Below are 57030 nucleotides of genomic sequence, written 5' to 3'. Positions count from 1 at the left end.
TGCTGGTATTTCTGCAGTTCGCCGCGCGCCTGCGCGATCTTGCGGGCGCAGAGTTCGCGCAGGTCTTCGGCCAGCCGGTGTTCGACGGTCTTCATGGCGTCGATGCGGCGGGTGCAGCAGTCGAACCAGTCCTGGCTCAGCCGGGGATCGGGCGCGGCCGCCGAGGCTGCCTGGGCCGAGGTCACGCTCATGCGGCGCAGGCGTTCGATCTCGGCCATGACGGCGTCGGACTGGCCCTGATGCCAAAGCGCGAGCACGCCGCTGCTCGAGAAATCGATAAACACCTGGAAGCAGCGCTCCTGCAGTTCGATGAGATGCAGCCATTGCTGGCGCTGCGCCTCGTCGCTGCGCCCCAGCGCCAGCGACGAGGCGCCGAAAGCACGTTCCTGCCCGGCGAATTCCTTGCCCTGCATGAAATTGAACATCGCGATGAGGAGGCGCGAGATTTCCGGGTCGGTCGCGCCGTCGGCCGCTTCGAACACCACCGCCAGCAAGCCGGCGACGAGCTTCGCGAAGGCGGCGGTGGCCTGCGCGGGCGTCAGTTCGAGCGCGCCGACGCGGCGGCGCAGCGCGGGCAGGCCGTCGAGACCGGGAAGCACCCAGGCAATGCGGCTGAAGAGCCGGGCGCTGTTGCCCGCGGTGGCGCCCGGGCGGCCTTCGGTTTCGAGCTGGTCGAAGCCGGCGCGCACCTCCTCTTCGAGCGCCAGGCATTCGGCGATCTGCGGATCGCGCTGGTCGGCGAAGCGGACCCCGCGGGAGGCGAGAAACACGTTGGACATGCCGCGCTCCCGCTGCAGCGCATGAACGAGCCGCGCGATCAGCCCGACCAGGTCGCTGGTGCGCGCGAGCTGGTCCAGCTCGTCGATTTCGCACTTTCTGGCGGCGATCAGAAAACTCAGTCCGGATTTCATGGTGGGGAAGGGGAGGCAAAAGGCCTGCTGCAACATCCGTGCCGCACGGACATTCGGCGCCGCCTACACTCCTCTCGATGCTTCTTCTGGGAATCGAATCCTCCTGCGACGAAACCGGCGTGGCGCTGGTCGAATCGCACGGCGACGCGCTGCCGCTGTTGCGCTCGCATGCGCTGCACAGCCAGATCGCCATGCACCAGGCCTACGGCGGCGTGGTACCCGAACTCGCCAGCCGCGACCACATCCGCCGCGTGCTGCCGCTGACCGAAACCGTCATGGCAGAAGCCGGGCGCTCGCTGGCCGACATCGATGTGGTCGCCTACACGCGCGGCCCGGGCCTTGCCGGGGCCTTGCTGGTGGGCGCGGGCGTGGCTTGCGCCCTGGGAGCGGCGCTCGGCAAGCCGGTGCTCGGGGTGCATCACCTCGAGGGGCACCTGCTGTCGCCCTTCCTGAGTGCGGATCCGCCGGAGTTTCCGTTTGTGGCGCTGCTGGTGTCGGGCGGGCACACGCAACTGATGCGGGTCGACGGCGTGGGGCGCTATGAGCTGCTGGGCGAAACCATCGACGATGCCGCGGGCGAGGCTTTCGACAAGAGCGCCAAGCTCATGGGCCTGCCGTATCCGGGCGGTCCGTGGCTGGCCAAGCTGGCCGAAGAGGGCAATGCCGAGGCGTTCAAGCTGCCGCGGCCGCTCCTGCACAGCGGCGACCTGGACTTTTCATTCGCCGGGCTGAAGACCGCGGTGCTGACGCAAGCCAAGAAGCTCGGCGCCGGGCTGGAGGCGAGCAAGGCCGACCTGGCCGCTTCCACGCAAGCGGCCATTGTCGAGGTGCTGCTGAAGAAGTCGCTGGCCGCGCTGGGGCAGACCGGCCTGAAGCGGTTGGTCGTCGCGGGCGGCGTGGGCGCAAATCGAAGTCTGCGTGAGCAGCTGAATGCTGCATGCGCCAGGCGCGGTGTACGCGTGCACTACCCCGAGCTGCACCTGTGCACCGACAACGGCGCAATGATTGCGATGGCAGCCGCCATGCGGCTGCAGTCGGGTCTGGCGCAGGCCAGCGCGCGCTATGCCTTCGACGTCAAGCCGCGATGGCCCATGGCTTCGCTGATGGCATCCGAGGCGCCGGGGCAGGTGTCCGCGTAGCAGCAGGGCGCTGGGCGCGGCCGAGCGACGGCACCGGCAGCACGTCGAGCATGTTGCGCCACAGCTGCCGCCACTGCGGCCAGTCGTGGCCACCTTCGGTGGTGAACACGCGGCCTTCGGGCAGTGCATCCGCCAGCAGCTTGTGATTGCTCGCAAAACGGTCGCTCAGGCCGAACCCCAGGTAGAGCTGCGGCAGGTTCTTGGATCTTTGGGGTTCCAGGTATTGCTGGAACCAGGGCCACAGCTTGCGGTCGACTTCCTCGTCGGGCTGCGGGCCGGTGGGCGCCTGCCAGGTGCGCAGGCCGCCGGCCTTGTGGATTTCGGCGCCCAGAACGCGCCGCCCCAGGTAGGGTGCCAACGCGACGATGCCGTCGACCGAGCCCGGCCTGGACAACTCGTGGATCAGCGCGCCGAAGCCGCCGATGGAAATGCCCACCAGCCAGATCGACTTGTAGCCCTTGGCGCGCTGCGGCTCGATGACGTCCGCATGCAGGCGGTCGCTGAGCGTCTGGTCGTAGTAATAGGAAACGTCGGCGTCCACCAGCAGCGAGTCGGCGGCCAGATGGCGCTCTCGCACGGCGCTGATGAAGCCTTCGCGTTCGAATTCGTCGGGTTTGAGATAGGCGCCGGGCAGGAATACCAGGAGCGTGTCGGACCGTTCATTGTCATTGGCTGACTTGAGGTGCGTGATCATGGCGTGCCTTATGGGGCACCCGAATCCGCACCGTCAGCGATTCGGTGCGTTTGCGAGACGCCCACGAAGAAGAAAAGAAGATAAATGTGAATACGTCACATGATGTGACGTTATTCACTGCCCTATTGTGATTAGGGAGCGTCTTCAAAGTCAAAAACAATAGTTAACGACACTTTCCTCTCGTGGGCATTGCAAGATCAGTGGATCTGCAGCTCCGATATGCGGCTCACCGGCACTTGCTTGCCCAGCTTCAGCGTGAGCACGCCGTTCTCGAGCTTGGCTTCGCTCGCGCTCACGTCGATGTCTTGCGGCAGCTCGTACGCGGCCTTGAACTGGCGCTTGGCTTCGGCCTTGCTGTCGATGCGGACCACGGTGCCCTCGATGCCGATGGTGAGGTCTTCGCGCGAAAGGCCGGGCACATCGATGGAAAGCGTCCAGCTCTTGTCGTCCTGTTCAACGAGCGGCGACTTGCGTACGCCGGCAAAGGCTTCGTTGACGAAACGCTGGAAGGCGCGGTCATACGAACGCGGAGCAAAGCGGGCGGTATGAAGGGCGGGTGCGAAAAACATGAAAGAACTCCTGAATGAACACAATGGGGACAAGAATGTGTGTCCCTTACACTGCGCGGCCATTCAATGCTGAGTGCCGCTTGCCACCACATCTAGGCGCGGCCGCAACCGTTTCAAGACAATGAATCCCCCCTTTATTTGGCGTCGCAAGGCCTTGAAATTTGCGGCGCTGGCGCTATGCGCGGCCCCCTTCGCCGCAGCGGCGCAAACGCCACCGGCGCCCATTCGCCTGGCGTTGATCGAAAGCATGAGCGGTCCCTTCGCCAACACCGGAGAAGCGGTGTTTCGCAATCTGCTGTGGGCGGTGGAGCGCGTGAATGCGCGCGGCGGCATCAAGCTGCCGGGTGTGCCCGGTGGCGCGCGGCCGCTGCAGCTCGACCGCTACGACAGCAAGGGGCAGAACGAAGAAGCGCTGTCGGCGCTGCGCGCGGCCATGGACGACGGCGCGCGCATCGTGCTGCAGGGCAATTCGTCAGCCACCGCCGCGGCGCTGGTCGATGCCATCGAAAAGAACAACGAGCGCGATCCCTCGCGGCGCGTGATCTTTCTCAACTACGCGGCGGTCGATCCGGTGCTCACCAACGAGCGCTGCAGCTTCTGGCACTTTCGCTTCGATGCCCATGCCGACATGCGCGTGGCCGCGCTGATGGACGTGGTGAAGGACGATGCAACGCTCAAGCGCGCGTACCTCATCGGCCAGGACTACAGCTTTGGCCAGGCGGTGCTGCGCGAGACGAAACGCCAGCTCGGCGTGCAGCGGCCCGATGTGGAAATCGTCGGGGACGAACTGCACCCGATGGGCAGGGTGAAGGACTTCGCGCCGTATGCCGGCAAGATCATTGCAAGCGGCGCGCAGGCGGTGTTCACCGGCAACTGGGGCAACGACCTCACGCTGCTCGTGAAGGCGGCGCGCGAGGGTGGCTTCAACGGCACCTTCTATACCTTCTACGGCAACGCGCTCGGTGCGCCGGCCGCCATCGGCGATGCAGGCATCGGCCGCGTGATCGCGGTGGCCGACTGGCTGCCCAACGTGCAGACCGCGCAGTCCGAGGCGTTCTATCGCGCGTTCCGCGCGCGCTTTCCGAAGCCGGCCGACGACTACGTGCACATGCGCATGCAGTTGCTCGTGGAGTCGCTGGCGCAATCGATCGAGCGCGCGGGCAGTGTCGATGCGGTGGCCGTGGCGCGTGCGCTCGAGCAGGCCGACGTGAGCCTGTACGGGCAGCGCGGCCGCATGCGCGCGGCGGACCATCAGTTCCAGCAGCAGCTCGTGGTCGGCGTGATGGACAAACAGGGCAAGCCGGGCGTGCAGTTCGATGTCGAAGGTTCGGGCTACGGCTTTCGCGTGATCAAGACCATTGCACCCGAACGTGCCGAACTGCCGACCACCTGCAAAATGAAAAGAATCTAGAAAGCCAAGACATGCGTGAAGCCATCCACAACCTCGAAGCCTCCAAGATCCGCGAGGTTGCCAATGCCGGGCTCGGCCGCGACGACGTGCTCGCCTTCTGGTTCGGCGAAAGCGACGAGGTCACGCCCGAGGTGATCCGCCAGGCGGCCATCGATTCCCTGCAGCGCGGCGAAACCTTCTACGCGCACAACCTCGGCCTGCCGGAGCTGCGCGAGGCGATCGCCGGCTACACCAGCAAGCTGCATCCCAAGGTCGATGCTTCGCGCATCGCTGTGACCTCCGGCGGAGTCAGCGCGCTGATGCTCGCGGTGCAGGCGCTGGTCGATGCGGGCGACGAGGTCGTCGCGGTCACCCCCGTGTGGCCCAACCTCACGGCGCAGCCGGCAATCCTGGGAGCCAAGGTGCGCACGGTGTCGCTGGTGCCCGCGAATGGGCAGTGGACGCTCGATCTGGCCGCGCTGCGCAAGGCGGTCACGCCGAAGACCAAGCTGCTGATTGTCAACGCGCCCAACAACCCGACCGGCTGGACCATGACGCGCGAAGAGCAGCAGGCCGTGCTCGATCACTGCCGCGAAACCGGCACCTGGATCCTGGCCGACGAGGTGTACGAGCGGCTGTATTTCGAACCCTCGCCCAATGGCTGCGCGCCGAGCTTCCTGGATATTTCGAGGCCCGACGACCGGCTGGTGGTGACCCACAGCTTCTCGAAGAGCTTCCTGATGACCGGTTGGCGCCTCGGCTGGCTGGTGCTGCCGCCGGCGCTGGTCGAGGGCATCGGCAAGCTGATCGAGTTCAACACCTCGTGCGCCAGCGTCTTCACCCAGCGCGCCGCCGTCGCCGCCATCGAACACACCGCCGAGATCACTCCTCGCGTGGTCGCCCACCTGAAACAGTGCCGGGACACCCTGGTGCCGCTGCTGGAAGCCTTGCCCGGTGTGCAGGTGGCCCCGGCCAAGGGCGGCATGTACGCCTTTTTCCGGCTCGACGGCTTCGGCGACTCGCTCGAACTTGCCAAGCGCCTGGTCGTCGAGGCCGGCCTGGGCCTGGCCCCCGGCAACGCCTTTGCCCCGGAAGCCCAGGGATGGCTGCGCTGGTGCTTCGCTTCCAGGGACCCCCAGCGCCTTGTGCAGGGCGTGGAGCGCCTGAAAACCTGGCTATCCAGACAGTAAACGCGCAAGCCCGGGGCAAGCTATAATCCCGAGGCTTTGCATGCCGCAAGGCGCACGGTAGGGGCAGTTCCAGTGCCTACCGCAAGTCAAACATCCCGGAACAAGGAAATTCAACATGATCGCAGCCTCCATCAAGGCCGAAGTCGTCAAAGACAACGCCCGCGCCGCCAACGATACCGGTAGCCCCGAAGTGCAAGTCGCACTGCTGACCGCCCGTATCAACGAGCTCACCCCCCACTTCAAGACGCACGCCAAGGACCACCACGGCCGTCGCGGCCTGCTGCGCATGGTGAGCCGCCGCCGCAAGCTCCTGGACTACCTCAAGTCCAAGGACGCCGATCGTTACACCGCGCTGATCGCCAAGCTGGGTCTGCGCAAGTAAATCGAATCGCATGAAAAAACGCCTGGGTTAGTCCGCTAGCTCAGGCGTTTTTTACTTCGCGATCCACTTTCGGAGTGCCAAAACAGAGCGAAGCTGTGTCATTCCAATGAAGTTCCCGCCGAGCTTCGCTGGAATGGCATCGTGTTCTGAGAAGCCTCCGTCCCTGCGAAACCTGTGATGAATACAGGTCAATCGCTATCAAAACAGGAGCAAACATGAGCCTCTTCAACAAAGTCACCAAGTCCTTCCAATGGGGCGACAAGACTGTCGTCATGGAAACGGGTGAAATCGCCCGCCAGGCCAGCGGCGCTGTGGTGGTCGACATCGACGGAACCGTGGTCCTGGCGACCGTGGTGGCCTCCAAGTCGGCCAAGCCCGGCCAGGATTTCTTCCCGCTGACCGTCGACTACATCGAGAAGACCTATGCCGCGGGCAAGATCCCCGGCAGCTTCTTCAAGCGCGAAGCCAAGCCCAGCGAACACGAAACCCTGACCAGCCGCCTGATCGACCGTCCGATCCGCCCGCTGTTCCCGGAAGGCTTCCTGAACGAAGTGCACGTGGTCATCCACACGCTGTCGCTCAACCCCGAAGTCGATGCCGACATCGCCGCCATGATCGGCGTGAGCGCCGCGCTGTCGATTTCCGGCATTCCGTTCAGCGGCCCGATCGGCGCTGCACGCGTGGGCTACATCAACGGCCAATACGTGCTGAATCCGGGCCAGACCGCCCGCAAGGATTCGCAGATGGACCTCGTCGTGGCAGGCACCGAAGCCGCCGTGCTGATGGTCGAATCCGAAGCACAGCAGCTCAGCGAAGAAATCATGCTGGGCGGCGTGGTGTTCGGCCACGAACAAGCCAACATCGCGATCAACGCGATTCATGAACTCGTGCGCGACGCCGGCAAGCCGGTGTGGGACTGGCAGCCGCCGGCCGAAGACGAAGCCTTCGTTGCCAAGGTCAAGAGCCTGGCCGAAGAAAAGCTGCGCGCCGTCTATCAGATCCGCAGCAAGCAAGCCCGCACGCAAGCCCTGCGCGAAGCCAATGCCAGCGTGATGAACACGCTGAAAGAAAGCGGCGAACCCTTCGACGCCGGCAAGGTCAACGACCTGCTGTTCTCGATTGAATCGAAGATCGTCCGCAGCCAGATTCTGTCGGGCGAACCCCGCATCGACGGCCGCGACACGCGCACCGTGCGCCCCATCGAGATCCGCAACTCCGTGCTGCCGCGTACCCACGGCTCGGCGCTGTTCACGCGTGGCGAGACGCAGGGTCTGGTCATCACCACGCTCGGCACCGAACGCGACGCACAGCGCATCGACGCACTGGCCGGCGAGTACGAAGACCGCTTCCTGTTCCACTACAACATGCCTCCCTTCGCCACCGGTGAAGTGGGCCGCATGGGCTCGACCAAGCGCCGCGAAATCGGCCACGGCCGCCTGGCCAAGCGGGCGCTCGTCGCCGTGCTGCCGACCAAGGAAGAGTTCCCGTACACCATTCGCGTGGTGTCGGAAATCACCGAGTCGAACGGCTCCTCGTCGATGGCTTCGGTCTGTGGCGGCTGCCTCTCGATGATGGACGCCGGCGTGCCGATGAAGGCGCACGTGGCCGGCATCGCCATGGGCCTGATCAAGGAAGACAACCGCTTTGCGGTGCTGACCGACATCCTGGGCGACGAAGATCACCTGGGCGACATGGACTTCAAGGTGGCCGGCACGACCAACGGCATCACGGCGCTGCAGATGGACATCAAGATCCAGGGCATCACCAAGGAAATCATGCAGGTCGCACTGGCCCAGGCCAAGGAAGCGCGCATGCACATCCTCGGCAAGATGCAGGAAGCCATGGGCGAAGCCAAGACCGAGGTGTCGCAGTTCGCACCGCGCCTGACCACGCTGAAGATCAACCCCGAGAAGATCCGCGACGTGATCGGCAAGGGCGGCGCGGTCATTCGCGGCCTGCAGGAAGAAACCGGCACGACGATCAACATCGACGAAGACGGCACCATCACCATCGCCTCGACCGACCCCGAAAAGGCAGAGCTGGCCAAGAAGCGCATCGAGCAGATCACCGCCGAAGTCGAAATCGGCAAGGTCTACGAAGGCCCGGTCACCAAGATCCTGGACTTCGGCGCGCTCATCAACCTGCTGCCCGGCAAGGACGGCCTGCTGCACATCAGCCAGATCGCGCACGAACGCGTCGAGAAGGTGACCGACTATCTGAGCGAAGGCCAGATCGTCAAGGTCAAGGTTCTCGAGACGGACGAAAAGGGCCGCGTCAAGCTGTCCATGAAGGCCCTGAGCGAGCGTCCGGCCGGCATGGAATTCCAGGAACGCGCACCGCGTGAAGACCGCGGCGGCGACCGTGGTGATCGTGGCGGCGATCGTCGCGAACGTTCGGACCGCGGTGACCGTGGTGGTGACCGCGGCGGCGAACGTGCGCCTCGTTTCAACAACGAGCAGCAACAGCCGCGCAACGAGCAGCCGCAGGCCCCCGCCGGCGAGCAGCCGTACGCACCGCGCGAATCGCAAGAGTAAGAAGGGCGCAACGGCAGCTTTGCCGCCGTTGCCAACTTTTTAAACAGCTAACCACGCCCGGAACACGGGCGTTGCAGGCCAAAGACCATGAAAGCCATTGAAATCACTTCGTACGGCGCCCCTGAGGTGCTGCGCGCCGTGGAGCGTCCCGATCCGGTGGCCGGCGTGGGCGAACTGTTGATTCGCGTCGCAGCCAGCGGCGTGAATCGTCCGGACGTGTTGCAGCGCAAGGGGCACTACCCGGTGCCGCCGGGCGCCTCCGACCTGCCGGGCCTCGAAGTGGCCGGCGAGATCGTGTCGGGCGATGCCGCGGCCCTGGCCGAGGCGGGCTTCAAGATCGGCGACCGGGTCTGCGCGCTGATCGCCGGCGGCGGCTATGCCGAGCTGTGCGTGGCGCCTCTGGCGCAATGCCTTCCGGTGCCCAAGGGCTGGAGCGACATCGAGGCGGCTTCGCTGCCCGAGACCTTCTTCACCGTGTGGAGCAACGTGTTCGACCGGGGCCGCCTGCAAAAGGGCGAAACCCTGCTGATCCAGGGCGGCTCGAGCGGCATCGGCGTGACGGCGATCCAGATCGCCAAGGCGCTGGGCGCGACGGTGATCGTCACGGCCGGCAGCGACGACAAGTGCGAAGCCTGCAAGAAGCTGGGCGCGGACCACGCCATCAACTACCGCACGAGCGATTTCGCCGAAGAGGCGAAGAAGCTCACCGGCGGCAAGGGCGTGGACGTGATCCTGGACATGGTTGCGGGCGACTACGTGGCGCGCGAGATCGAATGCATGGCCGAAGACGGCCGGCTGGTGATCATCGCGGTGCAGGGCGGGGTCAAGAGCGATTTCAATGCGGGCCTGGTGCTGCGCAAGCGGCTGGTGATCACCGGCTCGACGCTGCGTCCCCGGCCCGTGGCGTTCAAGGGCGCCATTGCCAAGGCGCTGCGCGAGAAGGTCTGGCCGCTGCTCGAAAGCGGCGCGGTCAAGCCCGTGATCCACAGCACCTTTGCAGCGGGCGGCGAACCCAGTGGCGCGGCGCAGGCGCATGCACTCATGGAATCCAACCAGCACATCGGCAAGATCGTGCTGACATGGTGACGGGCAACAACACGATGACAACCAAGAAGAAGCTGATCGCCGGCAACTGGAAGATGAACGGCAGCCTGGCTGCCAACGAGGCGCTGGTGAAGGCCCTGCTGCAGGGCCTGGCCGCTGCGCCGGCCCGTTGCGATGTCGCGCTTTGCGCGCCGGCTCCGTATTTCGCGCAGCTGCAATCGCTGCTGGCGGGTTCGAAGGCCATTGCACTTGGTGCGCAGGACATTTCGGCGCACCCGCAAGGTGCGTTCACCGGCGAGCAATCGGCGGCCATGCTGAAGGAATTCGGCGTGCGCTATGCCATCGTCGGCCATTCGGAGCGCCGCCAGTACCACGGCGAAACCGACGAAGCGGTGGCGGCCAAGACGGCGGCTGCGCTCGCGAACGGCATCACGCCGATCGTCTGCGTGGGCGAAACCCTGGCCGAACGTGAAGCCGGGCATACCGAAGAAGTCGTCAAGCGCCAGCTTGCCGCGGTGATCCACGTCAATGGCCACTGCATCAGTGAAATCGTCGTGGCCTATGAGCCCGTCTGGGCCATCGGCACCGGCAAGACGGCCACGCCCGAGCAGGCGCAGGCCGTGCACGCCGTGCTGCGTGCGCAACTGCACCATGCCGCCAGCGAACACGCGGCCGGCATCTGCATTCTTTATGGCGGCAGCATGAACGCGGCCAACGCCGCCCAGCTGCTGGCGCAGCCCGACATCGACGGCGGCCTCATCGGCGGCGCTTCGCTCAAGGCAGCAGACTTTTTGCAGATCATTTCCGCTGCCGCTCGCTGAACGCGAGGGGCGGCTGACATCAATTAGGAGTAAGAACGAATGAATGTGGTCCTCAATCTTTTGGTCGGCGTGCAGATGCTGTCGGCCCTTGCAATGATCGGGCTGATCCTGATCCAGCACGGCAAGGGCGCCGACATGGGCGCGGCCTTCGGTAGCGGCAGCGCCGGCAGCCTGTTTGGCGCAAGCGGCAGCGCGAATTTTCTTTCGCGCACCACGGCAGTGCTGGCAGCGGTGTTCTTTGTTTGCACGTTGCTGCTGGCCTATTTCAGCCACGCACGGCCCGCCGGCGGCGGCAGCCTGCTGGAGCGCGCAGCCGTCGGCGCACCCGCCACGCCTGCTTCCGCTCCCGCAGGGCAAATTCCCGGCCAGATTCCCTCGGGTACCTCGGGCGCTGCGCCGGCCAATGCGCCTGCCTCGGCTCCCGCCGCGCCTGTTTCGGGTCCGGGCCAGATCCCGAACAAATAATCAAGTTGTTTTCATGGAGTCGCCAGTGAGAAACTGCTCCATTTCAGGGTAAACTCTAAAGCTGTTCGGAAAGCCAAACACCTTCACAGGTACCTCATGCCATCCGAACAAAAAACTGCGGTCGTGGTGAAATTGGTAGACACGCTATCTTGAGGGGGTAGTGGCGAAAGCTGTGCGAGTTCGAGTCTCGCCGACCGCACCAAATCTCACCGGCAGAAAACGTCATCCAGAGCGTTTCTGTCGGTGGCAAGCGGTGAAAATCTCCCGATGAACCTCGATTCCTATCTCCCCGTCCTTTTGTTTATTTTGGTCGGTGTCGGTGTAGGTGTCGCACCGCAAGTCATCGGCTACATCCTGGGTCCCAATCGGCCCGACGCAGCGAAGAACGCTCCCTACGAGTGTGGCTTCGAGGCCTTCGAGGATGCGCGCATGAAATTCGACGTGCGCTATTACCTCGTCGCCATTCTCTTCATTCTGTTCGATCTCGAGATTGCCTTTCTCTTTCCGTGGGCCATTGCGCTCAAGGAAATCGGCGCCGTCGGCTTCTGGGCCATGATGATCTTTCTCGCCATCCTCGTCGTGGGCTTTGCCTACGAGTGGAAAAAAGGCGCGCTCGACTGGGAATGACAAGGAATCATCAAAATGGCCATTGAAGGCGTCATGAAGGAAGGCTTCGTCACCACCACCTACGACTCGGTGGTGAACTGGGCGAAGACCGGATCACTCTGGCCGATGACTTTCGGTCTGGCTTGCTGTGCCGTCGAAATGATGCACGCAGGCGCAGCCCGCTACGACATCGACCGTTTCGGCATGCTGTTTCGGCCCAGCCCCCGCCAGTCCGATCTGATGATCGTGGCCGGCACGCTGTGCAACAAGATGGCGCCCGCTCTGCGCAAGGTCTACGACCAGATGCCCGAGCCGCGCTGGGTTCTTTCCATGGGCTCCTGCGCCAACGGCGGCGGCTACTACCATTACAGCTATTCGGTGGTGCGCGGCTGCGATCGCATCGTGCCCGTGGACGTCTATGTGCCGGGTTGCCCGCCCACCGCCGAGGCCTTGCTCTACGGCGTGATCCAGCTGCAGCAGAAGATTCGCCGCACCAACACCATTGCCCGCGCCTGAGAGACTGCCGACGATGACCGACTTTGCAATATCGCCGGAGGTGCTGCGCGCCACCATCGCCGAGACCCTCGGTGCCAAGGCCAAGAGCGTGACGATCGCGCTGGGCGAGGTGATCGTGGTGGTCGGCGCTGCCGACTACATCGAAGCCGCCACGCTGCTGCGCGATGCGCCCGGTTGCCGCTTCGAGCAGCTGATCGACCTCTGCGGCATGGACTATTCAGACTACCGCGAAGGCGAGTGGCAGGGCGAGCGCTATTGCGTCGTCACGCACCTGCTTTCGGTGAGCCTCAACCAGCGCGTGCGCCTCAAGGTGTTTGCGCCGAGCGAAGACCTGCCCGTGGTCGATTCGCTCCAGCCTGTGTGGAATGCCGCCACGTGGTTCGAGCGCGAAGCCTTCGACCTCTACGGCATCGTGTTCGAAGGGCATGACGACCTGCGCCGCATCCTGACCGACTACGGTTTCATCGGCCATCCGTTCCGCAAGGACTTCCCGGTGTCGGGACACGTCGAAATGCGCTACGACGAAGAGCAGAAGCGCGTCATCTACCAGCCGGTCTCCATCGAGCCGCGGGAAATCACGCCGCGCGTGATTCGCGAAGACAACTACGGCAGCGGTTTGCACTGATATGGCCGAAATCAAGAACTACACACTCAACTTCGGTCCCCAGCATCCTGCAGCGCACGGCGTGCTGCGCCTGGTGCTCGAGCTCGACGGCGAAGTGATCCAGCGCGCCGATCCGCACATCGGCCTGTTGCACCGCGCGACCGAAAAGCTCGCCGAATCGCGCACCTTCATCCAGTCGCTGCCGTACATGGACCGTCTCGACTACGTGTCGATGATGTCCAACGAGCACGCCTACTGCCTGGCCATCGAGCGGATGATGGGGCTCGAAGTGCCGATCCGCGCGCAGTACATCCGCGTGATGTTCGCCGAGATCACCCGCCTGCTGAACCACCTCTTGTGGCTCGGCGCGCACGGCCTCGACTGCGGCGCGATGAACATGCTCATCTACTGCTTCCGCGAGCGTGAAGACCTGTTCGACATGTACGAAGCCGTGTCGGGCGCGCGCATGCATGCGGCGTACTTCCGTCCGGGCGGCGTGTACCGCGACCTGCCGGATGCAATGCCGCAGTACAAGGTCAGCAAGATCAAGAACGCGAAGGCGATCGAACGTCTCAACGAGAATCGCCAGGGCTCGCTGCTCGACTTCATCGACGACTTCTGCAAGCGCTTCCCGAAGATGGTCGACGAGTACGAAACGCTGCTCACCGACAACCGCATCTGGAAGCAGCGCACCGTGGGCATCGGCGTGGTCACGCCGGAGCGTGCGCTGAACCTCGGCTTCACCGGGCCCATGCTGCGCGGCTCGGGCGTCGAATGGGATCTGCGCAAGAAGCAGCCCTACGACGTCTACGACCAGATGCAGTTCGACGTGCCGGTCGGCAAGACGGGCGACTGCTACGACCGCTACCTCGTGCGCGTGGAAGAAATGCGCCAGGCCAACAAGATCATCCAGCAGTGCTCGGCATGGCTGCGTGTCAACCCCGGCCCGGTCATCACCAGCAACCACAAGGTCGCCGCGCCCGCGCGCGAATCGATGAAGGCGAACATGGAGGAGCTGATCCACCATTTCAAGCTCTTCACCGAAGGCTTCCACGTGCCCGAAGGCGAGGCCTATGCCGCCGTCGAGCACCCGAAGGGCGAGTTCGGCATCTATCTCGTGAGCGACGGCGCCAACAAGCCGTATCGCCTGAAGATCCGCGCACCCGGTTTTCCGCACCTCGCCGCCCTCGACGAAATGTCGCGCGGTCACATGATCGCCGACGCTGTCGCGGTGATCGGCACGATGGATATCGTGTTCGGCGAAATCGACAGGTGAGAAAGAGCGAATGACGACTTCCTCGACCCACCATGACACGGCGCCTACGGCGCCTTCTGCTCCTCTGAAGCCCGCGATTCTCGAGCGCTTTGCGCGCGAGGTGGCCAAGTATCCCGAGGCGGGAAAGCAGTCGGCCGCGATGGCCTGCCTGGCCATCGTCCAGCAGGACGAAGGCTTCGTGAGCATGCAGCGCGAACGCGAGATCGCCGACTACCTCGGCATGGCGCCCATCGCCGTGCATGAGGTGACGACCTTCTACAACATGTACAACCAGCATCCGGTGGGCAAGTTCAAGCTCAACGTGTGCACCAACCTGCCGTGCCAGCTGCGTGACGGCGTCACCGCGCTCGTTCACCTCGAGAAGAAGCTCGGCATCAAGATGGGCGAGACCACGGCCGACGGCCTGTTCACGCTGCAGCAGAGCGAATGTTTGGGCGCCTGCGCCGATTCGCCCGTGATGCTGGTCAACGACCGCACCATGTGCAGCTTCATGAGCAACGAGAAACTCGACCAGCTCATCGACGGGCTGCGCACTTCCATTGGTGCAGCCAAAGGGGAGGCCGCATGATGTCGCCCGAACAAGTGCTCCAGCAGTTCCAGGCCACGGGCGTCCAGACCTGTTTCCATGACCGCCACATCGAGCCGCAGATCTATGCCGGCCTCGACGGTACCAACTGGCGCCTGGCCGACTACGAGGCGCGCGGCGGCTACCAGGCGCTGCGCAAGATCCTCACCGAGGGGCTCACGCCCGACCAGGTGATCGCCGAAGTGAAGGCATCGGGCCTGCGCGGCCGCGGCGGCGCAGGCTTTCCGACCGGCCTGAAGTGGAGCTTCATGCCGCGCCAGTTCCCGGGCCAGAAGTACCTCGTCTGCAATTCCGACGAAGGCGAGCCGGGCACCTGCAAGGACCGCGACATCCTGCAGTTCAACCCGCACATCGTGATCGAAGGCATGGCCATCGCCGCGTATGCGATGGGCATCAGCGTGGGCTACAACTACATCCACGGTGAGATCTTCCAGAGCTACGACCGCTTCGAGGAGGCCCTCGAAGAGGCACGCGCCGCCGGCTACCTCGGCGACGGCATCATGGGCAGCACGTACAACTTCCAGTTGCACGCGGCGCACGGATTCGGCGCCTACATCTGCGGCGAAGAAACCGCGCTGCTCGAGTCGCTCGAAGGCAAGAAGGGCCAGCCGCGCTTCAAGCCGCCGTTCCCGGCCAGCTTTGGCCTGTACGGCAAGCCGACCACCATCAACAACACCGAGACCTTCGCGGCGGTGCCCTGGATCATCCGCAACGGCGGCCAGGCCTACCTCGAGTGCGGCAAGCCGAACAACGGCGGCACCAAGATCTATTCGGTGAGCGGCGACGTCGAGCTGCCCGGCAACTACGAAGTGCCCATGGGCACGCCGTTCTCCAAGCTGCTTGAACTGGCCGGCGGCGTTCGCAAGGGCCGCACGCTCAAGGCCGTGATTCCCGGTGGATCGTCGTCGCCGGTGCTGCCGGCGTCGATCATGATGGAATGCACGATGGACTACGACTCCATCGCCAAGGCCGGCTCCATGCTGGGTTCGGGCGCGGTCATCGTCATGGACGACAGCCGCTCGATGGTCGAGTCGCTGCGGCGCCTCTCGTACTTCTACATGCACGAATCCTGCGGCCAGTGCACGCCCTGCCGCGAAGGCACGGGCTGGCTGTACCGCGTGGTCGACCGCATCCACAACGGGCAGGGCAGGGCGTCGGACATGGACCTGCTCAACTCCGTGGCAGACAACATCCAGGGCCGCACGATCTGCGCGCTCGGCGACGCGGCGGCCATGCCGGTGCGCGCCATGATCAAGCACTTCCGCCACGAGTTCGAGGCCTTGATTCCGGGCTACGTCCCGAAGGCGCCGGTCCAGGCATGAACCGCCGGGCCGTTCCCAAGGTGAATACCGCAGCCGAAGGCGGAGGCTGTCTGTTGGCGCGAGAAGAAACATACTCATGATCGAAATCGAACTCGACGGCAAGAAGGTCGACGTGACCGAAGGCAGCATGATCATGCATGCGGCCGACAAGGCGGGCACGTACATCCCGCACTTCTGCTATCACAAGAAGCTCAGCATCGCGGCCAACTGCCGCATGTGCCTGGTCGATGTGGAAAAGGCGCCCAAGCCGATGCCGGCCTGCGCCACGCCCGTCACGCAGGGCATGATCGTTCGCACCAAGAGCGAAAAGGCCATCAAGGCGCAGCAGTCGGTCATGGAGTTCCTCCTGATCAACCACCCGCTGGATTGCCCCATCTGCGACCAGGGCGGCGAGTGCCAGTTGCAAGACCTGGCCGTGGGCTACGGTGGTTCTTCTTCGCGCTACGAAGAAGAAAAGCGCGTCGTCTTCCACAAGGACGTCGGCCCGCTGATCAGCATGGAAGAGATGAGCCGCTGCATCCATTGCACGCGCTGCGTCCGCTTCGGCCAGGAAGTGGCCGGCGTGATGGAGCTCGGCATGACCCAGCGCGGCGAGCATTCCGAAATCGAAACCTTCCTCGGCGACTCGGTCGACTCGGAACTCTCGGGCAACATGATCGACATCTGCCCGGTCGGCGCGCTCACGAGCAAGCCGTTCCGCTACAGCGCCCGCACCTGGGAACTGTCGCGCCGCAAGTCGGTGAGCCCGCACGATTCCACCGGCGCCAACCTGATCGTCCAGGTCAAGAACAACCGCGTCATGCGCGTGGTGCCGCTCGAGAACGAAGACGTCAACGAATGCTGGATTGCCGACCGCGACCGCTTTTCGTACGAAGGGCTCAACGGCCCCGAACGCCTCACGCAGCCCATGCTCAAGCAGGGCGGCCAATGGCAGCAGGTCGACTGGCAGACCGCGCTCGAGTACGTGGCCAACGGCCTGAAGCAGATCAAGGCCGACCACGGCGCGCAGAGCATCGGCACGCTGGTCAGCCCGCACAGCACGCTCGAAGAGCTGCAGCTTGCCGCCATGCTCACGCGTGAGCTCGGCAGCGACAACATCGACTATCGCCTGCGCAATGCCGAATTCACGGCGTTCGAAGGCGTGCGCTGGCTCGGCACCTCGATCGCATCGCTCACGCAGTTGCAGCGCGCATTCGTGATCGGCTCGAACCTGCGCAAGGACCATCCGCTGTTCGCGCAGCGCATCCGCCAGGCCGTGCGCAAGGGCGCCGCGCTGTCGGTGCTGACCTCGTCCAACCTGATGGCGGACCGCGAAGCGTGGGCCATGAGCGTGGCGCAGGCATCGATCGTCGACGCCGGCCAGTGGGTCGAAGTGCTCGCCGGCGTTGCCGCCGCCGTGGGCCAGACCACCGGCCAGGCCGCGCCGCTCGCACCGGCAAACGCACCCGATGCCGCGGCGCAAGCCATTGCAGCTTCGCTGCTGAGCGGTGAGCGCAAGGCCATCCTGCTCGGCAATGCCGCCGCCCACCACGCGCAAGCCAGCAGCCTGCTGGCCCTTGCAAACTGGATCGGCACGCAGACCGGCGCCACTGTCGGCTACCTGACCGAAGCCGCCAACACCGTGGGTGCGCAGCTCGTCGGCGCATTCCCCAAGAACGGCGGCCTCGATGCCGGCCGCATGCTGACGGCGGGTTCCGGCCTCAAGGCCGTGATGCTGCTCAACACCGAACCGGTGTTCGACTCGGCCGCGGGTGCCGCAGCCGCCGATGTCATCGGCAATGCGCAAATGGTCGTCACCTTGAGCCCCTTCAAGGCCAACCTCGAGTTCAGTGACGTGCTGCTGCCCATCGCGCCGTTCACCGAAACGCCCGGTACCTTCGTCAACGCCGAAGGCCGCTTGCAAAGTTTCCATGCCGTCGTCAAGCCGCAAGGCGAGACGCGCCCGGCCTGGAAGGTGCTGCGCGTGCTGGCCAACCTGCTCGGGCTGCCTGGCTTTGCCTTCGAATCGACCGCTGAAGTGCTCCGCACCATCGGCGACAACGGCGCCGTGCCGGCAGATGCGCTTCGCAACGCAACCGCCGCGAAGGCCGTGGCTTCGAATGGTGCGGTTTCCGCACCCGTGGTGGCGAGCATCTATCAGCTCGACTCCATCGTGCGCCGCGCACCGTCGCTGCAACTCACCGCCGACGCGCGCAACGAAATGACGGCCGCACCGGCCCGTGCCGAGGAGGCATTGGCATGATCGACGCAGTGCATGCTTTCGGCCAAGGGCTGATCAACGCCGGCTGGTGGACGTCCGCGGGCTGGCCCGTGATCTGGACGCTGATCAAGATCATCGTGGTCGTGCTTCCGCTGATGGGCGCCGTGGCCTACCTCACGCTGTGGGAACGCAAGGCCATCGGCTTCACGCAGATCCGCGTGGGCCCGAACCGCATCGGGCCCCTGGGCCTGCTGCAGCCCATTGCCGACGCGCTCAAGTTGATGACCAAGGAAATCATTCTTCCGACGGTCGCCAACAAGGGCCTGTTCCTGCTGGGCCCGATCATGACCATCATGCCGGCGCTCGTCGCATGGGCCGTGATTCCGTTCGGCCCCGAAATGGCGCTGGCCAACATCAATGCCGGGCTGCTGTTCGTCATGGCCATCACCTCGCTCGAGGTCTACGGCGTGATCATCGCGGGCTGGGCTTCCAACTCGAAGTACGCCTTCCTGGGCGCGCTGCGCGCCTCGGCACAGATGGTGAGCTACGAAATCGCGATGGGCTTCTGCTTCGTCGTGGTGCTGATGGTTTCGGGCAGCCTGAACATGAGCGAAATCGTGAATGTGCAGGGCAAGGGTACCTTTGCCGAGATGGGCCTTGGCTTCCTGTCGTGGAACTGGCTGCCGCTGCTGCCGATCTTCGTCGTCTACTTCATCTCGGGCTTGGCCGAAACCAACCGCCACCCCTTCGACGTGGTCGAAGGCGAGTCCGAAATCGTCGCGGGCCACATGATCGAGTACTCGGGCATGAGCTTCGCGATGTTCTTCCTGGCCGAGTACGCCAACATGTGGCTGGTCTCGATCCTGTGCGTCGTGCTGTTCCTCGGCGGATGGCTGCCGCCGTTCGAGTTCCTGAGCTTCATCCCGGGCTGGATCTGGCTCGGTGCCAAGACTTTCTGCGTGGTCACCATGTTCCTGTGGGTTCGCTCGACGTTCCCGCGCTTCCGCTATGACCAGATCATGCGTCTGGGCTGGAAGATCTTCATTCCGGTCACGCTCGTGTGGCTGGTCGTGGTCGGCGCCTGGATGCAGACCCCGTTCAACATCTGGAAATAACTGGAAGCGCCAACATCATGTCTGCTGCGCATACCGCAACAACGTCCGCTCCGTTCTCGCTCAAGGACTTTCTGGGCAGCTTCATGCTGTTCGAACTGTTCAAGGGTCTGGCCATCACCGGCAAGTACGCTTTCGCCCGCAAGATCACGGTGCAATTCCCCGAAGAAAAAACGCCGCTGTCGCCGCGCTTTCGCGGCCTGCATGCGCTGCGCCGCTACGAAAACGGCGAAGAGCGCTGCATCGCCTGCAAGCTCTGCGAGGCCGTGTGCCCCGCGCTGGCCATCACCATCGAATCCGATGTGCGCGACGACGGCTCGCGCCGCACCACGCGCTACGACATCGACCTGACCAAGTGCATCTTCTGCGGTTTCTGCGAAGAAAGCTGCCCGGTCGATTCGATCGTCGAGACCCACATCTTCGAATATCACGGCGAAAAACGCGGCGACCTGTACTTCACCAAGGACATGCTGCTGGCCGTGGGCGATCGCTACGAAAAAGAAATTGCAGCGAACAAGGCGGCTGACGCCAAGTACCGCTGATCCGACCAGCCCGAACCCCGTACCAATTCGAATTCCAATGGACGTCAAGACCGGTCTGTTCTATCTGTTTGCCGCGGTGCTGCTGTTCGCGGCCTTCCGCGTCATCACCGCCCGCAACCCCGTGTACGCGGCGCTGTACCTGGTGCTCGCCTTCTTCCAGGCATCGGCGATCTGGCTGCTGCTGCGTGCCGAGTTCCTGGCGATTGCGCTGGTGCTCGTCTACGTCGGGGCGGTGATGGTGCTGTTCCTGTTCGTCGTGATGATGCTGGACATCAACGTGGACGGCTTGCGACAGGGGTTCTGGAAGCACTTTCCGCTGGCTGCCGGCGTGGGGGCGCTCATTGCGCTTGAAATGGCTGCGGTGCTGATGGGCGGCTTCCGCCTGGCCGAGGCGCCGCGCGCCGGGGCTGCCGTTGCGGCCAACAGCTCGAACACGCTCGAGCTCGGCAAGCTGCTTTATTCCGAGTACCTGTATCCGCTCGAAATTGCGGCCGTCATTCTGCTGGTGGCCATCGTGGCCGCCATTGCCCTGACGCTGCGTACCCGCAAGGACAGCAAGTACGTCAACCCGTCCGACCAGGTGCGCGTGAAGGCGCGCGACCGCGTGCGCATCGTGCAGATGCAGGTCACGCGCGCCGCCGAGCCGGTGGTGGAAGCACCCGCAGATGCAGGCGCAGCAGCGGCAAAGGAAAACAAGGCATGACGCTCACGCTCGGACACTTTCTTTCGCTCGGCGCAATGCTCTTTGCGCTCTCGGTGATCGGCATTTTCCTGAACCGCAAGAACCTCATCGTGCTGCTGATGGCTATCGAGCTGATGCTGCTCGCGGTGAACATGAACTTCGTGGCGTTCTCGTACTACCTGGGCGACATGCACGGCCAGATCTTCGTGTTCTTCATCCTGACGGTGGCCGCGGCCGAGTCGGCCATCGGCCTGGCCCTGCTGGTCCTGCTGTTCCGCAACAAGTCGAACATCAACGTCGACGAACTCAACTCGCTCAAGGGTTGACAGCAACATGAGCGCAACCCTTTCCGCATCCACCCTGCTGGCCGTGCCGCTGGCACCCCTGGTCGGCGCCGCCGTCGCAGGCCTGTTCGGCACGAAGTTCGGCGGCAACCACATCGGCCGCAAAGTCACGCATTCGCTGACCATCCTCGGCGTGCTGGTCGCCTTCATCATCTCGGCCATGACGCTGAAGTCGGTCGTCGTCGATGGCGCCCGCTTCAACGCCACCATCTACGAATGGATGGTGGTCGGCGGCCTGAAGATGGAAGTCGGCTTCCTGGTCGACGGCCTCACGGCCATGATGATGTGCGTGGTGACCTTCGTCTCGCTGATGGTGCACATCTACACCATCGGCTACATGGAAGAAGACGAGGGCTACAACCGCTTCTTCGCGTACATCTCGCTCTTCACCTTCTCGATGCTGATGCTCGTCATGAGCAACAACATGCTCCAGCTGTTCTTCGGCTGGGAAGCGGTGGGCCTGGTGTCGTACCTGCTGATCGGCTTCTGGTTCAACAAGCCCACGGCCATCTTCGCCAACATGAAGGCCTTCCTGGTCAACCGCGTGGGCGACTTCGGCTTCATCCTGGGCATCGGCCTGATCGCGGCCTATGCCGGCACACTGAACTACGGCGAAGCCTTTGCCAAGGCCGGCACGCTGGCCGGCATCACGTTCCCCGGCACCGAGTGGATGCTGGTGACCGTGATCTGCATCTGCCTGTTCATCGGCGCCATGGGCAAGAGCGCGCAGTTCCCGCTGCACGTGTGGCTGCCCGACTCGATGGAAGGCCCGACGCCCATCTCCGCGCTGATCCACGCGGCAACGATGGTGACGGCAGGCATCTTCATGGTGGCGCGCATGTCGCCGCTGTTCGAACTCAGCGACACGGCGCTGTCGTTCATCCTGGTGATCGGCGCCATCACGGCGCTGTTCATGGGCTTCCTGGGCATCATCCAGAACGACATCAAGCGCGTGGTGGCGTACTCGACGCTCTCGCAGCTCGGCTACATGACGGTGGCGCTCGGCGCCTCGGCCTATTCGGTCGCGGTGTTCCACCTGATGACACACGCCTTCTTCAAGGCGCTGCTGTTCCTGGGCGCGGGCTCGGTGATCATCGGCATGCACCACAATCAGGACATCCGCTGGATGGGCGGCGTGCGCAAGTACATGCCCATCACCTGGATCACGTCGCTGCTGGGGTCGCTCGCGCTGATCGGCACGCCGTTCTTCTCGGGCTTCTACTCGAAGGACAGCATCATCGAGGCGGTGCACGAAAGCCACCTGTGGGGTGCGCAGTTTGCTTACTACGCAGTGCTGGCAGGCGTGTTCGTGACGGCGTTCTACTCGTTCCGCATGTACTTCCTGGTGTTCCACGGCAAGGAGCGCTACGACCAGAACCCCGACGCACACCATGACGACCATGCCGCGCATGGCGACGACCACGGCCATGGCCACCACGACCACAAGCCGCACGAGTCGCCGATGGTGGTCTGGCTGCCGCTGGTGCTGCTGGCCATTCCGTCCGTGGTGATCGGCTTCATGACGATCCAGCCGATGCTCTTCGGCGAGTTCTTCAAGGACGCGATCTTCGTGGACGCCGCCAAGCACCACGCCATGAAGGAACTCGGCGAAGCCTTCCACGGCCCGGTCGCCATGGCGATTCACGGCTTGCAGACGGCGCCGTTCTGGCTGGCTCTGGCGGGCGTGGTTGTTTCGTACCTCATGTACATGCAGTTCCCGGCGGTGCCGACTGCGATCAAGCGCGCCTTCGGCCCGGTCTATCGCCTGCTCGACAACAAGTACTACCTCGACTGGATCAACGAGAACATCATCGCCCGCGGTGCGCGTGCCCTTGGCACCGGCCTGTGGAAGGGCGGTGACCAGGCGCTGATCGATGGTGCCGTGGTCAATGGTTCGTGGAAGGTCGTCGGCCGCATCTCCGGTGTGGTGCGGTGGCTGCAGTCGGGCTACATCTATCACTACGCCTTTGCGATGCTGCTCGGCATCTTCATCCTGATGACGTACTTCGTCTGGTTCAAACGCTGAGCCCGAACGCTGGAGAAAAAGAAAAATGGGTTTGTTGAGCCTTGCCATCTGGGTGCCGATCGCATTCGGTACCGCGCTGCTGGCGTTTGGGCGTGACGAGAACGCCAGGGGCGTGCGCTGGGTCGCACTGGTCGGCGCGATCGTCAGCTTCCTGGTCACCGTGCCGCTTTACACCGGCTTCCAGAACGGCACCGCCGCAATGCAGTTCGTCGAGAAGACGAGCTGGATCGCGCGCTTCAACGTCAACTACCACCTCGGTGTCGACGGGTTGTCGCTCTGGCTGGTGCTGCTGACCTCGTTCATTACCGTGGTAGTCGTGATCTCGGCCTGGGAAGTGATTACCGAGCGCGTCAACCAGTACATGGGCGCGTTCCTGATTCTTTCGGGTTTCATGATCGGCGTATTCGCCGCGCTCGACGGCGTGCTTTTCTACGTGTTCTTCGAAGCCACGCTGATCCCGATGTACCTGATCATCGGCATCTGGGGCGGCCCGAACAAGATCTACGCGGCGTTCAAGTTCTTCATCTACACCTTGCTCGGCTCGCTGCTGATGCTGGTGGCGCTGATCTACCTGTACAACAAGTCGGGCGGCAGCTTCGACATCCTGACCTGGCACAAGCTGCCGCTGGATTCGAAGGCGCAGACCTTCCTGTTCTTCGCGTTCTTCGCCGCCTTTGCCGTCAAGGTGCCGATGTGGCCGGTCCACACCTGGCTGCCCGACGTGCACGTCGAGGCGCCGACCGGCGGCTCGGCCGTGCTGGCGGCCATCATGCTGAAGCTCGGCGCCTATGGCTTCCTGCGCTTCTCGATGCCGATCGCACCCGATGCCTCGCACGAATGGGCCTGGCTCATGATCGCGCTGTCGCTCATCGCGGTGATCTACGTCGGCCTGGTGGCGCTGGTGCAGGAAGACATGAAGAAGCTCGTGGCTTATTCATCGGTTGCGCACATGGGCTTCGTGACGCTCGGCTTCTTCATCTTCAACGAGCTGGGCGTGTCCGGCGGCATCGTGCAGATGATTGCGCACGGTTTCGTCTCGGGCGCCATGTTCCTGGGCATCGGCGTGCTCTATGACCGCGTGCATTCGCGCCAGATTGCCGACTACGGCGGCGTGGTGAACACCATGCCCAAGTTTGCCGCGTTCGCGCTACTGTTCGCCATGGCCAATTGCGGCCTGCCGGGCACCGCCGGTTTCGTGGGCGAGTGGATGGTCATCCTGGGCGCGGTCAAGTACAACTTCTGGATCGGCCTCGGCTCCGCAACGGCACTGATCTTCGGTGCGGCCTACACCCTCTGGATGTACAAGCGCGTGTACCTTGGCCCGGTCGGCAACGACCACGTCAAGGAACTCACCGACATCAATGCCCGCGAATTCCTGATGCTCTCGCTGCTGGCCATTGCCGTGCTGTGGATGGGCATCTATCCGAAGCCGTTCACCGATGTGATGGACGCTTCCGTGACGGAGCTCCTGCGCCACGTGGCAACGTCCAAACTGCCCTGATTCCACGCTGAAGAAGAGAACGAGATGATTGACAAACTCAGCTGGGTCGCGATCTACCCCGAAATCGTGCTGCTGGTCATGGCCTGCATCATTGCGCTGGTCGACCTGTCGACCACCAGCCCCCGCCGCACGCGAACCTACATCCTCACACTGCTCACGCTGGCCGTGGTGGCCGTGCTGACCGGCATGGCCGCCAACGACGGCAAGACGATCTACGGCTTTGGCGGCATGGTCGTGAGCGACCCCATGGGCAACTGGCTCAAGTGCTTTGCCACGGTTGCGCTGATGGTCACGCTGGTCTACGGCCGTCCCTACGCGGCAGACCGCGAGATGCTGCGTGGCGGCGAACTGTTCACCATCAGCATGTTCGCGCTGCTGGGCATGTTCGTGATGATTTCGGGCAGCAACTTCCTCCTGATCTACCTGGGTCTCGAATTGCTCACGCTGTCGAGCTACGCCCTGGTGGCGCTGCGCCGCGACAACGCGGTGGCCAGCGAAGCGGCCATGAAGTACTTCGTGCTCGGCGCCATGGCCAGCGGCTTCTTGCTCTACGGCCTTTCGATGCTGTACGGCGCCACCGGCTCGCTCGACGTGAACGAAGTGTTCAAGATCATCGCCAGCGGCAAGGTCAACCACCAGGTGCTGGTGTTCGGCCTGGTGTTCATCGTGGCGGGCCTGGCCTTCAAGGTGGGGGCGGCGCCTTTCCACATGTGGGTGCCCGACGTGTACCAGGGCGCACCGACCGCGGTCACGCTGTTGATCGGCGCGGCGCCCGAGCTGGCCGCCTTTGCCATCATCATCCGGCTGCTGGTGGAAGGGCTGCTGCCGCTGGCCATCGACTGGCAGCAGATGCTGGCCCTGCTGGCGATTGCGTCGCTGCTGGTGGGCAACCTGGCCGCCATTGCGCAGACCAACCTCAAGCGCATGCTGGCCTACTCGACCATTGCGCAGATGGGCTTCATGCTGCTGGGCCTGGTGGCGGGCGTGGTCAACGGCAACACCTACAACGCGCAGTTCGCATACAGCGCGTCGATGTTCTACATCGTGACCTACGTTCTGACCACGCTGGCGAGCTTCGGCATCATTCTGCTGCTGGCGCGCGAAGGCTTCGAAAGCGAAGAAATCACCGATCTGGCCGGCCTGAACCAGCGCAGCCCGCTGTATGCCGGCGTGATGGCCATTGCGATGTTCTCGCTCGCCGGCCTGCCGCCGCTGGTCGGGTTCTACGCCAAGCTCGCGGTGCTCCAGGCGCTGATCGCCTCGGGCCAGGCGATCTACATCGGTCTTGCGGTGTTCGCGGTGATCATGTCGCTGATCGGCGCCTTCTACTACCTGCGCGTGGTCAAGGTCATGTACTTCGATGCGCCCGTTACCGCCAGCACCGTGTCGGCGCCGCGCGACGTGCGCGCCGTGCTCTCGGTCAATGGCCTGCTCATTCTCGTGCTGGGCATTGTTCCCGGCGGCCTCATGACGCTGTGCGCCAAGGCGATCGTGGCCACGCTGGCCAACTGATCGCGGTTGCCCACGGTGTCGCAAACCGCGTCGGTCTGGGTCGTTCTGCTGGTGGCGCTGGTGGCGGCCAACCTGCCGTTCCTCAATGAGCGGTTGTTCGGTGTCGTGCCGCTGGCCACGCAGCCCAAGCCGCTCGCGGTGCGGCTCGCCGAACTGGTGGTGCTGTACTTCGTGGCCGGCGGCGTCGGCCTGCTGTTCGAGAGCCGGGCAGGGCAGATTGCCCCGCAGGGCTGGGAGTTCTACGCCGTGACCGGTGCTCTCTTCATCGTGCTGGCCTTTCCCGGTTTCACCTGGCGCTACCTGATGAAACACAGGCACTGACATGACCGATCCCGCCATCGATTCGCACCTGAAGGAAGAGCGCACGGCCAGCGAGGTTCTGCTCAAGGGCAATTTCCTCCAGGTCTGCCGCGACACCGTGCGGCTGCCCGACGGGCATACCGCCACGCGCGAATACGTGATTCATCCGGGCGCCGTGGTGGTGGTTCCCCTTCTTGACGATGGCCGTGTGGTGCTGGAGCGGCAATACCGCTATCCGGTCGGACATGTGATGGTCGAGTTTCCGGCCGGCAAGCTCGATGCGGGCGAAGATCCGCTGGTTTGCGGCCAGCGCGAACTGCTCGAGGAAACTGGCTACACCGCGCGCGAATGGGCCTATGCCGGCGCCATGCACCTGGCGGTGGCGTATTCCACCGAGATCATCCACATCTACTTTGCGCGCGGCCTCTCGCTCGGCACGCGCCAGCTCGACCACGGCGAATTCCTCGACGTGTTCACGGCCACGCCGCAAGAAGTGGCCGACTGGTGCCGCGAAGGCAAGATCACCGACGCGAAGTCGCTCACTTGCACGCTGTGGCTGCAGAACGTCCTTTCGGGCGCATGGGCGCTCGATTGGCAGGGTACCGCTTCGCAAGGCGGCGCGGGATAATCCGCGCATGAAGGTTCTCGATCTCCGCTGCTCGCACGGCCACGGCTTCGAAGGCTGGTTTGCGTCCAACGAAGCTTTTGAAAGTCAACTTGCCGATGGCCTGGTCGAATGCCCGGTCTGCGCCGACACGCGCATCGTCAAGCTGTTGAGCGCACCGCGCCTCAACCTGGGCAATGCCAAGGCGCCCGCAGAGGCCGCCGCATCGCCGGCACCCGCAGCATCTTCAGCCCGGGTGCCCGTCGAATCGTCTCCAGAGGCGCGCTGGATGCGCGCCGTGCGTGAAGTTCTTGCAAAGACCGAGGACGTCGGCGACCGCTTCGCCGATGAGGCGCGCAAGATGCATTACGGCGAAACCGAAGAGCGCGGTATCCGCGGCCAGGCGACCCGCGAGCAGACCGAAGCGCTGCTCGACGAGGGCATTCCCGTCATGCCGCTGCCGATTCCCGCGGCGCTCAAGGAAACGCTGCAATAGGCTGCGTCTCTGGTGCGTCTATGCTGCGGACTTGCCGCAGCGACAACAGGGTCAAGCAGTGAATTGAAGCGCAGCCAGGCGGGCATACACCCCGCCTTGCGCCACCAGCGTGGCATGCGTTCCCTGTTCCACGATGCCGCCATGGTCGAGCACGATGATGCGGTCGGCCTTCTGCACCGTGGCGAGCCTGTGCGCAATGACCAGCGTGGTGCGGCCTTCCATGGCCGACTCGAGCGCGGCCTGCACCATGCGCTCGCTCTCGGCATCGAGCGCACTCGTGGCTTCGTCGAGCAGCAGCAGCGGCGGGTTCTTGAGAATGGCGCGTGCAATCGCGATGCGCTGTCGCTGTCCGCCCGACAGGCGCACCCCGCGTTCGCCAAGGAAGGTGTCGTAGCCCTCAGGCAGCGCTTGCAAAAAGTCGTGTGCAAAGGCCGCGCGCGCAGCCGCATGCACCTCGTCGGCCGTCGCCTCCGGGCGGCCATAGCGAATGTTCTCGAAGGCGCTGGCCGAGAAGATCACCGCGTCTTGCGGCACCAGGCCAATGCGGGTGCGCAGGTCCGGCAATGCCAATGAAGCCAGCGGCGCGCCATCGAGCAGCAGCCGGCCCGACTGCGGATCGTAGTAGCGCAGCAGCAGCTGGAACACCGTGCTTTTGCCCGCGCCGCTCGAACCCACCAGCGCCACCGTTTCGCCGGGAGCAATGTCCAGGCTGAAGTCTTTCAGCGCTGGCGTGCCGGGCCTGGAGGGGTAGTGGAAAGTGACCGCCTCGAACTTGACGGCGCTGCCCGCCACCGGAACCGGCGCGGCCGCGGGATTCGCCGGCGAAACGATGGCCGCCGGCGCGTGCAACAGCTCCATCAGGCGCTCGGTCGCGCCCGCTGCCCGCAACAGGTCGCCATAGACCTCGCCGAGCACGGCGGTCGCGCTTGCAAGAATGGCGACGTAGACGACCGTCTGGCCGAGGTGGCCGGCTGTGATGTCGCCGCGCAGCACGGCCTGCGTGCCCTGGTACAGGCCCCAGAGCAGCGCCGCCGACGTGGCGATGATGATGAATGCCACCAGCACCGAACGCGCCTTGGTGCGCCGCACGGCCGTTCTGAAGGCGTTCTCGGTTGACGCATTGAAGCGGCCGGCTTCGCGCGCTTCGGCCGTGTAGCTTTGCACCACCGGAATCGCGTTGAGCACCTCGGCCGCGATGGCGCTCGAATCGGCCACGCGGTCCTGGCTGGCGCGCGAGAGTTTGCGCACCCGCCGGCCGAACCACATGCTCGGCAGCACCACCAGCACCAGAATGCCCAGCACCTGCACCATCACATAGGGGTTGGTCCAGATCAGCACCGCCAGCGCGCCCACGCCCATGACGGCATTGCGCAGTCCCATGCTGAGGGACGAGCCGACCACCGTCTGTACCAGCGTGGTGTCCGCCGTCAGGCGCGACAGCACTTCGCCGGTCTGCGTCGTTTCGAAGAACGCCGGGCTCTGGCGCAGCACATGGCCGTAGACCGCGTTGCGCAGATCCGCCGTCACGCGCTCGCCGAGCCAGCTCACCGTATAGAAGCGCGCCGCCGAGAACAGGCCCAGCGCGACGGCCACGGCGAAGAGGGCGCCGAAATGTTCGCGCAGCGCCATGGTCTGCGCGCCCTTGTCGGAGCTGACCAGTCCGCCGTCGATCAGGCTTCGCAGCGCCAGCGGAAACACCAGCGTCGTGACGGCAGCCATCACCAGAAAAATGCCCGCCAGGACGATCTGCACGCGGTAGGGCCGAAGAAAAGGGCTCAGGCCCGACAGCGATCGGGGCGAGCCCTTGGCCGGTGAGGACAGGGGGGAAGAAGCCATGGCGCGGATTCTACCGACCCTTGCCTTCACAAAGGCAGCCTTGACAATAATTGCTGAGGCAACTAATATTCAGGCCATGAGCGATACAGACACCCCGCAAGTCCCGCCGGCTTCTGGAGGCGCCGAGCGCCGGCCGGCCGACTTCTATCGCGCCGAGACCTACCAGGCCGAAGAGAGCATCGGCTATCTCATGCGCCGCATCTTGAGTGCGGTGGCGCAGGCGGTCGAAACCCGCATGTGCGAGCCCGGCAGCCCGACCTTTCCGCAATGGCTGCCGCTGTACAAGCTGCACGTCGGCGCCGCCACCACGGTGGCCGAACTCGCCCGCGCCTGTGAACTCGACACGGGTGCGATGACGCGCCTGCTCGACCGCCTCGAAGCCAAGGGCCTGTGCCGCCGTGTGCGATCGCTCGAAGACCGTCGCGTGGTCAACATCGAACTCACCGAAGAAGGCCGCGCCGCCGCCAAGGAAGTGCCGTACGTGCTCAGCCGCGTGCAGAACGAACACCTGGCGGGTTTCACCAAAGAGGAATGGGAGCAGCTCAAGGGCTATCTGCGCCGCATCCTCGACAACGCGCAGGCCCTTGCAGCCCGTGGAGAAAAAAATGACTGATTCTTTTGCTGCCTGCGCCGTGCGGCGCGCCCCCGTCATGGCCGCCGCGCTGCTGGTGGTTGCGCTGGCCGGCTGTGCCGACATGGCCGGCATCGGTTCGCATGCCAGGCTGCGCGATGCGTCGTCGCTCGGCATTGCCGCGGACACCAGCGCCGCGGTCGTGCCCAGTGTCGACAGCCAATGGTGGCGGGCATTCGGCGACGCGCAACTCAACACGCTGGTCGACCAGGCCGTGGCCGGCAATCCGAACCTCCAGGTGGCACGTGCACGCCTCGCGCGGGCGCAGGCTTCCGCGGACATTGCCGAGTCGGCGCTGAAGCCCAAGGTGAACGGCGAGCTCGACCTGAACCGCCAGAAGTTCAACAGCAACTACATCTATCCTGCACCGCTCGGCGGTTCGACCCAGAACATCGGCCTGCTGCAGCTCGGCGCAAGCTGGGAGCTCGACTTCTTCGGCAAGAACCGCACCGCGCTCGAGGCCGCTATCGGCGCCGCCAACGCAGCCGCGGCCGACGCCGATGCCGCGCGCGTGCTGCTGGCCAGCAACGTGGCGCGCAGCTACTTTCAATGGGCCCGGTTGAACGAGCAGCTTGGCGTGGCCCAGCGCACGCTGGCCCAGCGCGATGAAACGCTCAAGCTCGTGCGCGACCGCGTGTCCGCCGGCCTCGACACTCGCCTCGAGCTGCGCCAGAGCGAAGGCGGCCTGCCCGAGGCACGCCAGCAGATCGAAGCGCTCAACGAACAGATCGCGCTGCAGCAGCATGCGCTCGATGCGCTCGTGGGCCAGCCCAACGTGTCCGCATCGCTCAAGCCACCGGTGCTGGAAACCGTCAAGCCCATTGCGCTGCAGGCCAACATTCCGGCCGACCTGCTCGGCCGCCGTGCCGACATTGCGGCCGCGCGTTGGCGCGTCGAAGCCGCCACCAGCGACGTGGCGAATGCCAAGACGCAGTTCTATCCCAACGTGAACCTCACGGCCTTCGTCGGCTTCCAGAGCCTGGGCTTCGGCAAGCTGCTCAAGTCGGGCAGCGAGCAGTGGGGCGTGGGCCCCGCCATCCATCTGCCGATCTTCGAAGGCGGCCAACTGCGCGCCAACCTGCGCGGCAAGGCGGCCGATCTCGACGCCGCCATCGAGAGCTACAACGCCGCCGTGATCGATGCGGTGCGCGATGCGGCCGACCAGGTGTCGAGCGCGCAGTCGATCGCGCGCCAGCAGGCCGAACAACGCGACGCGCAGACCGCGGCCGAAGGCGCCTACGACATTGCCGTGCAGCGCTATCGCGCGGGCCTTGGCAACTACCTCAACGTGCTGACCGCGGAAACCGCCGTGCTCGCACAACGCCGCCTGGCCGTGGACCTTGCCGCCCGCGCCCTCGACACGCAAGTGGGCCTGGCGCGCGCCCTCGGCGGCGGCTGGCAAGCACCAGCCACGACCACGGCCAATGCGCCGGCTTCATCCGCCGCACTGAACTGAACCGACTTTTTTCGTCTTCGGAAAGAACTTCATCATGAGCGATAACAACACTCCGACGCCCGCTGCCACTGCAGCCTCCGCAACGCCTGAAGCCCCGTCCGGCAACGGCAAGCGCCGCCGCGCGCTCACCGCGCTGGCCGCGGTGGTCATCGTCGCCGGCGGCGGCTGGGGCCTCTACGAATGGCTGGTTGCCAGCCACTACGAGAACACCGACAACGCCTACGTGCAGGGCAACGTGATCCAGATCACGCCGCAGATCGGCGGCACCGTCATGGCCATCAACGCCGACGACACCGACTTCGTGAAGGCCGGCCAGCCGCTGGTGCAGCTGGACCCCGCCGATGCGAAGGTGGCGCTCGAGCAGGCCGAGGCTGCGCTCGCGCAAGCTGTGCGCCAGGTGCGCACGCTGTACGCCAACAACGGCTCGCTCGCGGCGCAGGTCAGTCTGCGCCAGGCCGACATCGTCAAGGCGCAGAGCGACATCGCCAAGGCGCAGGACGACCTGCAGCGCCGCCGCGCGCTGTCGGGCAACGGCGCGGTCTCGAAGGAAGAGCTCAACCACGCCGAAACCGCGCTCGACAACGCCAAGAGCCAGCTCGCAGCGGCGCAGGCCGGCGTGGTGGCCGCGCGCGAGCAGCTTGCAAGCAACCAGTCGCTGACCGAAGGCACCAGCGTGGCCCAGCACCCCAGCGTGCTGGCCGCCGCCGCCAAGGTGCGCGAGGCCTACCTCGCCACGCAGCGCGTGGCCATGCCCGCGCCCGTGGACGGCTACGTTGCCAAGCGCACGGTGCAGCTCGGCCAACGCGTGGCCGCCGGCACGCCGATGATGTCGATCGTGCCGCTCAACCAGCTGTGGGTCGACGCCAACTTCAAGGAAGTGCAGCTGCGCAACATCCGCATCGACCAGCCCGTGAAGCTCACCGCCGACGTGTACGGCAAGAAGGTCGAGTACACCGGCAAGGTCGCGGGCCTGGGCGTGGGCACCGGCAGTGCATTCGCGCTGCTGCCGGCGCAAAACGCTACCGGCAACTGGATCAAGGTGGTGCAGCGCGTGCCTGTTCGCATTGCGCTCGACCCCGAGCAGCTCAAGGCCAACCCGCTGCGCATCGGCCTTTCGATGGACGCGGAGATCGACATCACGCAGAAGGGCGGCAAGATGCTGGCCGATGCGCCGCGCGCCACGGCCATTTCGCAGACCCAGGTCTACAGCAAGCTCGACGACGGTGCCAATGCAGAGGTCGATCGCATCGTGGCCGCCAACCTCGGCCGCAGCGCGCCCGGCGCCGCGCAGCCGGCGGGCCGTGCCGCAGCAACGTCCGCAACCGCCGGCAACGCGGGCCACACGGCATCGCAGTCGCACCCCGGCTGATCGCCGCCGGTCTTCAAGGCAAAGCCAATGGCCACTGCTGCCGCTCCCGCTTACGTAGCGCCGCCGCCGCTCGAGGGCTCCGCCCGCGTGTGGGGCACCATCGCGCTCTCTGCGGCAACGTTCATGAACGTGCTCGACTCGTCGATCGCGAACGTGTCGTTGCCGGCCATCTCGGGCGACCTGGGGGTGAGCACCACCCAGGGCACCTGGGTCATCACCAGCTTTGCGGTGGCCAACGCCATCGCGGTGCCGCTCACGGGTTTCATGACCCAGCGCTTCGGCCAGGTGCGCCTGTTCATGGCCAGCGTGATCCTGTTCATGATCAGCTCGCTGCTGTGCGGCCTGGCGCCCAACATGACCACGCTGATCGCGTTCCGCGCGCTGCAGGGTTTCGTCGCGGGCCCGATGATTCCGCTGTCGCAGACGCTGCTGCTGTCGAGCTACCCGCGCGCCAAGGCCGGCCTTGCCATGGCGATGTGGTCGATGACCACGCTCGTGGCGCCCGTGATGGGGCCGCTCCTTGGCGGCTGGATCACCGACAACATCTCGTGGCCGTGGATCTTCTACATCAACATTCCCGTGGGCATTGTTGCGGCGGCCATCACCTGGGCGCTTTACCGCGACCGTGAAAGCACCACGCGCAAGGTGCCCATCGACGCCATCGGCCTCGCACTGCTGGTGCTGTGGGTCGGCGCGATGCAGCTCATGCTCGACAAGGGCAAGGAGCTCGACTGGTTCCATTCGCCAGAGATCATCACGATGGCGGTCGTGGCCGTGGTCGGCTTCGCGTTCTTCCTGATCTGGGAACTCACCGACAAGCACCCGGTGGTCGACCTGTCGCTCTTCAAGCGGCGCAACTTCTGGTCGGGTGCGGTAGCCACCGCGGTGGCCTACGGCCTGTTCTTCGGCAACGTGGTGCTGCTGCCGCTGTGGCTGCAGCAATGGATGGGCTACACCGCCACGCAGGCCGGCATGATCATGGCGCCGGTGGGGCTGCTGGCCATCTTCTTCTCGCCGGTGGTGGGGCTCACGGTGTCCAAGATCGATCCGCGCCGCTATGCGACCTTCTCGTTCCTGGTGTTCGCGCTGGTGCTGTGGATGCGGTCGAACTTCAACACGCAGGCCGACTTCGTGACGATCATCATCCCGACGATCATCCAGGGCATTGCGATGGCGTTCTTCTTCATTCCGCTGGTGACCATCACGCTCTCGGGCCTCACGCCCGACCGCATTCCGGCGGCATCGGGGTTGTCGAACTTCCTGCGCATTACCGCGGGCGCCATGGGCACTTCGATCACCACGACGCTGTGGGAGAACCGTGCGGCGCTGCATCACTCGCAACTGGCCGAATCGGTGAACCTGGGCAATGGCGCGGCAACCAGCGCGATGAACGGCCTGGCAAGCAGCGGCTTGAACAACGAGCAGGTGCTGGACCAGATCAACCGGCTGGTCGACCAGCAGTCGTTCATGCTGGCCGCGAACGACATCTTCTATGCGTCGGCCATTCTGTTCCTGCTGCTGATCCCGCTGGTGTGGCTGGCACGGCCGCAGAAGGGCGGTGCGGGTGGCGACGCCGCGGCAGGCGCGCACTAGGCTTCAGGCAAAGTCGCGGAGGGGGCGCGCTGGTCACGCGCCCAGCGCGCGCAGCACGTCGTAGCACGCGCCCATGGTGTGATAGTCGGTCTTGCCGGCGGGGCTCTTCTCGTCGCTGATCTTGCGGTTGTCGGGCGTGAGAATGCGGTACCAGGCCCCGTGCCGGTGGTCGACAAAGTGCTCCCAGCTATAGGCCCAGATGCGGTCGTACCAGTTCCAGTAGCCCTCGTCGCCGGTGCGCACGGCCAGCAGCGCCGCGGCGGCGAAGCTTTCGGCCTGCACCCAGAAGTACTTGTCGCCGTCGCACACCTCACCGTCGGGGCCGAATCCGTAGACGAGGCCGCCATGCTCCGCGTCCCACCCCCGCTGCATGGCGGTGTCGAAGAAATGCCTGGCACGCAGCACGATCCACTCCGCTTCACGGCCCGAGGCAACAAGCGCTCGCTCCAGCTGCAGCAGCAGCTTGGTCCACTCGGTGAGATGGCCGGTCTGAAAACCCCAGGGCCGGAAGATGTTGGTCTTGTCGCCGCGGTTGTAGTCCCAGTCGATCGACCAGTCTTCGCGGTAGTGCTCCCACACGAGTCCGCCGGCCAGCTCGGCGAGCTTGCCCGTCACCGATTCCGCAAGCGCCAGCGCACGATCGAGATAGCGCGCCTCCTTCGTGGCTTCGTATGCGGCAAGCATCGCCTCGCAGGCGTGCATGTTGGCGTTCTGGCCCCGATAGGGCCCGACTTGCCAATCAGGAGTGGCCTCGTCGGCATACAACGCATGTTGCGGCTCCCAGAAACGCTGTTCCATCAACTGCCAGGTTTGCTCCAGTCCCGCGCGCGCGTCGCCGATGCCCGCCATCAGCGCGTGCGCGTGAGCAAGCAGCACGAAGGCGAGGCCGTAGCAATGGTTCGTGCTGTCCTGCACGCCGGCTTGCGCATCGTGCCAGTCGATCTGCCATGCATAGCCGCCTCCCGGCTGTGCATGCGCGCGCTGCACGAACGCGAGACCGTGGCGTGCCGCCTCCAGATCCTCCGGTCTGCCGAAGCGCCGGTACGCCATGGCATGGTTGAAGACGAAGCGGGTGCTGCTGACCAGGTGGCGCGTGCGCCGGTCGTACACCGCGCCGTCGTCCTTGAAGAAGTGGAAGAAGCCGCCTGAGGGGTCGCGGCTGACCGGCGCATAGAACGCCAGCGTGTTCAGGATGTGGTCAGCAAGAAAGTCGGGTGAGCGGAAGTTCGGCATGGGCAGCACGGGAGTAAGGGTTCGAACCGATGGGTCATTGTCATTGTGACGACAGTCGCCCGATGCCGGAACCGCCGGTGCGGGCAGGTTGCACTGCAGCATAGGCATTTGCCCCAGTATGCAAGTGCGAGGCGCCCACCAACAATCAGGCCGCGCTCGGTAGTGGCGCATGAGATGGACCGCATGACCGACATATCTTTCCTGAACCCGGGCGACTTCGCGAGATGAGCGACGTCATTCTGGAAACACGCCAGCTCACCAAGGAATTCAAAGGGTTCACCGCGGTCAGCAAGGTCAACCTGTCGGTGGTGCGCGGCTCCATTCATGCGCTCATCGGTCCCAACGGGGCTGGCAAGACCACCTGCTTCAACCTGCTCACCAAGTTTCTCGAGCCGACCAGCGGCACGATTCTTTTCAACGGGCAGGACATCACGGGCGAGCAGCCCGCGCAAATCGCCCGGCGCGGCATCATCCGCTCGTTCCAGATCTCGGCAGTGTTTCCGCACCTCACGCTGCTGGAGAACGTGCGCCTCGGCCTGCAGCGCGCGCTCGGCACTTCGTACCATTTCTGGAAGAGCGAAAAGACGCTCACGCCGCTGGATGCGCGCGCCCGCGAACTGTTGGCCGAAGTCGGCGTGGCAGACCAGGCGGACGAGCTGACCGTGAATCTGCCTTACGGCCACAAGCGCGCTCTCGAAATTGCCACCACGTTGGCCATGGACCCCGAGCTGATGCTGCTCGACGAACCCACGCAGGGCATGGGCCATGAAGACGTGCACCGCGTGGCCGAACTCATCAAGCGCGTGTCGGCCGGCCGCACCATCCTCATGGTCGAGCACAACATGAGCGTGGTCTCGACCATTGCAGACACCATCACCGTGCTTCAGCGCGGCGCGGTACTGGCTGAAGGTCCGTACGCTGAAGTCTCGAAGAATCCGCAGGTGATGGAGGCCTACATGGGCACCACCGAAGGTCAACTGCAGGGGGCTCATTGACATGACCGCCGCGCTTGAAATCAAGGACCTCCACGCCTGGTACGGCGAATCGCACGTGCTGCACGGCGTCAACATGGTGGTGCAGCCCGGCGAGGTGGTCACGCTGCTTGGGCGCAATGGCGCCGGGCGCACCAGCACGCTGCGCGCGATCATGGGCCTGACCGGCTCGCGCAAGGGCAGCATCGAAGTGAACGGCGTGCAGACCATCGGCATGGCCACGCACCGCATCGCGCACCTGGGCATCGGCTATTGCCCCGAAGAGCGCGGCATCTTCGCGAGTCTCTCGGCCGAGGAAAACTTGCTGTTGCCGCCCGCGCTCAAGGGTGCGGGGCAGGGCATGTCGGTGGCCGAGATCTACGAGATGTTTCCCAACCTGGCCGAGCGCCGCAACAGCCCCGGCACGCGGCTTTCGGGCGGCGAGCAGCAGATGCTGGCGGTGGCGCGCATCCTGCGCACCGGCGCCAAGCTGCTGCTGCTCGACGAGATTTCCGAAGGCCTGGCGCCCGTGATCGTGCAGGCCCTCGCGCGAATGATCCACACCCTGCGCGGCAAGGGCTACACCATCGTGATGGTGGAGCAGAACTTCCGCTTTGCCGCGCCGCTGGCCGACCGCTTCTACGTGATGGAGCACGGCCGCATGGTCGAGGCCTTCGGCGCCAAGGAGCTCGACGCCAAGATGCCCGTGCTCAGCGAACTGCTGGGCGTGTAGCCGAGCACTCGGCAATCGTTTTTTCCGTTGACTCTCTCAAATCATCCAGGAGACACCATGCAAACCAAGCTCAAAATCATTGCTCTCATGCTCGGAGCCGCGGGTCTTGCGAGCCATGCCGTGCAGGCACAAGAGAAAGTCGTCATCGGCTACATCAGCGACCTCTCGGGCCTGTATGCCGACCTGGAAGGCAAGGGCGGCGCAACCGCCATCCAGATGGCCATCGACGACATGGGCGGCAAGGTGCTCGGCCAGCCGGTGGAAGTGCTGAGCGTCGACCACCAGAACAAGCCCGACATCGCCGCCTCCAAGGCCCGCGAGTGGATCGACACCGCCGGCGCCACGATGATCTTCGCAGGCACCAACTCGGGTGTGGCGCTGGCCACCGCCAAGGTGGCGCAGGAAAAGAAGCGCGTGTTCTTCACCAATGGCGCGGCCACCTCGGCGCTCACCAACGCGCAGTGCAGCCCCTACACCGTGCATTACGCGTACGACACCGTCGCGCTCGCCAAGAGCACCGGCGGTGCCGTGGTCGACACGGGCGGCAAGAGCTGGTTCTTCCTGACGGCCGACTACGCCTTCGGCCACGCACTCGAGGCCGACACCGCCAAGGTCGTCAAGGCCAAGGGCGGCTCGGTGGTGGGCACGGTGCGTGCGCCGCTCAATGCGTCGGACTTCTCTTCTTTCCTGCTGCAGGCGCAGAACTCCAAGGCCCAGGTGCTCGGCCTGGCCAATGCCGGCGGCGACTTCATCAACTCGATGAAGGCGTCGAAGGAATTCGGCATCGACAAGACAATGAAGGTCGCGGGCCTCCTGGTGTTCCTGACCGACGTGAAGAGCCTGGGCTTGCCGGCCACGCAGGGCCTGCTGCACACCACCAGCTGGTACTGGGACGCCGACGACGAGTCGCGCAAGTGGGCCGCCCGCTATGAAGCCAAGACCAAGAACAAGCCGACCGACATCCAGGCCGCCGACTACTCGGCCACCATGGCCTACCTCAAGGCCGTGGAAGCGGTGAAGAGCACCGATGCCGACAAGGTGATGGCGCACCTCAAGAAGACGCCGATCAACGACTTCTACGCCAAGGGCGTGATCCGCCCCGACGGCCGCATGGTGCACGACATGCTGCTGGCCGAGGTCAAGAAGCCTTCGGAATCCAAGGGCCCGTGGGACCTGCTGAAGATCGTCAAGAAGGTGCCGGGCGACCAGGTCTACACGACCAAGGAAGAAAGCACCTGCGCGCTCTGGAAGTAATTGTTCCCCCCAGTTTTTGACGCCTTTCTGAACCTGTTTCCACGATGAACATCTCTATGCCTGCCCTGTTGAGCCAGCTCCTGTTGGGGCTGGTCAACGGGTCGTTCTACGCGATCCTGAGCCTGGGGCTGGCGGTGATCTTCGGGCTGCTCAACGTCATCAACTTCGCGCATGGCGCGCTGTTCATGATGGGGGCGGTGCTGTCGTGGATGGCGATGAATTACTTCAACGTCAATTACTGGGTCATGCTGGCGGTGGCGCCGCTCATCGTCGGCCTGTTCGGCGTGCTCATCGAGCGGCTGCTGCTGCGCTGGATCTACAAGCTCGACCACCTCTACGGCCTGTTGCTCACGTTGGGCCTCACGCTGCTGATCGAAGGCGGCTTCCGTTCGGTGTACGGCGTCTCGGGCCTCGCCTACAACACGCCGGAAGCGCTGAGCGGCGGCACCAACCTCGGCTTCATGTTCCTGCCCAATTACCGCGCATGGGTGGTGGTGGCGTCTCTGGTGGTGTGCTTTGCCACCTGGTATGCCATCGAGAAGACGCGGCTCGGCGCCTACCTGCGCGCGGGCACCGAGAACCCGCGGCTGGTGGAGGCCTTCGGCGTCAACGTGCCGCTGATGGTGACGCTGACCTACGGCTTCGGCGTGGCGCTTGCCGCATTCGCGGGCGTGCTTGCCGCGCCGGTGATCCAGATCTCGCCGCTGATGGGGCAGAACCTCATCATCATCGTGTTCGCGGTGGTCGTCATCGGCGGCATGGGCTCGATCATGGGGGCGATCCTCACGGGCCTGGGGCTCGGCGTCATAGAAGGGCTGACCAAGGTGTTCTATCCGGAGGCCTCGGCCACCGTGGTGTTCGTGATCATGGTCGTGGTGCTGCTGATTCGTCCGGCCGGCCTCTTCGGCAGCGAGAAGTAAAAGTCCATGAAGAAAATATCGCTCGTCGTCTACGGTGTGCTGCTGCTGGCGCTCATTGCCGCACCCTTCATCGGCTTCTACCCCGTGTTCGTGATGAAGGTGCTGTGCTTCGCACTGTTCGCCTGCGCCTTCAACCTGCTGCTGGGCTACACCGGCATGCTGTCTTTCGGCCATGCCGCGTTTCTAGGCGGCTCGGCCTATCTCACGGGCCATGCGCTCAAGGTCTGGCACCTCACGCCCGAGCTTGGACTGATCGCGGGCACGCTGGCCGGTGCGCTGCTGGGGCTGGTGTTCGGCTGGCTTGCCATTCGCCGCCAGGGCATCTATTTTTCGATGATCACGCTGGCGCTGGCGCAGATGATGTATTTCGTCGCGCTGCAGGCCAAGTTCACCGGCGGCGAAGACGGCCTGCAGAGTGTGCCGCGCGGCAAGCTCTTCGGCCTCGTCGATCTGCGCGACGACCTCACGATGTACTACGTGGCGCTGGTCATCGTCGTCGCGGCCTTCCTGCTCATTGCGCGCACCGTGCACTCGCCTTTCGGGCAGGTGCTCAAGGGCATCAAGGAAAACGAGCCGCGCGCCATTTCGCTCGGCTACGACGTCAACCGCTTCAAGCTGCTGGCCTTCGTGATCTCGGCCGCGCTGTCGGGCTTGGCCGGCTCGCTGAAAACGCTGGTGCTCGGCTTCGCATCGCTGAGCGACGTGCACTGGACCGCATCGGGCCACGTCATCCTGATGACGCTGGTGGGCGGCCTCGGCACGCTCTCGGGCCCGCTGGTGGGTTCGGCCGTGGTGGTGCTGCTGGAGAACAAGGTCGGCGACTTCGGCACCTTCATGGCGCGCGTCACCGGGGTCGACTGGTTCAACACGCTCGGCGAATCGGTGACCATGGTCACCGGCCTGATCTTCGTGATCTGCGTGCTTGCGTTCCGCAAGGGCATCATGGGCGAAGTCATCGCCTTCATCGACCGCCGAAAAGGCAAGGCGCGATGAAACAAGAAAGGCGGACCCTGTCCGCCTTTCTTGTTTCCGGGACAGGAAGCCCGCTCAGGGCAGCACGGTAATGCGGTTGGCCGCTGGCGGCGACAACGGGCTGTTCGCCTTGATGTAGGCCTCCAGGGCGTCCACGTCCTGGTCGCCGCCCAGCGTGCCCGTGCCCTGGTTGAACACCGTGAAGTTATCGCCGCCGGTCGCCAGAAAGCTGTTCATCGTCACGCGGTAGCTTGCGCCGTCCGTCATTGCGGTGCCGTTGAGCGCCATGTTGCTGATGCGCGAGCCCGCGGGTGCCGAGAGGCTGTAGCTGTAGCTCAGGCTGCGCGAAGGCAGCAGAACCCTTGGCGATTCGATCGGGTTGGTGCCGCTGTTGAACTGCTGCTCCAGCAACGCCTTGATCTGCGCGCCCGTCATCGTCTTCACCACCAGGCTGTTGCCGAAGGGCTGCACGCTGAAGAGTTGGCCATAGGTCACGCTGCCGTCGTTGGCCGGAACGAGGTCGGCCCGCACGCCGCCCGGGTTCATGAAGGCGATTTGTGCGCCGCCCTTGTTGCTGGGGCTGGTGGCATCGAGCTGCGCATCCGCAATCAGGTTGCCGAGCACGCTTTCGCGCGACGTCGACTGCGTGCGCGTGGCTGGGCCCGAGAGGGTGCCCACCACACGCTGCACCAGCGGGGCCGCAACGGAAAGGTACTGGCTGATGAGTGCGGCCACTTCCTGGTTCTTGCCGAACACGGGGTACTGGTCGGTCACCGCCACTGTGTTGGCGCCGCTGGTGTAGGCCTCGCCTTGCACGATCACGTTGTCGGCCGACTTGGCCGTGACCTTGCGCGTGCGCGTGTCGATCGTCAGGTTGATGTCGGTCAGCAAGGTGCCGTACTGGCCGGCGCTCGTCAGCAGGAAGGGCTTGGCCGGGTTGGTCTTGCTGTAGTCGCAGATGTACGAGCGGTGCGTGTGGCCCGAGATCACCACGTCGACGGCCGCATCGAGCTTGTTGAGAATCGGCAGGATGTCGCCGCTCAGCCCCGCGCAGCTCTTGTCGTTGTAGCCCACGGTGGTCGTGGCGCCTTCGTGCACCACGACGACGATGGCGTCGGCGCCCTCGGCCTTCAGCTGCGGAATCAGCGCGTTGGCGGTGTCCGCCTCGTCCTTGAAGCTCAGGCCCGCAACGCCGGCCGGCGTCACGATGCTCGGCGTGCCCTTCAAGGTCATGCCGATGAACGCTACCTTCACCGTGGCACCGTCCTTGGTGAAGGTCTTCATGCCCGTCGCGGGGAAGAGCGTGTTGCCATCGGTCTTCACGGTGTTGGCCGCCAGGAACCCGAAGTTGGCGCCCGGAAAGGCCTTGTTGACTCGGCATGGCTCCAGCGGCGTGTTCTTGGCGCAGCCGCCGTTCTTCATGCGCAGGAGTTCGGTCTGGCCCTTGTCGAACTCATGGTTGCCGACCGCATTGAAGTCGATCTTCATCGCGTTGACGGCTTCGATGGTCGGCTCGTCGAGGAACAGCGCCGACACCAGCGGCGAGGCGCCGATCATGTCGCCCGCGGAGACCACGGCGTTGTTCTCGTTCTTGGCCTTGAGCGACGCAATTGCCGAAGCGAGGTATGCGGCGCCGCCCGCCGGCACCGGCACCGTGCCGCCGCCGCTGGCCGGGGCGGTGATGGAAAGCCTGGGCGGCTCGAGGTTGCCGTGCAGGTCGTTGAAGGCGATGAGCTTCACGTCCACGCTGCCTGGCGTTGCCGGAGCAGGCGGCGGTGCCGGAGGAGCGGGGGCCGGTGCCGGAGGCGGGAGAAACGGAATGAAGCCGTTCGAGTCGTTGCTTCCGCCGCAGGCGGACAACGTGGCCAGGACGACCCCCGCCATGGCGAGATGTTTCAGCGATGCAGGCATGAGCCTCTCCTCTTTTTGATGGAATGCAGCGCATGCTGGACAAGGCAGATGACGTCACCATGACCGCCATTGCATCGCACGCACATCGCACGCTCAGGAGAGTGGAATGAGGCGGATGGTTACCTCAGGCCCGAAGGCGCGTTGCAACAGTTGCTTTGCTTGCGTGCTGTGACCGTCATCCGGCGACTGCACGGCCAGCCATGCTTCGGTGGCGTGCCGCTGCAGGTGCCAGCCCTCTTGCCCAAGGCGGATGAGGCTGGCGAGCGATGCGGCATCGGCCACGGGCAGCGCCGCGGGCGCGATGTCCAGCCAGTCCACCACCTGGTTGGCTTCTCCGCCGAGCCGCGCGGTCGCGCCCTCCACCAGCACCTGTTGCGTGGCCGCGTCCCTCACCGTGCCCTGGAGGACGATGCCGTTGCCGTGCCAGCGGATTTCAAGCAGTGCGTTGGTTGCAGGCGATGCGGATCGCGTGGCCGCGAACACCCACGCGGCACCCGCAGCAGCCACTACAACCATCAGCAGCGCGATGAGCCGGAGTCTTCTGTTCATTCAAGCCTTGGTGCACGTTCAATCGTGCAATGTCGGAGGCCGAGTTCATGGCCTCTGCATGACGGCTTGATGACAGACGCGCGCTGGGCGACTCAGAGCCGCAGCGGTGCGGCGTAGCCGGTCATCTCCAGGTAGCCCCGGCCGACCCGGCGGCCTTGCGCATCGAGCAGGTCGCTCACGCCTTCCCAATACACCCCGCCGGTGGAGCCGCGGCTGTCGAGCTCCTGGTCTTCGAGCAAGGCGCGCACCTCGTAGCTTCCCGATGGGGTCTGCACGCGCCAACAGGTCGGGTAGCTGGCCTGCGTGCGCGGGCTGGTCCACGCGTTCGCGCCGTCGAAGCGCACCTCGTCGTTGCTGAAAACGCGCAGCGCACCGTCGCGCGAGCGAAACGAACCGCCGGCCCACAGCGCACTGCCGTCGCGGCGCCGCAGGCGAAAGGCGGTGAGGGCGCTGCCGTCGTCCAGGTTCATGCCGATCCAGTCCCAGCCCACGGCATCGGGATGCATCAGCGCCTCGCTCCATTCGTGGTCGAGCCAGGCCGTTCCATCGACCTCGAAGGCCTGGCCCTTCAGCGTGAGCCGGCCCTGCGTCTTGAGCTGCGGCTCGCTGTAGTAATAGCTTGCCTGTGCTTCTTCGGGGCCCTTGCGCGACAGCCCCGCCCTGCCTTGCAGCAGCACCGGCTGCGTGGGCGCAAAGCGCAGGTCGAGCGTGAATTCGCCCGCCGGCACGCGCGCCGCATAGCCGCCGTCCTTGCGCACGAGCGACCAGTCGCGCAGGCGCACGTCGGTGTCGGCTTCGCTGGCCGATGCAACGCCGAAGCCCGCGCGCGCAATGCGCTGGTCATGCAGCAGCACACGGCCTTCGAGGTCGGTGACCGCGGCGTGCGCAAACACGAGGTTCTTGGCCGCGAACGCCGAGCGCATGCCCTGCGCGGCATCGACGCGCGAGCGAAAGAACGTCACCTGAAAGCCGAACTCGCGCCCCGCCGAAGTTCTTGCGTGGCCCGTGATGTACCACCACTCGGTGCGCAGGTCGGGGTGGCTGCCGAAGTCGCGCGGAAACTGCAGGGTGCGCTCGGGCAGCGCCCAGCTTGCGGGCGCTGCGGCCAGCGCCGCAAGCAGCAGGCTGCGGCGCGAGAGCTTGCAGAAGGCCGGCGCAGGCATCACTGCGCAACCAGCGCGTCGATGCGCTGCTTTGCCGGGCCCACGTCGCCGAAAGCGCTCTGCACCCACGCCGCATCGTGATAGCTCGGCAGGTAGCGCTCGCCCGCATCGCACAGCAGCGAAAGAATCGAGCCTTGCTGGCCGGCCGCACGCATCTCGCGTGCAATGGCCAGCATGCCGACAAAGTTGGTGCCGGTCGATGGTCCGACCTTGCGCCCCAGCAACGCCGAGAGCGCATGCATGGCGGCCACCGAATCGAGGTTGGGCACTTCGATCATGCGGTCGACCAGCGTGCGGACGAAGCTCGGCTCCACCCGCGGCCGGCCGATGCCTTCGATGCGCGATCCCGCCGCAGTCAGCGTTGCATCGCCCGTGCGGTGATAGGCCGAGAACACCGAGCCTTCGGGGTCGGGCACGCACACCTGCGTGTCGTGGCAGCGAAAGCGCACATAGCGCCCGATGGTGGCGCTGGTGCCGCCCGTGCCCGCGCCCACCACGATCCATGCCGGCACCGGATGCCGCTCGCGCGCCATCTGCTGGAACATGCTCTCGGCAATGTTGTTGTTGCCGCGCCAGTCGGTTGCGCGCTCGGCATACGTGAACTGGTCCATGTAGTGGCCGCCGGTCTGCTCGGCGAGTGCGCGCGCCTCTTCATAGACCTGCGCCGCATGGTCGACGAAGTGGCAACGCGCGCCGTAGAAGGCGATTTGCGCCACCTTTTCGGGCGAGGTGCTGCGCGGCATCACCGCAATGAAGGGCAGGCCGAGCAGCCGCGCGAAGTAGGCTTCGCTCACGGCGGTGGAGCCGCTCGAGGCTTCGACGATGGTCGTGCCTTCGCGCACCCATCCGTTGCACAGCGCATAGAGAAAGAGCGAACGTGCGAGCCTGTGCTTGAGGCTGCCCGTGGGGTGGGTCGACTCGTCCTTCAGGTACAGGTCGATGCCGGCCGCGGCAAGCGAGGGCAGCGGCAGCGGGATCAGGTGCGTGTCGGCGCTGCGCTGGTAGTCGGCTTCGATGCGGCGTATGGCAGAGCCGAGCCAGCCGCCGCATGAAATGGAGGAGGGTGTTTGCTGCATGTAGGAGGAAGTCTACAAGTCATCCCTCGCAGTACCCAGCGGATATGCAAATCGGGATACTGTGCGCTGCCAAATTCCACCCGGCAGGAGACAAGACGCATGAGAACAAGACACCTGCGCCCCGTGTTGCGGCGCTCGTTAGGTCAAAGGCATTCCATCGGCGCCGCGGCGCTCGCGGCCCTTGTGCTCGCAGGCTGTGCATCGGGCCCTCCGGGCGTGCAGACGCCACCGCGCGCGCCGTCGTCCTTTGCCGTGCCCGGCCTCGAGAAGCCGGCCGAGGTGCTGGTCGACCGCTGGGGCGTGCCGCACCTGTATGCCGGCACGCTGTACGACGCATTCGTTGCGCAGGGCTTCATGGCGGCGCGCGACCGGCTCTGGCAAATGGACCTGTGGCGCAAGCGCGGTCTCGGCGAGATGGCCAAGGACTTCGGCCCCGCATGGGTCGAGAGCGACCGTGCCGCGCGTGCCGTGCTGTATCGCGGCGACATGTACCGCGAGTGGCTGGCCTACGGATCCGATGCCAAGCGCGTGGCCGAGGCCTTTACCGCCGGCGTCAACGCCTACGTTGCCCAGGTGCGCGCGCAGCCTGCGCTGCTGCCGACCGAATTCGCATTGCTGGGCTACCAGCCGGCGGTGTGGTCGCCCGAAGATGTGGTGCGCATCCGGCACCACGGCCTCACGCTCAACTTCACATCCGAGATCGACCGTGCCCGCGCTTTCTGCGCCGGCAGCGAAGGCATCAAGGCTGATTGGCTGCGCCGCGAACTCGATCCGCCGGTCACGCCGCAGGTGCCGCCCGGTTTCGATCCCTGCAGCATTCCGGCGGCCGAGTTGCGCGCCGCCTACCTGCGCGCCACCGAGTCGCCGCGCTTCACCAAGGAGAACACGCGGCTGGCCGGTGCGGCCGCAGCTTCGGTGGCCGCAAAGACCGATGAAGAAGATGAGCAACAGGCCATGCAAGGCGACCCCACGGCCGCCTATGGCAGCAACAACTGGGTCATCGCGCCAAGGCTCACCTCCACCGGAAGGCCCATCCTCGCCAACGACCCGCACCGCGCCCATGGCGCGCCGAGCCTGCGCTACATGACGCATCTGAGCGCGCCGGGCATGGACGCCATCGGCGCGGGCGAGCCCTTCCTGCCCGGTCTTTCGATCGGCCACAACGGCACCATCGCATTCGGCCTCACGCGCTTCTACATGGACCAGGAAGACCTGTACGTGTACCAGCTGAATCCGCAGAACCCGAACGAGTACCGCTACCAGGGTCGATGGGAGCCGATGACGAACGTGACCGAGCGCATTGCGGTGCGCGGCGAGAGCGTGTCGCGCGAGGTGGTCAACACCTTCACCCGCCACGGCCCGGTGCTGCTTGCCGAGCCCGGCAAGCAGCGCGCCTTCGCATTGCGTGCGGCGTGGCTCGAACCCGGCATGGCGCCGTACTTCGGTTCCATGGACTACATGCGCGCGCAGAACTGGGACCAGTTCCGCGCCGCGATGAACCGCTGGGGCGCCCCGGGCGAGAACCAGGTCTATGCCGACCGCAACGGCAACGTCGGCTGGATGCCGGGCGGCCTGACGCCCATCCGACCCAACTGGGACGGCCTGATGCCCGTGCCGGGCGATGGCCGCTACGAGTGGTCGGGCTTTCGCAACGGCGACGAACTGCCTTCGGAGTTCAACCCCGCGCGCGGCTACGTGGTGACCGCGAACGAGAACAACATTCCGCCCGATCATCCGGCCGCGAAGAAAGGCATCGGCTACGAGTGGAGCGACGCGGCCCGTGCACGCCGTCTCAAGGAACTGTTCGCGGCAAAGGCGGCGGCGGGCTCGCGCTTCACCATCGAGGACTCTGAGCGCATGCAGAACGACATCGTCGCGACGCCCGCGCAGCGGCTGCTGAAGCTCCTGGCCGGCTTGCGCAGCGACGATGCGCAGACCGCGGCCGGCCTGCGTTTGCTGCAGGGTTGGGACGGCACCATGCACCGCGACAGCGCCGCCGCTGCGTTGTACGAGGTTTGGAGCAGCAAGACCCTGCGTGCAGCCGTGCTCAAGGCCGGGGCCGGCGACGCGGCCGCATCGCTCGCCGCGCCCGGCGACAACACACGCATGGTGCTGCTGCTCGAAAACCCGTCCGGCTGGGTCAGCGATGCGCAGCGCAACGCCTTGCTGCTGCAGACCCTGCCGCCGGCGATGCAGGAGCTCACCGCCAAACTCGGGCCTGACATGACGGGCTGGAAGTGGGGCGCGCTGCATCGTGCGGAATTCCGGCATCCGCTGGGCGGCGTGGTCGATGCGGCTACGCGCAAGAAGCTGGAAGTTGGCGACTGGCCGATGTCCGGTTCCGCCTTTACTCCGATGGCTGCGAGCTACCGTGCCAGCGACTACAGGCTGACATCGGGGGCTTCGTTCAGGATGGTGCTGGACGTGGGCAACTGGGATGCCTCGCGGGTGATCAATACGCCGGGGCAGTCGGGGAATCCAGACAGCCCGAACTATCGGGATCTTGCGCCGTTGTGGCTTGAGGGGAAGTACGTGCCGCTTGTGTATAGCCGGGGGGCTGTGGAGAGGGAGACTGTGGAGCGGGTTCTTTTGGTACCTGTTGGGCGGTAGCTTGGTTTCGGGGCCGGGATTCCGCCCGGCGGCGGACTCACTTTCTTTTGCTTCGCCAAAAGAAAGTAAGCAAAGAAAAGGCGACCCCACTGTCTGCGACCCTCCGCTTCGCTGCGGGCAACCTGCGGTGCTCGGTTTTCGCGGGGTCTCGCAGAACTCGCTTCGCTCAAACAGCTGCGAGCCCTGATCCGCGAAACCCTCCGCTCCTCGGCGCATACAGAGGGGCTTGGAAGCCGAACGGGCCTTTGCTTCGCTCGGCCGCCAAGCCACCGCGGCGCTGCGCGCCGCAGTGGTTAGGATGAGTTGGGATGTTTGTATTGGCGGTTGGCTGTTGGCTGCTGGGGCCGAGCGAAGCGAAGGCCGCCCGCTCCCACCCCTTCTGTATGCGCCGAGGAGCGCAGATGGAGGCGGGATCAGGGCCGCAGCTGTTTGAGCGAAGCGAGTTCTGCGGACCCCCGCCGGAGTCGAGCACCGCAGGTTGCCCCGTAGCGAAGCGCAGGGGACGCAGACAGTAGGGGTCGCCTTTCTTTGCTTACTTTCTTTGGCGAAGCAAAGAAAGTGAGTCGCCCGCCGGGGCGAGACCCGGCCTCGGGAAACAAACCAGGCCCGCCATCGGCAAGCAAACCAACGCCTTTACCAGTCCTCTTTCACCGCGAGCACCACGTCCTTGCCCGCTGCGGCCCGTCCCGCCAGCCAGGCGGTGACGGTGCCGGCCACCACCACCGCGCCGCACAGAGCCAGCAGCCTTGTCCACGGCACCAGCAAGTCCATGGTCCAGTGAAAGCTCTGCGGATTGACGACCTTCACCAGCACCACCGAAACGGCCAGCCCCAACACGAGCCCGGCCACGGCACCGATGGCCGTCCATGCGGCACCTTCGCCCGCCACCACCGCCAGCACCTGTTGCCGCGTGAACCCCAGGTGCGCAAGCAGGCCAAACTCCTTGCGCCTTGCCAGCACCTGCGCGCTGAAGCTCGCCGCAATGCCGAAGAGCCCGATCGCAATTGCCACGGCCTGCAGCCAGTAGGTCACCGCAAAGCTGCGGTCGAAGATGCGCAGCGAGGTCGCGCGGATCTGCCCGACCGATGAAATCTCGATGCTCGAACCAGAGCCCTCAATTCCGCTCGGCTGGCGCGCCGCCAACTCGCGAACCGAGGCCTGAACCGCAGCCTCCGATGCGCCCGGTGCAAGCCATAGCGACACGTCGCTCACCTCGCGCTCGCCCGTCAGGCGTTCGAAATCACGTGCATCCATGGTGATGGCGCCGAACTGACGCGCGTAGTCGCGCCACACGCCTGCCACGAAGAACCCCGCTAGCCCGGAACCTGCAGTGCCCAATGCAGACGAAAGCGGCGCGAAGAGGGCGCCCGGCTTCGCGCCATACAGCTCCACCATCGGTTCGCTCACGTAGATGCCGATCTGCCCCGCAGGCACCGGTAGCGCGGGGCCCACCAGCGGCAACGCCTGCGCCGCGCCGCCTTCGAGGCTTCGCGCAATCAGCGTGACGGCGGGCTGCGCGGGGTCGAGCTGCAACGACCGGGTGCGCAGCGTGCCGGTGCGTTCCACGCCGGGCAGTTGCGCCAAGGCCTGCACGTAAGCGGGCGAGAAGGTGGCTGTGTCGCTGCTGTTCTGCGTGCCCGAATTGCCGGAGCGGCCGCTCGACGTGGCACGTAGATAGAGATCGGCCGGCAGCACCACGTCGAGCCAGCGCGTCACCGAGTCGCGAAAGCTCGCGACCATGACCGTGAGTGCAACCGCAAGGCTCAGGCTGGCGACCACACCGCTGACAGCCACGGCTGCGGTGCCGCGCATGCGCCTTGCACGCTCGATGGCCAGCATCGGCAGCACGCGCTGCGCAAACGCGGGTGCAATGCGGTCGTACAGCAGCGCAATCAGCCAGGGCAATGCCGTGATGCCGCCCACCAGCAGGCAACCCACCGAAAGATATGCCGCCACCGGAATGCCGCCCACAGCGGGCATGTTGGCCAAGGCTGCGCTTGCCGCAATGAGGCCGAGCGCCAGCCAATGGCTTCTGCTTTGCACCGGCGCGGCGCCCAGGCCCTTGAGCGTTTGCGCCTCGGGCAGCGCCTGCGCCGCGCGCGCGGGCCACCAGCCGCCCACCAGCGCCGCAAGCACGCCGAGCCCGCCGTACAGCAAGGCCGAGCTGGTGCTCCAGTGCAGCGTGGGTGCCACGCCCTGGAAATAGCCACCGCCCAGGTCACCGCCGAGCACGCGCAAAGCAAAGGCCGCGAGCGCAGTGCCCAGCGCCAAGCCGGCGGCGCTTCCTATCAGGCCGAGCACGAACGACTCGGCCAGCACCAGCCGCAGCCGCTCGCGCGGCGTCAGGCCCAGCACGCCGAGCAGGGCGAATTGCTGTGCGCGCTTGGCCACGCTGAGCGCCAGCACCGAGAACACCAGGAACGCACCGGTAAAAAGCGCCACCAGCGCCAGCACCGTCAGGTTGACGCGGTAGGCGCGCGAGAGATTGCTCACGCGTTCGGCCGCATCGCCGGGCTCGGCAAACTGCAGGCCCGCGGGCCAGCCTGGGGCGCGCTGCAGCGATGCGATGAAAGCCGCCCGGTCCGTGCCAGGAGCAAGCCTCAAGTCGACGCGGCTGAGCTGGCCCGCTTTGTCGAACAGGTCTTGCGCAGCCCCGATATCCATCACGGCTAGCGCGGTGCCGGTAGCGGCCACGTGGCCCGCCACCTGGAGCCGGTGCCAGTCGCCGCCGCTGCGCAACTGCACCGTTTCGGCAAGGTCTTCGCCGGCCTGCGCGGGCAGGCCCAGCACGTTGCGCGCCGCGGCGTTCAGAAACACATGGCCCGGTACCAGCATCGCGAAGCGATCGGCGTTCTTGCGGGGCTGCGGCATCAACGCCGGTGCAATGGCCGGCAACGCCAGCGCGTCGACGCCGATCACGCGCATCGGCACCTGCCGCTCGCCGGCCAATGCGAGGCCCTGGAACTCGAGCACCGGGCTCGCCAGCGTCACCTGCGGATGCTGCGCGAGGCGCCCGAACACCGCTTCATCGAAGCTGCCTTGCACGGCACGCACTTCGAGGTCCGGCTGGCCGTTGACAGACCTCACGGCGCTGGAGAACTCATCGAGGGCCGACGCGTTGATGAGCTGCACAGAGAACGCAAGCGCCACGCCCAGCATCACGGCCAATACCGCTGCGGCATTGCGCCACGGGTGATGGCGCAGTTCCTGCCAGGAGAAGGTGGTGAGCAAGGCGCGCATGCCGCCATTGTGGCCGGCGCGCAGAAAAGTCAGAGCCGCTCGGACATCCCGTTGAGATATGCGCGCACGGCCGCGCTCGCGCTCAGGCCGATCGCGCGATCGAAGGCCTGGCGCGCGGCGGCACGGGCGCCGCCTGCCGAGAGCAGGTGGCCGCGCGCCGCCCAGAAGGGCTGGTAGCTCGCCACCTCGTCGGCCGCAATGGCATCGAGTGCCTGCAGGCCGATGTCATGCCCACGTGCTTTCGCGAGGGCGCAGGCGCGGCTCACCTGGGCGCCGACGCTGGGGCGCAGCGCCAGCAGGTTGTCGTACAGCGCAACCATCGTTTCGGGCGCCACCGGCGCGCCGACGCGGCGCTCGCAATGGGCCGACTGGATGGCGGCTTCCAGTTGGCAGGCGCCGGGGCTGTTCATGCTCGATGCTTGCCGCAGATACTGTTCGGCCTGCGCAAGCAGGTCCGGGTCCCAGCGTGCCATGTCCTGCTGTTCGAGCGGCACATAGGCGCCGGCATCGTTGAGCCGCGCCGCCGCCCGGCTCTGGCAAAACAGCATCAGCGCGAGCAGGCCGAGCGGCTCGGCTTCGTTCGGCATCAGTGCGCACAGGATGCGGCCAAGCTCGATGGCTTCGGCGGCAAGGCCGCGGGGCAGGGTGTCCGCGCCATCCACGTCGTCCCAGCCGTTGCCGTAGGCGGCATGGATGCCTTGGAGCACGTCCCGCAAGCGATGCGGCAGTTCGCGTGCTTCGGGATATTCGAAAGAAACGCCCGCGCTGCGGATGCGCGCCTTGGCCCGCACCAGCCGCTGGCCGAGCGTGGAAGGCGAGGTGAGAAACGCCCCCGCCAGGCGGGCTGCATCGAGCCCGAGCAGCGCCTGGAGCATGAGCGGCGCGCGGGCGGCGGCGTCGATGTCCGGATGCGCGCAAACGAAGAGCAGCCGCAAGCGCTCGTCTGGCACCGCAGCGCCGTCGACCGTGCCCACATCGACCTCGCCGGCCAGCAGAAGCAGGGCTTGGGTGGCGTCATCCTGGATGCGGCTGTGGCGCCAGGCGTCGAGCTTGCGATGCCGTGCCACGCTCAGCAGCCAGGCGTCGGGCTGGTCGGGAATGCCGTCGGCGGGCCAGCGTTCGAGAGCCCTTGCAAAGGCTTGCGCGAGCGCGTTTTCCGATGCGGCAATGTCGTGCGTGCGCGCTGAAAGAATCGCGAGCAGCCGCCCATACGATTCACGCGCCGCCCGCTCGGCGGCTCGGGGAGCCGCCAGTTCGTTCACGGTGCGCCCGGAGTTCCAGTTGCACAGAAGCTGAATTGCATGGTGTTCTCCGTCGAGGACAAGCTCGCCGAGCAAGATTGCTCACCACAATGACGGCTCGCAGCCAGTCATTTCGACATGCGTATGGCATGCCGAACAATTAATTCTTTCCCTAAAAATGCGCCGGCGCAATGGCAAAAGCCAAGGGCCGCGCGCGGATGAATTCCGCGGACCGGCTAGGCAGCCTTGGCCTGCGCTGAGGGCGCAAACATGGCTTCCAGCTCGGCGCGCAACTGGTAGGCGTGGGTCGAGGTGTCCATGGCCACGTCGGCCCAGCAAAGGCTCTGGCCTTTCTTCACCGCGCGCACCAGCTTGACGTTGTGCGCCAGCCCGAGCGGCAGGCCGCCCAGCCGCATGGAGCGCTCGGCCGGCAGCAGCTTGCCCCAGACGGTGTAGCCGCCTTCTCCGTCGAGCATTTCGCCGGGCGCCAGGTCGCGCTTGGCGGTGGCGACCACGTCGGCGTTCCAGCAGGTGGCCACGCCGGTGGGCTCGCCGCGCAAGGCCACGCTGGCCACCGACATGCCGACTTCCAGGCCGATGAGGTGCCAGCGCTTGTAGAGCGTGAAGTAGCGGCCGCTCGGGTCGGTGTGGGCGTTGTATTCCTCGAAGCAGTTCTTGATGTAGTCGGTCTCGGCCTCGACCGTGACCCACACGCCCATGCGGATGTCGTAGGGAATCTTTCGCCCATTGGCTTCGAGCGATGAAATCACTTCGACCATGCCCTTGCGCTCCAGCACGCCGCCTTCGCTCTGCGGGCGCGTGACGAAGGGAATGTCTTCCACGCTCGCGGGCGGGTAGAGCAGGCCGTCCGAAGGCACGGTGAGGCCGGTGGCGTTGGCGACGGCCGAGCTTTCTATCGAAGGCTTGGAGCCGTCGAGAAAGCTGTTGAACATCTTCGGGTTGAGCCCGCCGCGCAGCGCCTGTTCGGGCGTGAGGCCGTAGTTGCCCCACACCGTTTCCGGCGTCGATTCGGTGAAGTGCGGCAGCCACTTGTGGCCGCGTCCGGCGGCCACCACCGGAAAGCCGCAGGTGCGTGCCCAGTCGACCAGGTCGCAGATGAGCGCAGGCTGGTCGCCGAAGGCCAGCGAATAGATCACACCGGCCTGCTGCGCCTTGCGCGCGAGCAGCGGGCCGCAGAAGGCATCGGCCTCCACGGTCACGTTCACCACGTGCTTGCCATGTGCAAAGGCATCCAGGCAATGATCGACCGCCGCTACCGGGTTGCCGGTGCACTCGACCACGATGTCGATGGAAGGCTCGCGCGTCACGGCCTGCCAGTCGTCGGTGATCCATGTGCTGCCGGTCTTCAGCGCCTGCTGCACAGAGCTCGCGGCGGTGCGCTCGGCCTGCCAGCCGACCCGCTCCAGATTGACGCGCGCGGCGGCTGGCGAAAGGTCGGCAATGGCCACCAGGTGCACGCCGGGTGTGCGCGGAATCTGCGCGAGATACATGGAGCCGAACTTGCCGGCGCCGATCAGGCCGATGCGGATGGGGCGGCCTTCGGCGGCGCGCTGCTGCAGGCGGGTGTAGAGGCTCATGAGGTCAGGTCTCCACGGTGTCGAGAGTTTCGAGCGAAGTCTGCAGCGCGCTTTCGGGCAGGCCGTTCTTCCACGGCACCTCGACCGGATAGGGCTTCAGCAGGCAATCGTCGGGCAGCATCTCGATGGGCGTGAAGTCCCGGTGCGCGATGTACTCTGGCCGCTTGTGGCGCCGAATGTGGTTGGTGACGGCGCACAGGCTCAGGTACACCGCCACGCGGTTGAAAGGCGAGAGGTTGCTGCCCGATGCATGCACGAGGCAGCTGTGGAAGAGGATCATCGAACCGGCGGGGCCCTTGGGCGAAACGATGCCGCCATGCTTGCCGCCGGCGCGGTCCACCAGCTGGCGGATCAGGTCGTTGTCGACCGTCCAGAGCGGGTAGCTCGTGGTCGTGAGGTCATGCTTCGCATCGACCACGCCCTTGCGGTGGCTGCCCGGAATGAACATCAGCGGGCCGTTGTGCTCGTTCACGTCGTCCAGAAAAATGGCGACGTTCATCGCGCGCTCGGTGGGCATCAGGTCGTCGTTGAGCCAGGTGCCGTAGTCCTGGTGCCACTGCCACACGTCGCCCTCGAAGGCCATCTTGCCGTTGATCTTGAACTGGTGCATGTAGACCTGTTCTTCGAACAGATCCATCACCGGCTCCACCATGCGCGGATGCCGCGCCAGGCGGGCAAAGGGCTCGCTGATCAGGTGCGCGGCAAAGTTGGTGCGCACGGCGTCCGAGCCTTTCTCGCGCACGTTGAAGGCTTCGCGCCGGCTGTAGAGCTCGGGCACCGCATCGGTCAACACCTTCGTCTCTTCGGGTGAAAAATGGCCAGGAAAGAACAGGTAGCCGTCGCGCTCGAACTGCGCGCGCTGGTCGGGGCGCAACTTCATGCCTTGTCTCCTTTGCGGTGGGTGGTGTGGTGGGTGATCGATGCGCTGCGCGCCAGCTGCTGCGCGAGCCGCTGGCTCAACGCTTCACTGGCCTGCGCAACGTGTTCTTCGCTCAGCTGCGCGGCACGTTGCGCGTTGCCTGCGGCAATGGCGTCGGCAATGGCCTGGTGCTCGTCCCACAGCGATTCGCGCTGCGGCTCGGCCTGCAGCACGGCGCCCATGGCGCGGCGCAGGTGGCGCCAGTGCTGCCCGGCGCTCTGGCCGATGAGCGGATTGCCGGACGCCTCGTAGATGGCCTCATGAAAAGCCAGGTCGGCATCGATCATGGCTTCGACATTGCGCCCGCGTGCTGCGCGCCGGCCGCGCTCCATCAGCTTGGGGTCGATGCGAAAGCGCTGGCCCGCCGCCAGCCGCGCGGCCAGCACGTCGAGTGCGCCGCGCACCTGGTAGACCTTGCGCATCCACTCGGCGTCGAGCGGTGCCACCAGCACCCCGCGGCCCGGTGCATCGAGCACGAAGCCGTCTTTCTTGAGCAGGCGCAGGGCCTGCAGCACCGGCTGGCGCGACACCGAGAGGCGCTGCGCAATGTCTTCCTGCGTGATGCGTTCGCCGGGCGCCAAAGCGCCGCTGCTGATGGCGCCGAGCAGGGCGCGGTAGACCTGATCGACGAGGTCGGGGGCGGCTTCGATGCTGATGAGCTGGGCTGGCATGGATCGTCTTTCTCTGAACTCTGTATACAGAGTACGAAATTCCGCGCCGCCGCGTATCCCGGGTTTTTACCCACCCCGGGCATAAGGGAGCCTTCCGCGACTGAAACCAATCCGTATCGCCTCCCGGAGGTGGAGAGGAGCGGATTTTTCGTGAACAAGTTCTCCCGGAGCGACTGGAACGGGCTGGCCCCAATCTTCATCCGGTCGAGCGCTTCACAATGGTCATCATTGGCGGCCAGCCCAGGGGCAAGAGCCGCACCATGGGCGGCGTCGAACGCGAATTGATGCTTCAGGGCGGTGCCTGCTAAATGACCGAGTCTGCCCGTTCAAGACACAAACACAACAAGCAAAGGGAAACACCATGCCAATCAGCCCCGAACTGCAAGCCAAGATCGATTCACTGGCTTATGACCCCCTGAAAGAAAGAATCATGGGCGTGCTCTCACTCCCCAGAGAGCAGCGCCCCGACGACGAGGATGTCTTCTTTTACTGCTTGGGAAGCAACTCGCTCCCCTTGAAAGAAAAAGACGCTCAGTGGGATGCCAACCCGCTCCAATGGCGAGAAAACGTCACCCCGGAACTGCTGGCCAGGATCGATGCGTTGACCGATAAGAATTTCAAGTCGGACGTCGTCCGCTTTCTTCACAACTACTCCGAAAGGTTCCCCTTCACACCTGAGGATCTTTTTGACTTTTCCGCGCTCGGCCGCTTGGAGGCCAGGGCGAGGCGAGTCCTTCGGGAAGAGCGTCTGTACAAATGGCGCGAAGACGAGGTGGTCGCGTTTATTCACTACCTCGAAAATGACGTCCGATTCGTCTATGACGAATACCTCCGGCAGGAGCGCAACGGCCGACAGATCAATGTGGAACTCTCGCTCGTGATGAGTACCCTTGCAAGAGAGTGGCACCCCGGTCTTGACCGGGACGATTGGGACGAGTTGATCAGCAAAGTCCGTGACTACACCCACGCCCACTTGATCTGACCGCGAGGCCGCACCATGTTCACCCCCACCCGCCCCAACGGCTATCTCCTCGCCGACACCAACAGCCTCGTCTACGCCTACGGCGCAGGCGGCACCCGGCAGCTCGAGACCTATTTCAGGTTTGCAAAAGAGCAAGGTCGTGAATTCGCCATCACCAGCACAGTCGCCAAGGAAATTAAAGATGGCCCCCTCAGACAAGAACTCGGCCGCTACATCGCCGACAAAGGCATCAAAGTTCTCCCAACCCCAAAACTCGAACGACAACTGGAGACCGGCCAAGTTTCCAGTAAGAACGCCGGCGAAGCCTCCATGCTCGAAGTGGCCGCCGAAGAACACGCCAAAGGCCGCAGTACCCGCATCTGGTCCGAAGACAAATTCTTCGAGAATCCGCAACAGATGCGCGGCGCGCAGGGCGTCGAGCCCGTCAAGACCTCCCAACTGCTCGACCAGATGCGCGAAGGCCAGTTCATCTCCGACGCCGAATACCGCAGAGCCCGGGCAAGCTACCAGCAGACCAGTCCCGTGTTCCAGCCCGGCAGTGCCAGCCACAGCCCACGCCTTGCCACCTTCGACGGCCCCGCACCCCGCGTGCTGGACCACCTGGGCGCGGCCGACGCCCGCATCGCCGCCAAGCCCGGCTTCCAGACCTTCACCAAAGTCGGTGGCGCGGCCAGCGTCGGCCTGCTGGGCTACGACTTCGTCACCACCGCCAGTCAATACAACGCCCTGACCGG

General features: G+C 65.2%; 51 protein-coding genes and 1 tRNA gene (1 of these 52 only partly in view). 38 read left to right on the top strand and 14 right to left on the bottom strand.

The features are described from left to right. Positions 1–911, bottom strand: the 5' portion of a protein-coding gene (locus EJI00_RS22725) for a nitrate regulatory protein (protein WP_126749740.1). The gene continues 370 nt to the left of window position 1, outside the view; the window shows 911 of its 1281 coding nt (coding positions 1–911); it begins with the start codon at positions 909–911; its stop codon lies off the left edge, out of view. A 77-nt stretch (positions 912–988) separates the two neighbouring features. On the opposite strand from EJI00_RS22725, the gene tsaD reads away from it, so the two are divergent. Beyond that, entirely contained in the window at positions 989–2050 is a 1062-nt protein-coding gene (tsaD, locus tag EJI00_RS22720; RefSeq protein WP_126749739.1) for a tRNA (adenosine(37)-N6)-threonylcarbamoyltransferase complex transferase subunit TsaD, read from the top strand. On the opposite strand, the gene EJI00_RS22715 is transcribed toward tsaD, so the two are convergent. After that, positions 1986–2744: an alpha/beta hydrolase-fold protein gene (locus EJI00_RS22715; RefSeq protein ID WP_126749738.1), complete on the bottom strand. Its 759-nt coding sequence runs from the start codon at positions 2742–2744 to the stop codon at positions 1986–1988. The two genes, tsaD and EJI00_RS22715, sit on opposite strands and share 65 nt — an antisense overlap. Positions 2745–2941: 197 nt before the next feature. Then, complete coding sequence (locus EJI00_RS22710) at positions 2942–3313, bottom strand: Hsp20/alpha crystallin family protein (protein WP_126749737.1); 372 nt, start codon at positions 3311–3313, stop codon at positions 2942–2944. A gap of 121 nt (positions 3314–3434) precedes the next feature. Between EJI00_RS22710 and EJI00_RS22705 the strand changes: the two genes are divergently transcribed. The 25 genes from EJI00_RS22705 (at position 3435) to EJI00_RS22585 (ending at position 27368) form a co-directional block, all read left to right on the top strand. Further along, positions 3435–4724 (top strand): branched-chain amino acid ABC transporter substrate-binding protein, encoded by a 1290-nt coding sequence (locus tag EJI00_RS22705; RefSeq protein ID WP_126749736.1) that lies wholly within the window; start codon positions 3435–3437, stop codon positions 4722–4724. An 11-nt stretch (positions 4725–4735) separates the two neighbouring features. Then, positions 4736–5893, top strand: a complete 1158-nt coding sequence (locus tag EJI00_RS22700) for a pyridoxal phosphate-dependent aminotransferase (RefSeq protein WP_126749735.1) — start codon at positions 4736–4738, stop codon at positions 5891–5893. Between the two features lie 115 nt (positions 5894–6008). Then, positions 6009–6275: a 30S ribosomal protein S15 gene (gene rpsO, locus EJI00_RS22695; RefSeq protein ID WP_007837783.1), complete on the top strand. Its 267-nt coding sequence runs from the start codon at positions 6009–6011 to the stop codon at positions 6273–6275. A gap of 215 nt (positions 6276–6490) precedes the next feature. Beyond that, positions 6491–8809 carry a polyribonucleotide nucleotidyltransferase gene (pnp, locus tag EJI00_RS22690; protein WP_126749734.1) on the top strand — a complete coding sequence of 773 codons (2319 nt, stop codon included), beginning with the start codon at positions 6491–6493 and terminating at the stop codon, positions 8807–8809. Between the two features lie 87 nt (positions 8810–8896). Beyond that, positions 8897–9895: an NAD(P)H-quinone oxidoreductase gene (locus EJI00_RS22685; protein ID WP_126749733.1), complete on the top strand. Its 999-nt coding sequence runs from the start codon at positions 8897–8899 to the stop codon at positions 9893–9895. Further along, positions 9889–10674, top strand: a complete 786-nt coding sequence (gene tpiA / locus EJI00_RS22680) for a triose-phosphate isomerase (protein WP_126749732.1) — start codon at positions 9889–9891, stop codon at positions 10672–10674. The genes EJI00_RS22685 and tpiA overlap by 7 nt, the downstream gene beginning before the upstream one ends. Before the next feature lie 39 nt (positions 10675–10713). Further along, complete coding sequence (gene secG / locus EJI00_RS22675; protein WP_126749731.1) at positions 10714–11139, top strand: preprotein translocase subunit SecG; 426 nt, start codon at positions 10714–10716, stop codon at positions 11137–11139. Positions 11140–11256: 117 nt separating this feature from the next. Continuing rightward, positions 11257–11341, top strand: a tRNA-Leu gene (locus EJI00_RS22670). A gap of 65 nt (positions 11342–11406) precedes the next feature. Beyond that, the gene (locus EJI00_RS22665) at positions 11407–11766 is read left to right on the top strand and encodes an NADH-quinone oxidoreductase subunit A (protein ID WP_012748607.1); all 360 of its coding nucleotides are present in this window, start codon (positions 11407–11409) and stop codon (positions 11764–11766) included. A 15-nt stretch (positions 11767–11781) separates the two neighbouring features. Continuing rightward, complete coding sequence (locus EJI00_RS22660) at positions 11782–12261, top strand: NuoB/complex I 20 kDa subunit family protein (RefSeq protein WP_012748606.1); 480 nt, start codon at positions 11782–11784, stop codon at positions 12259–12261. Positions 12262–12274: 13 nt separating this feature from the next. Then, on the top strand, positions 12275–12886 hold the full coding sequence (locus tag EJI00_RS22655; protein WP_126749730.1) for an NADH-quinone oxidoreductase subunit C: 612 nt from the start codon (positions 12275–12277) through the stop codon (positions 12884–12886). Between the two features lies 1 nt (position 12887). Continuing rightward, positions 12888–14141, top strand: coding sequence for an NADH-quinone oxidoreductase subunit D (locus EJI00_RS22650; RefSeq protein WP_126749729.1), 1254 nt, complete (start codon positions 12888–12890; stop codon positions 14139–14141). A gap of 10 nt (positions 14142–14151) precedes the next feature. Next, on the top strand, positions 14152–14709 hold the full coding sequence (nuoE, locus tag EJI00_RS22645; protein WP_260590820.1) for an NAD(P)H-dependent oxidoreductase subunit E: 558 nt from the start codon (positions 14152–14154) through the stop codon (positions 14707–14709). After that, positions 14709–16049: an NADH-quinone oxidoreductase subunit NuoF gene (gene nuoF, locus EJI00_RS22640; protein WP_126749748.1), complete on the top strand. Its 1341-nt coding sequence runs from the start codon at positions 14709–14711 to the stop codon at positions 16047–16049. The genes nuoE and nuoF overlap by 1 nt, the downstream gene beginning before the upstream one ends. Positions 16050–16125: 76 nt before the next feature. After that, positions 16126–18291 carry an NADH-quinone oxidoreductase subunit NuoG gene (gene nuoG, locus EJI00_RS22635; protein ID WP_126749728.1) on the top strand — a complete coding sequence of 722 codons (2166 nt, stop codon included), beginning with the start codon at positions 16126–16128 and terminating at the stop codon, positions 18289–18291. Next, a complete protein-coding gene (gene nuoH, locus EJI00_RS22630; RefSeq protein ID WP_126749727.1) occupies positions 18288–19364 on the top strand; it encodes an NADH-quinone oxidoreductase subunit NuoH in 1077 nt (358 codons plus the stop codon). The genes nuoG and nuoH overlap by 4 nt, the downstream gene beginning before the upstream one ends. Before the next feature lie 17 nt (positions 19365–19381). Beyond that, a complete protein-coding gene (gene nuoI / locus EJI00_RS22625) occupies positions 19382–19903 on the top strand; it encodes an NADH-quinone oxidoreductase subunit NuoI (RefSeq protein ID WP_055805171.1) in 522 nt (173 codons plus the stop codon). A 37-nt stretch (positions 19904–19940) separates the two neighbouring features. After that, positions 19941–20606 (top strand): NADH-quinone oxidoreductase subunit J, encoded by a 666-nt coding sequence (locus tag EJI00_RS22620; protein ID WP_126749726.1) that lies wholly within the window; start codon positions 19941–19943, stop codon positions 20604–20606. Then, the gene (gene nuoK / locus EJI00_RS22615; protein WP_012748597.1) at positions 20603–20911 is read left to right on the top strand and encodes an NADH-quinone oxidoreductase subunit NuoK; all 309 of its coding nucleotides are present in this window, start codon (positions 20603–20605) and stop codon (positions 20909–20911) included. The genes EJI00_RS22620 and nuoK overlap by 4 nt, the downstream gene beginning before the upstream one ends. Before the next feature lie 7 nt (positions 20912–20918). Then, complete coding sequence (gene nuoL / locus EJI00_RS22610; protein WP_126749725.1) at positions 20919–22955, top strand: NADH-quinone oxidoreductase subunit L; 2037 nt, start codon at positions 20919–20921, stop codon at positions 22953–22955. Between the two features lie 25 nt (positions 22956–22980). Continuing rightward, positions 22981–24456, top strand: a complete 1476-nt coding sequence (locus EJI00_RS22605; RefSeq protein WP_126749724.1) for an NADH-quinone oxidoreductase subunit M — start codon at positions 22981–22983, stop codon at positions 24454–24456. A 24-nt stretch (positions 24457–24480) separates the two neighbouring features. After that, positions 24481–25968 carry an NADH-quinone oxidoreductase subunit NuoN gene (nuoN, locus tag EJI00_RS22600; protein ID WP_126749723.1) on the top strand — a complete coding sequence of 496 codons (1488 nt, stop codon included), beginning with the start codon at positions 24481–24483 and terminating at the stop codon, positions 25966–25968. A gap of 15 nt (positions 25969–25983) precedes the next feature. Next, a complete protein-coding gene (locus EJI00_RS22595) occupies positions 25984–26289 on the top strand; it encodes a DUF2818 family protein (RefSeq protein WP_126749722.1) in 306 nt (101 codons plus the stop codon). 1 nt (position 26290) lies between these two features. After that, positions 26291–26896 carry an NUDIX domain-containing protein gene (locus EJI00_RS22590; protein WP_126749721.1) on the top strand — a complete coding sequence of 202 codons (606 nt, stop codon included), beginning with the start codon at positions 26291–26293 and terminating at the stop codon, positions 26894–26896. A gap of 7 nt (positions 26897–26903) precedes the next feature. After that, positions 26904–27368, top strand: coding sequence for a DUF1178 family protein (locus tag EJI00_RS22585; RefSeq protein ID WP_126749720.1), 465 nt, complete (start codon positions 26904–26906; stop codon positions 27366–27368). A gap of 51 nt (positions 27369–27419) precedes the next feature. Here EJI00_RS22585 and EJI00_RS22580 read toward each other — a convergent pair whose 3' ends face one another. Continuing rightward, a complete protein-coding gene (locus tag EJI00_RS22580) occupies positions 27420–29204 on the bottom strand; it encodes an ABC transporter transmembrane domain-containing protein (RefSeq protein WP_126749719.1) in 1785 nt (594 codons plus the stop codon). 76 nt (positions 29205–29280) lie between these two features. Between EJI00_RS22580 and EJI00_RS22575 the strand changes: the two genes are divergently transcribed. The 4 genes from EJI00_RS22575 to EJI00_RS22560 are packed head-to-tail and all read left to right on the top strand — an operon-like array spanning position 29281 to position 34253. Further along, complete coding sequence (locus tag EJI00_RS22575; RefSeq protein ID WP_126749718.1) at positions 29281–29817, top strand: MarR family winged helix-turn-helix transcriptional regulator; 537 nt, start codon at positions 29281–29283, stop codon at positions 29815–29817. Continuing rightward, on the top strand, positions 29810–31291 hold the full coding sequence (locus EJI00_RS22570; protein WP_126749717.1) for an efflux transporter outer membrane subunit: 1482 nt from the start codon (positions 29810–29812) through the stop codon (positions 31289–31291). The genes EJI00_RS22575 and EJI00_RS22570 overlap by 8 nt, the downstream gene beginning before the upstream one ends. A gap of 34 nt (positions 31292–31325) precedes the next feature. Beyond that, on the top strand, positions 31326–32660 hold the full coding sequence (locus EJI00_RS22565) for an efflux RND transporter periplasmic adaptor subunit (RefSeq protein WP_126749716.1): 1335 nt from the start codon (positions 31326–31328) through the stop codon (positions 32658–32660). A gap of 27 nt (positions 32661–32687) precedes the next feature. Beyond that, positions 32688–34253, top strand: a complete 1566-nt coding sequence (locus EJI00_RS22560) for a DHA2 family efflux MFS transporter permease subunit (protein WP_126749715.1) — start codon at positions 32688–32690, stop codon at positions 34251–34253. 33 nt (positions 34254–34286) lie between these two features. On the opposite strand, the gene EJI00_RS22555 is transcribed toward EJI00_RS22560, so the two are convergent. After that, a complete protein-coding gene (locus EJI00_RS22555; protein ID WP_126749747.1) occupies positions 34287–35486 on the bottom strand; it encodes an AGE family epimerase/isomerase in 1200 nt (399 codons plus the stop codon). Between the two features lie 224 nt (positions 35487–35710). Here EJI00_RS22555 and EJI00_RS22550 point away from each other — a divergent pair, with 224 nt between their 5' ends. Genes EJI00_RS22550 through EJI00_RS22530 form a run of 5 tightly spaced genes read left to right on the top strand, consistent with a single transcriptional unit; the run spans position 35711 to position 40357 of the window. Beyond that, positions 35711–36481: an ABC transporter ATP-binding protein gene (locus tag EJI00_RS22550; RefSeq protein ID WP_126749714.1), complete on the top strand. Its 771-nt coding sequence runs from the start codon at positions 35711–35713 to the stop codon at positions 36479–36481. 1 nt (position 36482) lies between these two features. Next, positions 36483–37190 (top strand): ABC transporter ATP-binding protein, encoded by a 708-nt coding sequence (locus EJI00_RS22545; RefSeq protein ID WP_126749713.1) that lies wholly within the window; start codon positions 36483–36485, stop codon positions 37188–37190. Positions 37191–37247: 57 nt separating this feature from the next. Beyond that, positions 37248–38444: an ABC transporter substrate-binding protein gene (locus EJI00_RS22540; RefSeq protein ID WP_126749712.1), complete on the top strand. Its 1197-nt coding sequence runs from the start codon at positions 37248–37250 to the stop codon at positions 38442–38444. A gap of 44 nt (positions 38445–38488) precedes the next feature. Further along, entirely contained in the window at positions 38489–39364 is an 876-nt protein-coding gene (locus tag EJI00_RS22535; protein WP_021008140.1) for a branched-chain amino acid ABC transporter permease, read from the top strand. Between the two features lie 6 nt (positions 39365–39370). Then, positions 39371–40357 carry a branched-chain amino acid ABC transporter permease gene (locus EJI00_RS22530; RefSeq protein WP_126749711.1) on the top strand — a complete coding sequence of 329 codons (987 nt, stop codon included), beginning with the start codon at positions 39371–39373 and terminating at the stop codon, positions 40355–40357. A gap of 54 nt (positions 40358–40411) precedes the next feature. Here the strand turns inward: EJI00_RS22530 and EJI00_RS22525 are convergent, their stop codons facing one another. From EJI00_RS22525 to EJI00_RS22510, 4 genes are all read right to left on the bottom strand, one after another. Then, on the bottom strand, positions 40412–42247 hold the full coding sequence (locus EJI00_RS22525) for a bifunctional metallophosphatase/5'-nucleotidase (RefSeq protein ID WP_126749710.1): 1836 nt from the start codon (positions 42245–42247) through the stop codon (positions 40412–40414). A 93-nt stretch (positions 42248–42340) separates the two neighbouring features. Continuing rightward, positions 42341–42796, bottom strand: a complete 456-nt coding sequence (locus EJI00_RS22520) for a hypothetical protein (protein WP_126749709.1) — start codon at positions 42794–42796, stop codon at positions 42341–42343. A 92-nt stretch (positions 42797–42888) separates the two neighbouring features. After that, complete coding sequence (locus EJI00_RS22515; RefSeq protein ID WP_185868188.1) at positions 42889–43959, bottom strand: lipocalin-like domain-containing protein; 1071 nt, start codon at positions 43957–43959, stop codon at positions 42889–42891. Continuing rightward, positions 43959–45035 (bottom strand): PLP-dependent cysteine synthase family protein, encoded by a 1077-nt coding sequence (locus EJI00_RS22510; RefSeq protein ID WP_126749707.1) that lies wholly within the window; start codon positions 45033–45035, stop codon positions 43959–43961. The genes EJI00_RS22515 and EJI00_RS22510 overlap by 1 nt, the downstream gene beginning before the upstream one ends. A gap of 99 nt (positions 45036–45134) precedes the next feature. On the opposite strand from EJI00_RS22510, the gene EJI00_RS22505 reads away from it, so the two are divergent. Further along, positions 45135–47645 carry a penicillin acylase family protein gene (locus tag EJI00_RS22505; protein WP_126749706.1) on the top strand — a complete coding sequence of 837 codons (2511 nt, stop codon included), beginning with the start codon at positions 45135–45137 and terminating at the stop codon, positions 47643–47645. Positions 47646–48278: 633 nt separating this feature from the next. Here EJI00_RS22505 and EJI00_RS22495 read toward each other — a convergent pair. The 5 genes from EJI00_RS22495 to EJI00_RS22475 all read right to left on the bottom strand — a co-directional run bounded on the left by EJI00_RS22495 (position 48279) and on the right by EJI00_RS22475 (position 55314). Next, positions 48279–50885: an FtsX-like permease family protein gene (locus EJI00_RS22495; protein ID WP_126749705.1), complete on the bottom strand. Its 2607-nt coding sequence runs from the start codon at positions 50883–50885 to the stop codon at positions 48279–48281. A 29-nt stretch (positions 50886–50914) separates the two neighbouring features. Continuing rightward, the gene (locus EJI00_RS22490) at positions 50915–52147 is read right to left on the bottom strand and encodes an RNA polymerase sigma factor (RefSeq protein ID WP_126749704.1); all 1233 of its coding nucleotides are present in this window, start codon (positions 52145–52147) and stop codon (positions 50915–50917) included. Positions 52148–52362: 215 nt separating this feature from the next. Continuing rightward, positions 52363–53724 carry an NAD(P)H-dependent oxidoreductase gene (locus tag EJI00_RS22485; RefSeq protein WP_126749703.1) on the bottom strand — a complete coding sequence of 454 codons (1362 nt, stop codon included), beginning with the start codon at positions 53722–53724 and terminating at the stop codon, positions 52363–52365. Between the two features lie 4 nt (positions 53725–53728). Continuing rightward, the gene (locus EJI00_RS22480; RefSeq protein ID WP_126749702.1) at positions 53729–54604 is read right to left on the bottom strand and encodes a phytanoyl-CoA dioxygenase family protein; all 876 of its coding nucleotides are present in this window, start codon (positions 54602–54604) and stop codon (positions 53729–53731) included. After that, positions 54601–55314 carry a GntR family transcriptional regulator gene (locus EJI00_RS22475; protein WP_126749701.1) on the bottom strand — a complete coding sequence of 238 codons (714 nt, stop codon included), beginning with the start codon at positions 55312–55314 and terminating at the stop codon, positions 54601–54603. The genes EJI00_RS22480 and EJI00_RS22475 overlap by 4 nt, the downstream gene beginning before the upstream one ends. 361 nt (positions 55315–55675) lie before the next feature. Here EJI00_RS22475 and EJI00_RS22470 point away from each other — a divergent pair, with 361 nt between their 5' ends. Further along, positions 55676–56296 (top strand): hypothetical protein, encoded by a 621-nt coding sequence (locus EJI00_RS22470; RefSeq protein WP_126749700.1) that lies wholly within the window; start codon positions 55676–55678, stop codon positions 56294–56296. Positions 56297–56311: 15 nt separating this feature from the next. After that, positions 56312–57030, top strand: a 719-nt coding sequence (locus EJI00_RS22465; RefSeq protein ID WP_148110644.1) for a hypothetical protein, incomplete at its 3' end; no start/stop codon positions are given.

Origin of the sequence: Variovorax sp. DXTD-1 (assembly GCF_003984625.1) — a bacterium.
Taxonomy (GTDB): Bacteria; Pseudomonadota; Gammaproteobacteria; order Burkholderiales; family Burkholderiaceae_C; genus Variovorax.
This window is presented reverse-complemented; position numbering and strand designations above follow the sequence as displayed.

Coding starts and splice junctions, on each gene's coding strand:
- EJI00_RS22660 (WP_012748606.1), top strand. CDS start 11,782: ATGGCCATTGAAGGCGTCATGAAGGAAGGCTTCGTCACCACCACCTAC.
- EJI00_RS22605 (WP_126749724.1), top strand. CDS start 22,981: ATGGGTTTGTTGAGCCTTGCCATCTGGGTGCCGATCGCATTCGGTACC.
- EJI00_RS22525 (WP_126749710.1), bottom strand. CDS start 42,247: ATGCCTGCATCGCTGAAACATCTCGCCATGGCGGGGGTCGTCCTGGCC.
- EJI00_RS22620 (WP_126749726.1), top strand. CDS start 19,941: ATGGACGTCAAGACCGGTCTGTTCTATCTGTTTGCCGCGGTGCTGCTG.
- EJI00_RS22505 (WP_126749706.1), top strand. CDS start 45,135: ATGAGAACAAGACACCTGCGCCCCGTGTTGCGGCGCTCGTTAGGTCAA.
- EJI00_RS22550 (WP_126749714.1), top strand. CDS start 35,711: ATGAGCGACGTCATTCTGGAAACACGCCAGCTCACCAAGGAATTCAAA.
- EJI00_RS22665 (WP_012748607.1), top strand. CDS start 11,407: ATGAACCTCGATTCCTATCTCCCCGTCCTTTTGTTTATTTTGGTCGGT.
- nuoL (WP_126749725.1), top strand. CDS start 20,919: ATGAGCGCAACCCTTTCCGCATCCACCCTGCTGGCCGTGCCGCTGGCA.
- EJI00_RS22480 (WP_126749702.1), bottom strand. CDS start 54,604: ATGAAGTTGCGCCCCGACCAGCGCGCGCAGTTCGAGCGCGACGGCTAC.
- EJI00_RS22470 (WP_126749700.1), top strand. CDS start 55,676: ATGCCAATCAGCCCCGAACTGCAAGCCAAGATCGATTCACTGGCTTAT.
- EJI00_RS22515 (WP_185868188.1), bottom strand. CDS start 43,959: ATGCCTGCGCCGGCCTTCTGCAAGCTCTCGCGCCGCAGCCTGCTGCTT.
- nuoK (WP_012748597.1), top strand. CDS start 20,603: ATGACGCTCACGCTCGGACACTTTCTTTCGCTCGGCGCAATGCTCTTT.
- pnp (WP_126749734.1), top strand. CDS start 6,491: ATGAGCCTCTTCAACAAAGTCACCAAGTCCTTCCAATGGGGCGACAAG.
- EJI00_RS22570 (WP_126749717.1), top strand. CDS start 29,810: ATGACTGATTCTTTTGCTGCCTGCGCCGTGCGGCGCGCCCCCGTCATG.
- EJI00_RS22650 (WP_126749729.1), top strand. CDS start 12,888: ATGGCCGAAATCAAGAACTACACACTCAACTTCGGTCCCCAGCATCCT.
- EJI00_RS22685 (WP_126749733.1), top strand. CDS start 8,897: ATGAAAGCCATTGAAATCACTTCGTACGGCGCCCCTGAGGTGCTGCGC.
- nuoN (WP_126749723.1), top strand. CDS start 24,481: ATGATTGACAAACTCAGCTGGGTCGCGATCTACCCCGAAATCGTGCTG.
- EJI00_RS22705 (WP_126749736.1), top strand. CDS start 3,435: ATGAATCCCCCCTTTATTTGGCGTCGCAAGGCCTTGAAATTTGCGGCG.
- secG (WP_126749731.1), top strand. CDS start 10,714: ATGAATGTGGTCCTCAATCTTTTGGTCGGCGTGCAGATGCTGTCGGCC.
- EJI00_RS22485 (WP_126749703.1), bottom strand. CDS start 53,724: ATGAGCCTCTACACCCGCCTGCAGCAGCGCGCCGCCGAAGGCCGCCCC.
- tpiA (WP_126749732.1), top strand. CDS start 9,889: ATGGTGACGGGCAACAACACGATGACAACCAAGAAGAAGCTGATCGCC.
- EJI00_RS22555 (WP_126749747.1), bottom strand. CDS start 35,486: ATGCCGAACTTCCGCTCACCCGACTTTCTTGCTGACCACATCCTGAAC.
- EJI00_RS22575 (WP_126749718.1), top strand. CDS start 29,281: ATGAGCGATACAGACACCCCGCAAGTCCCGCCGGCTTCTGGAGGCGCC.
- EJI00_RS22585 (WP_126749720.1), top strand. CDS start 26,904: ATGAAGGTTCTCGATCTCCGCTGCTCGCACGGCCACGGCTTCGAAGGC.
- nuoE (WP_260590820.1), top strand. CDS start 14,152: ATGACGACTTCCTCGACCCACCATGACACGGCGCCTACGGCGCCTTCT.
- EJI00_RS22560 (WP_126749715.1), top strand. CDS start 32,688: ATGGCCACTGCTGCCGCTCCCGCTTACGTAGCGCCGCCGCCGCTCGAG.
- EJI00_RS22530 (WP_126749711.1), top strand. CDS start 39,371: ATGAAGAAAATATCGCTCGTCGTCTACGGTGTGCTGCTGCTGGCGCTC.
- EJI00_RS22565 (WP_126749716.1), top strand. CDS start 31,326: ATGAGCGATAACAACACTCCGACGCCCGCTGCCACTGCAGCCTCCGCA.
- EJI00_RS22475 (WP_126749701.1), bottom strand. CDS start 55,314: ATGCCAGCCCAGCTCATCAGCATCGAAGCCGCCCCCGACCTCGTCGAT.
- EJI00_RS22545 (WP_126749713.1), top strand. CDS start 36,483: ATGACCGCCGCGCTTGAAATCAAGGACCTCCACGCCTGGTACGGCGAA.
- nuoI (WP_055805171.1), top strand. CDS start 19,382: ATGTCTGCTGCGCATACCGCAACAACGTCCGCTCCGTTCTCGCTCAAG.
- EJI00_RS22590 (WP_126749721.1), top strand. CDS start 26,291: ATGACCGATCCCGCCATCGATTCGCACCTGAAGGAAGAGCGCACGGCC.
- nuoG (WP_126749728.1), top strand. CDS start 16,126: ATGATCGAAATCGAACTCGACGGCAAGAAGGTCGACGTGACCGAAGGC.
- EJI00_RS22520 (WP_126749709.1), bottom strand. CDS start 42,796: ATGAACAGAAGACTCCGGCTCATCGCGCTGCTGATGGTTGTAGTGGCT.
- nuoH (WP_126749727.1), top strand. CDS start 18,288: ATGATCGACGCAGTGCATGCTTTCGGCCAAGGGCTGATCAACGCCGGC.
- EJI00_RS22540 (WP_126749712.1), top strand. CDS start 37,248: ATGCAAACCAAGCTCAAAATCATTGCTCTCATGCTCGGAGCCGCGGGT.
- nuoF (WP_126749748.1), top strand. CDS start 14,709: ATGTCGCCCGAACAAGTGCTCCAGCAGTTCCAGGCCACGGGCGTCCAG.
- EJI00_RS22715 (WP_126749738.1), bottom strand. CDS start 2,744: ATGATCACGCACCTCAAGTCAGCCAATGACAATGAACGGTCCGACACG.
- rpsO (WP_007837783.1), top strand. CDS start 6,009: ATGATCGCAGCCTCCATCAAGGCCGAAGTCGTCAAAGACAACGCCCGC.
- EJI00_RS22655 (WP_126749730.1), top strand. CDS start 12,275: ATGACCGACTTTGCAATATCGCCGGAGGTGCTGCGCGCCACCATCGCC.
- EJI00_RS22580 (WP_126749719.1), bottom strand. CDS start 29,204: ATGGCTTCTTCCCCCCTGTCCTCACCGGCCAAGGGCTCGCCCCGATCG.
- tsaD (WP_126749739.1), top strand. CDS start 989: ATGCTTCTTCTGGGAATCGAATCCTCCTGCGACGAAACCGGCGTGGCG.
- EJI00_RS22700 (WP_126749735.1), top strand. CDS start 4,736: ATGCGTGAAGCCATCCACAACCTCGAAGCCTCCAAGATCCGCGAGGTT.
- EJI00_RS22535 (WP_021008140.1), top strand. CDS start 38,489: ATGAACATCTCTATGCCTGCCCTGTTGAGCCAGCTCCTGTTGGGGCTG.
- EJI00_RS22710 (WP_126749737.1), bottom strand. CDS start 3,313: ATGTTTTTCGCACCCGCCCTTCATACCGCCCGCTTTGCTCCGCGTTCG.
- EJI00_RS22510 (WP_126749707.1), bottom strand. CDS start 45,035: ATGCAGCAAACACCCTCCTCCATTTCATGCGGCGGCTGGCTCGGCTCT.
- EJI00_RS22495 (WP_126749705.1), bottom strand. CDS start 50,885: ATGCGCGCCTTGCTCACCACCTTCTCCTGGCAGGAACTGCGCCATCAC.